The 57,671-nt window shown below is 39.1% G+C and carries 44 protein-coding genes and 2 tRNA genes; 6 read left to right on the forward strand and 40 right to left on the reverse strand.

Features of this window, described 5'->3' with window-relative positions:
* From KQP79_RS03520 to KQP79_RS03580, 13 genes are all read right to left on the reverse strand, one after another.
* Nucleotides 1–1,121 (reverse strand): ISAs1 family transposase (locus KQP79_RS03520; RefSeq protein ID WP_319639086.1); only part of this gene is annotated, 1,121 nt, incomplete at its 3' end.
* 334 nt (nucleotides 1,122–1,455) lie between these two features.
* Nucleotides 1,456–2,571 carry an AMP-binding protein gene (locus tag KQP79_RS03525; protein ID WP_004310003.1) on the reverse strand — a complete coding sequence of 372 codons (1,116 nt, stop codon included), beginning with the start codon at nucleotides 2,569–2,571 and terminating at the stop codon, nucleotides 1,456–1,458.
* A gap of 31 nt (nucleotides 2,572–2,602) precedes the next feature.
* A complete protein-coding gene (locus tag KQP79_RS03530) occupies nucleotides 2,603–3,628 on the reverse strand; it encodes an o-succinylbenzoate synthase (RefSeq protein WP_004310002.1) in 1,026 nt (341 codons plus the stop codon).
* 60 nt (nucleotides 3,629–3,688) lie between these two features.
* A complete protein-coding gene (gene menB / locus KQP79_RS03535) occupies nucleotides 3,689–4,513 on the reverse strand; it encodes a 1,4-dihydroxy-2-naphthoyl-CoA synthase (RefSeq protein WP_004310001.1) in 825 nt (274 codons plus the stop codon).
* A 3-nt stretch (nucleotides 4,514–4,516) separates the two neighbouring features.
* Nucleotides 4,517–6,184: a 2-succinyl-5-enolpyruvyl-6-hydroxy-3-cyclohexene-1-carboxylic-acid synthase gene (gene menD, locus KQP79_RS03540; RefSeq protein ID WP_008643120.1), complete on the reverse strand. Its 1,668-nt coding sequence runs from the start codon at nucleotides 6,182–6,184 to the stop codon at nucleotides 4,517–4,519.
* A gap of 19 nt (nucleotides 6,185–6,203) precedes the next feature.
* Nucleotides 6,204–7,319, reverse strand: a complete 1,116-nt coding sequence (locus tag KQP79_RS03545; protein WP_061447614.1) for an isochorismate synthase — start codon at nucleotides 7,317–7,319, stop codon at nucleotides 6,204–6,206.
* The gene (locus KQP79_RS03550) at nucleotides 7,316–8,548 is read right to left on the reverse strand and encodes a Cof-type HAD-IIB family hydrolase (protein WP_004315182.1); all 1,233 of its coding nucleotides are present in this window, start codon (nucleotides 8,546–8,548) and stop codon (nucleotides 7,316–7,318) included. The genes KQP79_RS03545 and KQP79_RS03550 overlap by 4 nt, the downstream gene beginning before the upstream one ends.
* An 84-nt stretch (nucleotides 8,549–8,632) precedes the next feature.
* Nucleotides 8,633–8,995: a DUF488 domain-containing protein gene (locus KQP79_RS03555; protein ID WP_009040766.1), complete on the reverse strand. Its 363-nt coding sequence runs from the start codon at nucleotides 8,993–8,995 to the stop codon at nucleotides 8,633–8,635.
* A 65-nt stretch (nucleotides 8,996–9,060) separates the two neighbouring features.
* Nucleotides 9,061–10,818 (reverse strand): helix-turn-helix domain-containing protein, encoded by a 1,758-nt coding sequence (locus tag KQP79_RS03560; RefSeq protein WP_009040765.1) that lies wholly within the window; start codon nucleotides 10,816–10,818, stop codon nucleotides 9,061–9,063.
* A gap of 154 nt (nucleotides 10,819–10,972) precedes the next feature.
* Nucleotides 10,973–11,740 (reverse strand): N-acetyltransferase, encoded by a 768-nt coding sequence (locus KQP79_RS03565; protein ID WP_008643116.1) that lies wholly within the window; start codon nucleotides 11,738–11,740, stop codon nucleotides 10,973–10,975.
* A gap of 49 nt (nucleotides 11,741–11,789) precedes the next feature.
* Nucleotides 11,790–12,725 (reverse strand): 23S rRNA (adenine(1618)-N(6))-methyltransferase RlmF, encoded by a 936-nt coding sequence (gene rlmF / locus KQP79_RS03570; RefSeq protein ID WP_009040764.1) that lies wholly within the window; start codon nucleotides 12,723–12,725, stop codon nucleotides 11,790–11,792.
* Between the two features lie 174 nt (nucleotides 12,726–12,899).
* Nucleotides 12,900–12,984: transfer RNA gene (locus tag KQP79_RS03575), tRNA-Ser, on the reverse strand.
* Nucleotide 12,985: 1 nt separating this feature from the next.
* A tRNA-Ser gene (locus KQP79_RS03580) sits at nucleotides 12,986–13,070 on the reverse strand.
* A 133-nt stretch (nucleotides 13,071–13,203) separates the two neighbouring features.
* Here KQP79_RS03580 and KQP79_RS03585 point away from each other — a divergent pair.
* From KQP79_RS03585 to KQP79_RS03595, 3 genes are all read left to right on the forward strand, one after another.
* Nucleotides 13,204–15,705: an endonuclease MutS2 gene (locus KQP79_RS03585; protein ID WP_009040763.1), complete on the forward strand. Its 2,502-nt coding sequence runs from the start codon at nucleotides 13,204–13,206 to the stop codon at nucleotides 15,703–15,705.
* An 86-nt stretch (nucleotides 15,706–15,791) separates the two neighbouring features.
* Nucleotides 15,792–16,844 carry a magnesium/cobalt transporter CorA gene (gene corA / locus KQP79_RS03590; RefSeq protein ID WP_004315191.1) on the forward strand — a complete coding sequence of 351 codons (1,053 nt, stop codon included), beginning with the start codon at nucleotides 15,792–15,794 and terminating at the stop codon, nucleotides 16,842–16,844.
* Nucleotides 16,845–16,863: 19 nt separating this feature from the next.
* Nucleotides 16,864–18,072 carry an L-serine ammonia-lyase gene (locus tag KQP79_RS03595; protein WP_009040762.1) on the forward strand — a complete coding sequence of 403 codons (1,209 nt, stop codon included), beginning with the start codon at nucleotides 16,864–16,866 and terminating at the stop codon, nucleotides 18,070–18,072.
* A gap of 64 nt (nucleotides 18,073–18,136) precedes the next feature.
* On the opposite strand, the gene KQP79_RS03600 is transcribed toward KQP79_RS03595, so the two are convergent.
* The 25 genes from KQP79_RS03600 to KQP79_RS03720 form a co-directional block, all read right to left on the reverse strand.
* The gene (locus tag KQP79_RS03600; RefSeq protein WP_004315193.1) at nucleotides 18,137–18,637 is read right to left on the reverse strand and encodes a PepSY-like domain-containing protein; all 501 of its coding nucleotides are present in this window, start codon (nucleotides 18,635–18,637) and stop codon (nucleotides 18,137–18,139) included.
* Between the two features lie 37 nt (nucleotides 18,638–18,674).
* The gene (locus KQP79_RS03605; protein ID WP_004315194.1) at nucleotides 18,675–19,121 is read right to left on the reverse strand and encodes a PepSY-like domain-containing protein; all 447 of its coding nucleotides are present in this window, start codon (nucleotides 19,119–19,121) and stop codon (nucleotides 18,675–18,677) included.
* A 346-nt stretch (nucleotides 19,122–19,467) separates the two neighbouring features.
* Nucleotides 19,468–19,824: a hypothetical protein gene (locus tag KQP79_RS03610; RefSeq protein ID WP_008021509.1), complete on the reverse strand. Its 357-nt coding sequence runs from the start codon at nucleotides 19,822–19,824 to the stop codon at nucleotides 19,468–19,470.
* 1,095 nt (nucleotides 19,825–20,919) lie between these two features.
* Entirely contained in the window at nucleotides 20,920–21,888 is a 969-nt protein-coding gene (locus tag KQP79_RS03615) for an NAD-dependent epimerase/dehydratase family protein (RefSeq protein ID WP_055235951.1), read from the reverse strand.
* Nucleotides 21,885–23,006 carry a glycosyltransferase family 4 protein gene (locus KQP79_RS03620; protein ID WP_015532613.1) on the reverse strand — a complete coding sequence of 374 codons (1,122 nt, stop codon included), beginning with the start codon at nucleotides 23,004–23,006 and terminating at the stop codon, nucleotides 21,885–21,887. Before KQP79_RS03620 ends, KQP79_RS03615 begins: the two co-directional genes overlap by 4 nt.
* Nucleotides 23,007–23,030: 24 nt before the next feature.
* The gene (locus tag KQP79_RS03625) at nucleotides 23,031–24,098 is read right to left on the reverse strand and encodes a glycosyltransferase family 4 protein (protein WP_008643085.1); all 1,068 of its coding nucleotides are present in this window, start codon (nucleotides 24,096–24,098) and stop codon (nucleotides 23,031–23,033) included.
* Nucleotides 24,098–25,363: an O-antigen ligase family protein gene (locus KQP79_RS03630; protein ID WP_008021503.1), complete on the reverse strand. Its 1,266-nt coding sequence runs from the start codon at nucleotides 25,361–25,363 to the stop codon at nucleotides 24,098–24,100. Before KQP79_RS03630 ends, KQP79_RS03625 begins: the two co-directional genes overlap by 1 nt.
* A complete protein-coding gene (locus tag KQP79_RS03635; RefSeq protein WP_008021500.1) occupies nucleotides 25,347–26,501 on the reverse strand; it encodes a glycosyltransferase family 4 protein in 1,155 nt (384 codons plus the stop codon). The genes KQP79_RS03630 and KQP79_RS03635 overlap by 17 nt, the downstream gene beginning before the upstream one ends.
* On the reverse strand, nucleotides 26,498–27,607 hold the full coding sequence (locus KQP79_RS03640) for a glycoside hydrolase family 99-like domain-containing protein (protein WP_008021498.1): 1,110 nt from the start codon (nucleotides 27,605–27,607) through the stop codon (nucleotides 26,498–26,500). Before KQP79_RS03640 ends, KQP79_RS03635 begins: the two co-directional genes overlap by 4 nt.
* A gap of 76 nt (nucleotides 27,608–27,683) precedes the next feature.
* Nucleotides 27,684–28,340, reverse strand: a complete 657-nt coding sequence (locus tag KQP79_RS03645; RefSeq protein WP_270828079.1) for an acyltransferase — start codon at nucleotides 28,338–28,340, stop codon at nucleotides 27,684–27,686.
* Nucleotides 28,341–28,426: 86 nt separating this feature from the next.
* A complete protein-coding gene (locus tag KQP79_RS03650; protein ID WP_008643083.1) occupies nucleotides 28,427–29,332 on the reverse strand; it encodes an alpha-1,2-fucosyltransferase in 906 nt (301 codons plus the stop codon).
* Between the two features lies 1 nt (nucleotide 29,333).
* Nucleotides 29,334–30,575, reverse strand: a complete 1,242-nt coding sequence (locus KQP79_RS03655) for a protoporphyrinogen/coproporphyrinogen oxidase (RefSeq protein ID WP_008021492.1) — start codon at nucleotides 30,573–30,575, stop codon at nucleotides 29,334–29,336.
* Nucleotides 30,576–30,929: 354 nt separating this feature from the next.
* Nucleotides 30,930–32,045: a WavE lipopolysaccharide synthesis family protein gene (locus tag KQP79_RS03660; RefSeq protein WP_015532609.1), complete on the reverse strand. Its 1,116-nt coding sequence runs from the start codon at nucleotides 32,043–32,045 to the stop codon at nucleotides 30,930–30,932.
* Nucleotides 32,030–33,481, reverse strand: a complete 1,452-nt coding sequence (locus tag KQP79_RS03665) for an oligosaccharide flippase family protein (RefSeq protein WP_008643076.1) — start codon at nucleotides 33,479–33,481, stop codon at nucleotides 32,030–32,032. The genes KQP79_RS03660 and KQP79_RS03665 overlap by 16 nt, the downstream gene beginning before the upstream one ends.
* A 310-nt stretch (nucleotides 33,482–33,791) precedes the next feature.
* A complete protein-coding gene (locus KQP79_RS03670) occupies nucleotides 33,792–34,505 on the reverse strand; it encodes a hypothetical protein (protein ID WP_008643074.1) in 714 nt (237 codons plus the stop codon).
* Nucleotides 34,502–35,359, reverse strand: a complete 858-nt coding sequence (locus tag KQP79_RS03675; protein WP_008021484.1) for a phosphotransferase — start codon at nucleotides 35,357–35,359, stop codon at nucleotides 34,502–34,504. The genes KQP79_RS03670 and KQP79_RS03675 overlap by 4 nt, the downstream gene beginning before the upstream one ends.
* Complete coding sequence (locus KQP79_RS03680; protein WP_008021481.1) at nucleotides 35,349–35,927, reverse strand: HAD family hydrolase; 579 nt, start codon at nucleotides 35,925–35,927, stop codon at nucleotides 35,349–35,351. The genes KQP79_RS03675 and KQP79_RS03680 overlap by 11 nt, the downstream gene beginning before the upstream one ends.
* Entirely contained in the window at nucleotides 35,927–36,658 is a 732-nt protein-coding gene (locus tag KQP79_RS03685) for a glycosyltransferase family 2 protein (protein WP_008021480.1), read from the reverse strand. The genes KQP79_RS03680 and KQP79_RS03685 overlap by 1 nt, the downstream gene beginning before the upstream one ends.
* 217 nt (nucleotides 36,659–36,875) lie before the next feature.
* On the reverse strand, nucleotides 36,876–38,288 hold the full coding sequence (locus tag KQP79_RS03690) for an undecaprenyl-phosphate glucose phosphotransferase (RefSeq protein ID WP_008021478.1): 1,413 nt from the start codon (nucleotides 38,286–38,288) through the stop codon (nucleotides 36,876–36,878).
* Between the two features lie 19 nt (nucleotides 38,289–38,307).
* Entirely contained in the window at nucleotides 38,308–39,444 is a 1,137-nt protein-coding gene (locus tag KQP79_RS03695) for a Wzz/FepE/Etk N-terminal domain-containing protein (protein ID WP_008021475.1), read from the reverse strand.
* Between the two features lie 15 nt (nucleotides 39,445–39,459).
* Nucleotides 39,460–41,874, reverse strand: coding sequence for an SLBB domain-containing protein (locus KQP79_RS03700; protein ID WP_008643070.1), 2,415 nt, complete (start codon nucleotides 41,872–41,874; stop codon nucleotides 39,460–39,462).
* Nucleotides 41,852–42,535, reverse strand: coding sequence for a UpxY family transcription antiterminator (locus KQP79_RS03705; protein ID WP_264386618.1), 684 nt, complete (start codon nucleotides 42,533–42,535; stop codon nucleotides 41,852–41,854). Before KQP79_RS03705 ends, KQP79_RS03700 begins: the two co-directional genes overlap by 23 nt.
* 335 nt (nucleotides 42,536–42,870) lie before the next feature.
* Nucleotides 42,871–43,842 carry a tyrosine-type DNA invertase cluster 3b gene (locus KQP79_RS03710; RefSeq protein WP_008019040.1) on the reverse strand — a complete coding sequence of 324 codons (972 nt, stop codon included), beginning with the start codon at nucleotides 43,840–43,842 and terminating at the stop codon, nucleotides 42,871–42,873.
* A gap of 180 nt (nucleotides 43,843–44,022) precedes the next feature.
* The gene (locus KQP79_RS03715; protein ID WP_008021459.1) at nucleotides 44,023–45,219 is read right to left on the reverse strand and encodes a heparin lyase I family protein; all 1,197 of its coding nucleotides are present in this window, start codon (nucleotides 45,217–45,219) and stop codon (nucleotides 44,023–44,025) included.
* A 123-nt stretch (nucleotides 45,220–45,342) separates the two neighbouring features.
* On the reverse strand, nucleotides 45,343–45,894 hold the full coding sequence (locus KQP79_RS03720; protein ID WP_004316589.1) for a DUF4738 domain-containing protein: 552 nt from the start codon (nucleotides 45,892–45,894) through the stop codon (nucleotides 45,343–45,345).
* A gap of 241 nt (nucleotides 45,895–46,135) precedes the next feature.
* Between KQP79_RS03720 and galB the strand changes: the two genes are divergently transcribed.
* Entirely contained in the window at nucleotides 46,136–48,583 is a 2,448-nt protein-coding gene (gene galB, locus KQP79_RS03725) for a beta-galactosidase GalB (protein WP_138343424.1), read from the forward strand.
* A 132-nt stretch (nucleotides 48,584–48,715) separates the two neighbouring features.
* Here the strand turns inward: galB and KQP79_RS03730 are convergent, their stop codons facing one another.
* Both KQP79_RS03730 and KQP79_RS03735 read right to left on the reverse strand, forming a co-directional pair.
* Nucleotides 48,716–49,402, reverse strand: a complete 687-nt coding sequence (locus KQP79_RS03730; protein WP_008021453.1) for a potassium channel family protein — start codon at nucleotides 49,400–49,402, stop codon at nucleotides 48,716–48,718.
* 4 nt (nucleotides 49,403–49,406) lie between these two features.
* Entirely contained in the window at nucleotides 49,407–51,236 is a 1,830-nt protein-coding gene (locus KQP79_RS03735) for a TrkH family potassium uptake protein (RefSeq protein WP_008021450.1), read from the reverse strand.
* 132 nt (nucleotides 51,237–51,368) lie between these two features.
* Here KQP79_RS03735 and KQP79_RS03740 point away from each other — a divergent pair, with 132 nt between their 5' ends.
* Together KQP79_RS03740 and KQP79_RS03745 are read left to right on the forward strand one after the other, a co-directional pair.
* Complete coding sequence (locus KQP79_RS03740) at nucleotides 51,369–52,739, forward strand: TrpB-like pyridoxal phosphate-dependent enzyme (RefSeq protein ID WP_004316593.1); 1,371 nt, start codon at nucleotides 51,369–51,371, stop codon at nucleotides 52,737–52,739.
* Nucleotides 52,740–52,950: 211 nt separating this feature from the next.
* On the forward strand, nucleotides 52,951–57,012 hold the full coding sequence (locus tag KQP79_RS03745) for a two-component regulator propeller domain-containing protein (RefSeq protein ID WP_004312470.1): 4,062 nt from the start codon (nucleotides 52,951–52,953) through the stop codon (nucleotides 57,010–57,012).
* Nucleotides 57,013–57,671 lie beyond the last annotated feature (659 nt).

Below are 57,671 nucleotides of genomic sequence, written 5' to 3' on the forward strand. Positions count from 1 at the left end.
TTTGTTGCCACCGAAAAGTTTCTGGCTGCATTTTTCACCTTTTTACTGTAGTCTTCTCGAAAGGTAACATCCAGTTGCCAATGAAGATTATTCTCAATAGACCAATGCTGCCTGATGGCAGATGCAATCTCCTCCGGTTTGGTATTATCAAGTGAAGTTACATAGTATCTGACCTCTTGAGTATATTCTCCTGTTGCTACTATTGTTCTCTCCGACTTTATCCCTACAATAGACTTCAACCCCACAAGTTTCTTCTTAAACATTTTCTCCATAATAGATCCATAACTGACTACAGTACATGTTCTTGTCTCAATCCTTCCATGTCCGGTGTTTTCCGACACATGCCTGGTGACTCTATTGGTTATTTCATCTCTATCCTGATAATCGTCAATGATTTGTTTAGCTAGTTGATAATTTTTTTTCTTATTCTCCTTTATAGCTATAATATAATTTGCATTATGCTCAATAATGGTCTGGGTTATATCTTTCTGGCATCCCATCGCGTCAATTGTAACAATACAACCACTTAGTTCCAAAGAGTTAATTAACAATGGAATAGCTGTAATCTCATTGCTTTTATCATCTACTTTTACCTGACCTAAAGAAATTCCATTAGCGGCAGACCANGAGTTAATTAACAATGGAATAGCTGTAATCTCATTGCTTTTATCATCTACTTTTACCTGACCTAAAGAAATTCCATTAGCGGCAGACCATGCAGAAACCATCCATAATTTGAATCCTTCTTTTCCCGTAGTATGTTCTCCGTCACATTGGCTTGGACCACGCATGAGCTTGCCATCTATAGCAACAACGCCTTTCACCTCCTGACAGACTTGTTTTACCCAATTACGGAAGATCAACTCAAAATACTCGGGCTTTATTATACTGAAGAATCTATTAAAAGTATCATGACTAGGGATGAACTCCAGACCAGGTATGCGACTTTTGAAAAAAGCAATTTTCGCATTGCCAAATTCCTCAATCTCATTCCAGGATTGAGCGCCACAGATTACAGCAGCAATGGATATATAGATAATAGTTTCCATTTTATGTACTTTTTTGCGGTTCATCCTAGGATCTTCTATTTGTTTACAAAGGTCAATTATGCCAATTTTCATGTTAGTTTANTAGCAAATGATAATATGTTAATAACCAACAATATAGTAAGGAAATTACAAACGAGAATATAGTAAAAAATATAATGCGTCTGCCCTGCTATCAGTTGTGAACAAATCCGTTTACGGTTGTAAACAGATTTGTTTACATGGGTGAGCCCTTGTAAAACATTAGAGCTTAACAAAAGAATACCTAAGTATCAATGTATGATATATAGGGAAATATAGTATAAATTAGCTGGGAACAAGACGAGCCAGGGTGAGGGTAAAAAGTTACCCTCACCCTGGCCTCACCTCTACCCTCACACTTGAAACACCGATGAATAAAGGGATTGAATCAAGGTGTGAGGGTGTGAGGGTAAAATGTCATCAACATTTGTTTGGCTAAGATGCGACACTCTGCCCGGTTTATTTTTCCGTTCTCTGTTTGCGGAATGGATTCTATTGTCAATATATGCTTGGGACGATAATAAGGTTCCAGTATTTCATGTAGTTTATTTCCGATTTCTTCTGTGTCGGGCTGATCTGCCAATAATAAAGTGACAGCCTGCCCTAAGCGCTGATCCGGAACTGAAGTAATGACAAAGGACACAGGAATAAACGGGCGGAGCAACTTCTCCATCTCCTCTGCTTGAATCTTAATTCCTCCACTGTTAATCACATTGTCTTTCCGGCCTAGAATCATAAAACTTCCATCGGGATAGATACGTGCAATGTCATTGGTTTGCAATGTTTCGTCACATACCAAAGGGGCATCAATGATTAATGTATTCTCTGCGGATAAAGACAATTTTACTGAAGGAAATGGATAATAATGTTCTGAAGCCGATGCTCCGTTCAGACGACGAAGGGCAATATGCGACAAAGTTTCAGTCATGCCATAAGTGGAGTAAACGGCAGTCGGAAGATGGTTTATCTCCGTTTCCAGAGCCTCATCAACGGCTCCGCCTCCTATAATCAGAATATCCGTTTGTTTTAATCGCTCTTTTTCTTCGGGAACCTGCATCGTGTTATAAACTTGCAATGGGACCATTGCCACAAATCTCAAAGATTCTTTTATATCCGCCAACGGATGACCGGAAGCAGGACGAACAATCAGGTTCAAGCCTGCAACCAATGAACGTACGACCACCATCATTGCACCGATATAACGAAGATTCATACATAATAATGCCGACTCACCTTTCTTCAAATTCAGAAATTCACAAGTCAGACGTGCACTTTGCATCATTTGATCCTTGCGTACCATCAGTTCTTTAGGTATACCCGTGGAGCCCGATGTATGAACTGTAATAACAGGAGAATCATTAAACCATTCGTTCAGGAAAAGATATAAATCCCAATAAGCAGAAGAATGAGCTTCTGCTCCTCCTGCTATCAGTTGGCTTATATCTTCAAAAGTGTATTCTTTTCCTTCCAGTAGCAAGCGCTGTTGTTGTCGATCAAATATCATCAGAATATCCTTTAAATACCACTAAATACTATCATTTACAAAACCACAGGCAATCTTTTCTGATTTCAAGAGGCACTTCTATATTGTCAGTAAAGAGCATACCCGTTCCCAATCCTTGTGGCAACGGATTATTGAATGTTGCACACCAATGGGCGATAGCGTTCAAACCAATGTTGGACTCCAAAGCGGAAGTGATCCACCAGCCGATATGTTGCTTTTCCGCTTCCATAATCCATTCATCCCCTCCGCATATTCCTCCGTGGAGAGATGGTTTAATGATGATATATTGCGGACGGATGGTTGCCAGCAGTTTCTTTTTTTCTTCCAGCATGTTGCATCCTATCAGCTCTTCATCCAATGCTATCGGCAACGGAGATTCAGAAGTGAGCCGGGCCATTTCCTCCCATTGTCCGGCACGGATCGGCTGTTCGATAGAATGTAAATCAAATTCCGACAGACGTTTCAGTTTTTCCATTGCATCACCCGGAGAGAAAGCACCGTTTGCATCTACACGCAACTCTATTTCTTTAGAAGAGAAATGGGTACGAATATGACGTAACAACGCCAATTCTTTTTCAAAATCGATAGCACCAATCTTTAGTTTGACACAACGGAATCCGGCTTCCATCTTTTTCTCGATTTGGGATAACATGTGATCAAAATCTCCCATCCAAATCAAACCATTAATTTGAATCCCTACCTCTCCACGAGAAAAAGCCGTATCGGACAAAGCCCAACTCCCTGCAAAGAAATGCCAGATAGCCGTTTCCAAGCCAAATAAGATGGAAGGATACTTGCATAGACCATCTTTATCCAATTTTCCCTGTTCTTCCTCTACTTGCCGGCAAGTTCTTATTAATATATCTTCGTAATCAGGGAGATCATCACAACTTAACGCAGGCAAAGGCGCACATTCTCCAATTCCCACTCTACCCGGAAAATCAGGAGAAGCAAAGTGAAGATACCAGACTTTTCGTGTAGTATATGTTCCCCGGGAAGTTCCCGCGGGTCGCTTGAAATGGAGCAACCGGGGAATAATATCTATCTTACAATCCATAATGAATATCTTTTCAATCTGCTAATTACTGCACAACCAGTCTTTCATTAGCCTATTATTTTAAGGAAATTTCGGATATTGTTTGAAGTTCGGTTTACGTTTCTCCAGAAACGCATTCTTTCCTTCCTGTGCTTCATCCGTCAGGTAATAAAGTAATGTTGCGTCACCTGCCAACTCCTGAATACCTGCCTGGCCGTCCAGTTCGGCATTCAATCCCGCTTTAATCATGCGCAAAGCCAACGGGCTAAGCAACATCATTTCTTCCGCCCATTGCACGTATTCATCTTCCAGCTGTTCCAAAGGTACTACCTTATTCACCAATCCCATATCCAATGCTTCTTGTGCATTATACTTGCGGCAAAGGAACCAAATTTCACGTGCTTTCTTCTGTCCTACCACACGCGCCAGATAAGATGCACCGAATCCGGCATCAAAGCTACCCACGCGAGGACCTGTCTGACCGAAAATGGCATTTTCCGAAGCAATGGATAAATCACATACTACATGGAGCACGTGTCCGCCACCAATGGCAAAACCGTTCACGGCAGCAATCACCGGTTTCGGGATGCTGCGAATCTGCTTTTGCACATCCAATACGCTTAGACGAGGCACACCGTCTTTTCCGATATATCCGCCACGTCCTTTCACATTCTGGTCGCCACCCGAACAAAACGCCTTATCACCGGCTCCGGTAATCACAATCACATCAATATCCGCTTCTTCACGGCAGATGCGCAATGCGTCACTCATTTCAGCAGTAGTTGTCGGAGTAAACGCATTCCGATAGCGCTCACGGTTGATCGTGATACGGGCAATTCCATTATAATAATCAAAAAGAATATCGTCGTATTCTCTAATGGTTGTCCACTCTCTTTGTGTTGACATAATCTATTTTTGTTTTAATTGATGATAATAATTCTTCAACATGCGCGCGTCCTTGTTTTTGTTGGTAAACACCTCCAAGAGCACAGGCTGCTCCATAGCTTCCGGTTGAGTGAAAGTTTTCATCGCTTCAGCCAGTTCTTCGTCATTTTGCGCTTGCAGATAGAGAAACCCACGCTCTTCTGCCCAACCTTTGGCCGATGTTTTATGAACTGCCGCAATAAATTTATGTGAGGTACCCGACATATCCAATCCCGGCAAGGTATGGAAAATCTCTCCTCCTCCATTATTTAACAGAAGAACACGCAGATTGGAGCGAACATTGACGTTCCACAACGCATTCATATCATAGAAGAAGCTCAAATCTCCGATAGCTATAAAGTTCAGTTTGTCGGAAGCTGCCGCATAACCGACAGCCGTAGACAGCGAGCCTTCAATGCCGTTTGTTCCCCGGTTGCAACAAACTTCAATCGTAGAAGGAATGGAGTATAATTGCGCATAGCGCACCACCGAACTGTTAGCCAGATGCAACGCACATGACTCCGGCAAGGCTTTCAACAACGTACCGACAGCAGACATTTCCGAATAAGCAAACTCCGGTTCAGGAATGATCTTGCAATAGTTTTCCCACACACGGGGATATTCAGGAGTCCGATTGTCCAGCAAACTGGCTATCTTCTCCAGAAACTCGAACGGGTCCATTTCGATCACCGTAGTTAATGAGCCATACAAATCGACCACCTCACCGTCCGGCGATACGTGCCAATGTTCTTTAGGCGGATGCTGACGGAGCAACTTCTTCAATCGTTTGGAAACGACATGTCCTCCATAAGTAATCAGCAGCTCCGGAACCATCTGATCTACCTTCTCTTCGGGCATGGCATAAAGCGCCGCATCGAAGTTCTTTACCGGAATACCGGGAACTGTCTGGTTGCCGATATGTTCCGTCAACCAGGCAAAATGTTTATATAATAACTTGATATATCTTTTTTCAAACAGATAGATAAGATTCATCTGACCGATGATAATCATACGCTTCTGGTATTTATTCATCCGGTCGACCAAATCGTTATAATCACGATCGTAGACGTTCAACCCCTGATAACGGGTTATGACACGCACTTCTGGAAGCGAATCGACCGTAAACTGGAACAATGGTTCAGAAATAGGGATATTGATATGTACCGGTCCTTTTCCATGATGGTTCGTCTCCAGCAATGCTTCATTCACCAGACGATTGCAATACCATTCATCTTCTTCCGTATGAATCTCCGGAAGGTTTACCGACTTCTTGACCAGCGTCTGAAATACGCCTGGTTGTGGTACAGTCTGTCCGTCCATTTGTCCGATCCAGGCAGCGGGACGGTCTGCAGAAATAATGACCAGAGGAACATTTTGATAAAATGCTTCTGCCACAGCCGGATGAAGGTTTAATAATGCAGTACCGGAAGTGCAGCAGACAGCAGCAGGCTTACCACCATTCAACGCAAGACCGATGGCAAAATAGCCGGCACTCCGTTCATCCGTCACCGGATAGCAGGTAAAATTCGGATGGTTAGACAAAGTATGCACTATGGGGGTGTTACGACTACCCGGACACAACACAACCTTAGTAATCCCATGCGCCTCAAGCAACGCAACCAACTGGAGTATGTTCTTCTTGTCTGTATACATGATGATAATTATTAGTAGTTTATGATTTTAAAGGAGGCACTGCAATCAGCCGTTTGATGGTTTGCAACTTTTTCTCCGTTTCCAGCCATTCGTCATTCAGTTCCGAAGAGGCCAATAATCCACCGCCGGCATAAAGAGTGAGTTGTTTATCTTCGATATGCATACAGCGCAGGTTTACATACAAGTCTGTTCGCCCTTCCGGATCGAGCCATCCGATAAAACCGGAGTAATAGCGGCGGTCGTAACCTTCGTTCTGCAAAATAAACTGATAGGCTTCTTCCTTCGGCAAGCCGCATACGGCAGGTGTCGGATGCAAAACTTTCAGAAGGTCTCCCAAACCTTTATTATCTTTCAAAGCGAACCGGAAATCGGTTTTTAAATGTGACAAAGCACCGGCATAAGCAGGATATGGCCCGTTTTCCGTAGCATGGATATCCAGTGAAAGAAGCTGACGACGGATATAAGAAGATACATAATCCTGTTCCTTCCGGTTCTTTTCATCCCATACTTGCGGCAGTCTGCCATCTTGCAAAGGCTGTGTTCCGGCCAGCGCAACCGTATGCCATTCGTCTTTCTCACCCGATAAAATGATTTCGGGAGTGCTTCCCAGCCAGATCCCTGTCTGCGGAGTATAACATAAGTATATATACGAATGAATATAACGTTTACAAGCCGCCCGAAAGATGGACGAAGGAGAGAAATCAGCTACTTTATCAACTGTAAGATGACGGGAAAGCACTAGTTTATCAAAAGTCCTGTCACGTAACGCATTTATAAAGGTATGAAAGCATGCCGTATATTCTTCCGTGGAAGAAGTCAGAAATGATTCTTGCCCTTGCAGGCGCAAGGCTATCTCCCGGTCTTCTTCCGTATCATCATCCATCGGTAAAGGCTGCCCCCACTGATCGGGTTGGATCAACACAACCGGACATGACTCACTCACCTGAAACGGAGCAATTACAAATCCTCTCTGTCCGTTCAGTTCTTTCAAATCGTATATCAAACGGACCGCTCCTTCCGCCTGCGTCAACAGACGGGGAACCTTCTCTCCGGGAACACGGTAAACAGCAAACGGCTGCTTCCGTTGAATAAATGCATCAATAGTTGTCAAGTTACTTATTTCTTCGTCGGTCATCTCTTTTTCATCACACTGTTGACTACCCGTATGGAAGACACCAGTTTGTTTGTTGAAGTAAACACGTCTACATTCCATACGTGGGAGGAACGTCCCTTATGTACAACTGTTCCTACTGCACGCACGGTATCTCCTTCATGTGCAGAAGATATATGGTTTCCGCTGACCTGCATTCCTACTACAATCTCGTCCGGCTGGCAGAGAATCATCGAACCGAGTCCGGCAACTGTTTCTGCCAGTGCAAGAGTAGCTCCCCCATGCAAAATGCCGAAAGGCTGACGGGTACGATGGTCTACCGGCATCGTTGCTTCCACACGGTCTTCGTCGGCGTATGTATATTGAATTCCCAAGTTTCCCATTAATGCGTGGCGTGCCTGCGCATTCAGTTGGTCAAGGGGAATTTCGGCTGCACGCACTTCGGCTATAATAGCCTTCTCCACTGCAACGGCCACTCCATCTTCCTCATTCGAAGCGGTCACATAGTCGGCACAGGCTTTCACCGAGTCTTGTGAATGTCCCATAGCTACGCCCAGCCCGGCCAATTGAATCATTGTTACGTCACACACACCGTCGCCCACAGCAATCACTTCCTCACGCTTCACATCCAGTACCTCCAGCAAAGCACCCAAAGAATTGGCTTTGTCGATGGCGCAGGGAACTACTTCCAGAAAATATGGCTCCGAACGGAATACGTCCAACGCTCCGTTCAGTCGTCTCTTCCAGTGATCTTCCAAACCAACCAGTGCTTCTTCGTCATCGCTCACCAGCATACACTTACAAGGAGCAAAATCAACGGCAGCAGAAAATTCTTCTTCTTTAATTATTTGCAGGTTATTCAACCGGGCTTCATTTTGGATATGTTCATTTTCAGGAGAATCCGTTATGATCGTATCATCATGATAAGTGAATAAGGCAAAACCGTTTTTACGGGCCTTCTTTTCCAGATACGGCAACATTTCGGGATTAATCCGACGTTCAAACAGAATTTCCCCGTTTTGTGCATTGATAATCTGACAGCCATTATAGGAAAGAATAAAACCTCCATAGTTTCCAAGTTCAAGCATCTTTGCCAGCGGCATCAGGCCATAAGTAGGTCTGCCGGATGCCAGCACAATACGTACTCCCATTTGCTGAACCTTCAACAGGGCAGCCAATGTACGCTTACTAATTTCTTTCGCATCATTGAGGAGTGTTCCGTCTACATCAAGAACCAATAATTTATACTTCATGATTACACGATTTTGATTTAGATTACAAAGGTAGGAAATTGAGTGAACGACAGAAAGCGTAAACAGATAAAAATTACTTTAATTTCAATCTTTCAAACGCATTTCCAGATAATCGCGGAGGATACGGGCATGATTATACACCGGTTCTTTGGAAGCGTAAAGCAATGTTATCACCGGATGCGGCTTGATAAGAGTCAGAAAATCAGCCATTGAGGAAGAAGCGTCAAGTTCTTTCTGATACTGTATGACAAAGTCTTCCCAGTGTCCGGGAATATCTTCGTGAAACCATCTACGCAATGTGGAAGACGGTGTGATGTCTTTTGCCCAATAATCGTACTTAAGCCATTCTTTCTTCATTCCACGTGGCCATAATTTATCTACCAGTACCCGGTAGCCATCTGTTTCTGAAAAATCTTCGTAAACCCGCTTTATCCTTACCTGTATCATCTCTATTAATAGTTAATTATAAATAGATAAACCGGAAAATGCGAAAATTGTTTAGCAGAATCCACTCAATTCTGTAACGAATCCTGTGCTTTTTTAAATTCGTAAGGAGTCATTCCCGTCTTTTTCTTAAAAAGATTGTATAAAATCGGGGTGCTATTAAATCCGGCCTCATCCGCAATGGCACGTATCGTATAATTAGGATGCTTTTTCATCAGTTCAATGGCATAATTAATGCGCAATTCATTGATATATCCATTAAAATTGGTTCCGGTACATTCTCTTATCATCCTCGCAAAACGTGCGTTATTCAGATGTACGATTTGTGCCAGATCTTCTCTCGACAATTCTGAAGAAAGATATAACTGTTTCTGAATAACGATATCATTCAGTTCCTGAAATATCTTTTTATTCTCTTCTTCTTCCCCACTTTCTTTATCTGTATCGTTAGCAAGTTCTTCCAGTTCTTCGGGTGAAATACGTTCCGGTTCAATCTCCGACACAACAGCCAGTTGTTCGTATACTTCCGATAGCTGGTTCCCATCTTTTCTATTAGCAAATTTCTCGTTTATAAGCCTGGCAAGCATCCTGTTCTTATATTCGACTATATGATTGAAATGCCACAAACGCCAAACGATAAACAGAGTCAACACAACAATACACGCAAGAAAACAGAGGGTAATATTTCTTATTTTTAATTGAAAAGCCTGTTCGGCAATATATTCTTCTTTTTCAGAAGCGCCGTACATTGCATTCAATTCCAATGCAGCATTGTTTCTATCCCGGGTATTGATACTATCTGTTATAGTTAAAATCGTTTCACGTATCTCGGCAGCTTCTTTGTATTTATGCATACCCAAATATGCCTTCACTTCCTGTCGAAGGACAGTCAGATACTGTTCATTCAAAGTATCCTGCTGGGTTCTCATCAATTCCTTGAACCCCCTGCAATTATCAATAACCTTTTCATATTGTCCGGAAAGCGCCAAATAAGGAACCGAGTACATTTTTCCGTCGGGAGTATGAGACTCTTTCTTTGATAAGTATTTCTGATAATATTGCTCCGCCTTCTCATATTTCTTCTCCATGCAATAGATGTAGGCTAATTTGGCATATAAATAACTATATTGGCCATCTACATAATCTTCAGAGATTTGAGGTACTTCCTTAAGCCGTTTAATCTGCTTTTCACGCTCAAAACCCACTTTCAATGCCTCATCAATTCGAGAATCATTCATTAAAAAGCTCATTTCTGCTCCATAGTAATAAGAGAGCAACATCATTTCCCGCATCTCCTTTGAGCCCCGCAAAAGCTCAATAGTCCGGTTAAAATAATCGTATGCTTTATCTTTAAAAGATAATCTCCAATTATTCTCCCCCATACAGAAAAATAACCTGGCTTTGGCTTCCCTGTTCCCTAATTCTTGCGCCTGCCTGATTCCATCTAATGCATAACGCATACTTTCATTATATTTACTCATCATTGCCGAAAACTCAGCCAAATGTACTGTCATTTTCAGCATGTGTTTCGGATCTTTTTGATATATGGAATCAAGCAAATAAGCTTTCCTTGCATACATAAATGCCAATTTATTCATATACATATTACTATATGATAAACTACGCAATTCATTTACAACCCGCAAAGGAATCGTTTTCCTGTCCTCCGCTTCGTCCAGTAATTGCAGAGCACGCCTAGGTTCGGGAATATAAATATCCCTGATATATTTCTCCGTATACAGAGAATCATCTGTTAAAGTTTTATCAGCCCTCGAAAATTGATTATGTACAAATAAAAGCACCAAAATACATACAAAAAAACGCATAAGTTCTTACCGTATTTTAATCATTCAACATCCAAAGATATGTATTTTCCATAAAAAGTGCAAGGTACATCTTAATTTTGCAAAATTAAAATAAGAAACATTAGCTATCTTCTTATCCCAATCCTAGTTTCTGATAAATCTTCATCTCACAGAATCACAAGCCTAAAGCCTTTCCCAACCGGGCTTCAATACACACGCTCAAATCGGTCGTAACAAACTTACCATTATAAAAAAGAGTAAAGATAGTGGCTGGAGTAGGCGCATTTTGTGCCTGTTCCATGGTTTCTAATTCTATTATTTTTAATGGGAGATCCTTACTCTTGGCTGCATTGACCAAAGAACCGCGAACATGGAATTCAGTAAACGGACAACGATGAGTATAATACACTACTATTCCATCCCGGTCAGGACACTCACCTGTCAAGACACTGTCGTTGAATGAAGGATCGGGAGCAGCCGGATTTATTTTCAAAGCCAACAAACTGAATCCGTAAGGAAGTTTTTCTATAGTTTGGAAACCTTGTCGCAGCAGCCATTTTGTATCACTCATAAAATGAAATTTAGAAGTGCCCACTACGGTAACTAAACCATCTTTTCCCTGCAATTTCGCATCATCAATAGCAGACTGCAGCAAAGCCTTACCATGCCCGCATCCTTTATATTTACCCGACACCCAGAAACAATTTATCATCAGATAATTAGGAGCACTGACAGGAACCCACGCCTTTTCAGCAGGACCATATTCGATGAACACTTTCGCCCGTTCGTCAATACGTCTGAAAACATAACCATTATCAAACTCTTTTTTCAGCCATGCTTTTTTTAACTCATAACTATCTTTGCATTTCTTATCCGAAAAGGCACAGCATATATGTTCGTCCGCAATATTCTCCTTCGTCAAAGTGATGTAATTTGTTTCCATAATATTATATTAATAGGTTTAAAAATAACAAATCGATAAGCACTCATTATTATGAGTTATTAGAAAATCGCCAGGCTAATATTCTGCTGCTTTTAGTTCCCTGCTGCATTCTGATAATCTTATATTCCGATACATTCACAGACTTCAATTTAGCACATAGCTTTTCGAGATTCTTTTCTTTTGAAACCAAGCTGGTAAACCATCCACAGTTCTTCTGATATTTCTGACTCTCGGAGATCATATTCAGTATAAAACGGATTTCTCCACCCTCACACCAAAGTTCATTCGCACTCCCGCCAAAATTTAATTGTACTTTTTTCACCTTCATCCCTTTCAGGCTACTCAATTTGCGCAAGGTTCCGTCTTCCGCTTCTTCCTTCGAGCTATGAAACGGAGGGTTACATATCGTAACATCAAAATACTCGCCAGGCATGATAATTCCATCAAAAATTTTCTGACTGTCTTTCTGAAGTCGCAAGTCAATCTTATGTGCCAATACCGGGTTGCAAGTCACTATCTTTCGTGCATTCTCAATCGAGACCGGATCAATATCACTGCCCACAAATGTCCATCCATATTCTGTGTGCCCTATAATCGGATAAATACAATTTGCACCTACCCCAACATCCAGACATCTGCATTTCGTTTTCTGTTCGTTCGCATCTTCCTCCTCTGTCTGCAAATCGTTCGCTACCCTATCCGGCTGAATAAGATCGGCAATATAATGAATATAATCCGCTCTTCCAGGAATGGGTGGACACAAGTATTGTTTCGGTATATCCCAGTACCGAATGCCATAATAACTGATTAATAATGCTTTATTTAAAGCTTTTACTGCTTGCGGATTAAAAAAGTTTATAGTTTGTACACCCAGAGGATTAAGTGATACGAATCTCTTAAGTGGAGGATATTTTTCTATCAACAACGGAAAATCGTATTGACCATTGTGCTTATTTCTTATATGTAACTCACCTTTTTGTGCCATGCCGGCAAAGATACAGAGAATTTTCCTGTCTGCAAATTTTCCCTGTTAATACACTAAATTGGAATCAAATCACCCCAAAATATCATAAAATAAAAAAGCATCCCATAAGGTCATTTTCTGAAACCTTAATTAGGATGCTTATTCTATAATGCATTGATATTCAATGCTTAAAAGCGGAGAGACAGGGATTCGAACCCCGGGTACCTCGCAGTACAACGGTTTTCAAGACCGCCGCAATCGACCACTCTGCCACCTCTCCAANGAGAGACAGGGATTCGAACCCCGGGTACCTCGCAGTACAACGGTTTTCAAGACCGCCGCAATCGACCACTCTGCCACCTCTCCAAAACTCCTTTATCAGAAGTGCTTTCCGTTGAAAGCGGTACAAAGGTACGAATCATTTTTAAATCTGCAAACATTCTGATATTTTTTTCGCGAATTAATCGTATTTTTGCAGTCCATTAGTAAGAACAAAGATATGATATACCCTCAAAATTTTGAGCAAAAGATAGGATTCGACCAGATCAGACAGTTACTAAAAGATAAGTGTCTTAGCACTTTAGGCGAAGAAAGAGTCACAGACATGACCTTTTCGGAGCAACATGAAGAAGTTGAGGAGAAATTAAACCAGGTAACAGAGTTTGTCCGCATCATCCAGGAAGAGGACGGATTTCCCGATCAATTTTTCTTTGATGTCCGCCCTTCGCTAAAGCGGGTGCGGATAGAAGGAATGTATCTGGACGAGCAAGAACTATTCGACCTGCGCCGTTCGTTAGAAACCATCCGCGACATTGTACGCTTTCTCCATCGAAATGAAGATGAAGAAGAGAACGACACCCCCTACCCCAGTCTGAAACGACTGGCAGGAGATATAGCCGTTTTCCCTCAACTGATAGGAAAAATAGACGGCATCCTTAACAAATATGGAAAAATCAAGGATAATGCTTCCACCGAATTAGCCCGTATACGTCGCGAGCTTGCCAGTACAATGGGAAATATTTCCCGCTCGTTAAACAGCATTCTGCGCAGCGCACAATCCGAAGGATACGTAGATAAAGACGTAGCTCCCACTATGCGTGACGGACGTTTGGTGATCCCCGTCGCACCCGGACTCAAACGAAAAATCAAAGGTATTGTACACGATGAATCCGCTAGCGGGAAAACAGTGTTTATAGAACCGGCGGAAGTCGTAGAAGCCAACAACCGTATTCGCGAACTCGAAGGCGACGAACGACGCGAAATTATTCGCATCCTTACCGAGTTTTCAAACGTGCTCCGTCCGTCTATCCCGGAAATCCTTCAATCATACGAATTTCTGGCAGAAATAGATTTTATCCGTGCGAAAAGCTATTTCGCCATACAGACCAATAGTCTGAAACCCGCCGTAGAGAATGAGCAACTACTGGACTGGACAATGGCTGTGCATCCTTTATTACAACTTTCACTTGCCAAACACGGAAAGAAAGTCGTACCACTGGATATAGAACTGAATCAAAAACAACGCATTCTTATTATATCCGGTCCGAATGCCGGAGGTAAGTCCGTCTGCCTCAAAACAGTCGGTTTACTGCAATATATGTTGCAATGCGGTATGCTCATTCCCTTGCACGAACGCAGTCACGCCGGTATATTCAGCAGCATCTTTATCGATATTGGTGATGAGCAATCTATTGAAGACGATTTGAGTACCTACTCTTCTCACCTGACCAATATGAAAATCATGATGAAGAGTTGCAACGAGCGGAGCCTCATCCTGATTGACGAGTTCGGTGGAGGTACGGAACCGCAAATTGGAGGTGCTATTGCCGAAGCCGTTCTGAAACGTTTCAACCAGAAAGGAACATTCGGAGTCATCACCACCCACTACCAGAATCTGAAACATTTTGCCGAAGATCATGAAGGAGTAGTGAACGGAGCCATGCTTTACGACCGCCATCTCATGCAAGCACTTTTCCAGCTACAAATCGGAAATCCCGGAAGTTCGTTTGCCGTAGAAATCGCACGAAAAATCGGATTGCCGGAAGATGTCATTGCAGATGCTTCGGAAATCGTAGGAAGTGAATATATCAATGCCGACAAATACCTTCAGGACATCGTGCGCGACAAGCGTTACTGGGAAGGAAAACGTCAAACTATCCGTCAACGGGAAAAGCACATGGAAGAAACCATTGCCCGCTACCAAACGGAAATGGAAGAGTTGCAGAAATCACGGAAAGAGATCATCCGGCAAGCAAAAGAAGAAGCGGAACGGATGCTTCAGGAATCCAATGCACGCATTGAAAACACAATACGCACAATCAAGGAAGCACAAGCTGAAAAGGAAAAGACACGCCAGGCACGTCAGGAACTGACAGACTTCCGTACTTCTTTAGATGCGCTGGCTTCTAAAGAGCATGAAGAGAAGATTGCACAGAAAATGAAGAAATTAAAGGAGAAACAAGAACGGAAGAAAAATAAGAAAAACGAACCGAAAGCCGCAGTCTCTTCCCCGTCAAGTGCTCCTAAAGTAGTGCCGATTGCAGTAGGTGAGAATGTAAAAATCAAAGGACAGACAAGTGTCGGCCAAGTGATGGAAATCAATGGTAAAAATGCAACCGTTGCTTTTGGGAGTATAAAAACGACCGTAAAAATAGACCGTCTGGAACGTACCAATAACGCCCCCAAGACGGAAGGAATCGCCAAAAGCACCTTTGTCAGTAGCCAGACGCATGATCAGATGTACGAAAAGAAGCTTAGCTTCAAACAAGACATTGACGTACGCGGAATGCGCGGAGACGAAGCTCTGCAAGCAGTCACCTATTTTATCGATGACGCCATATTAGTCGGCATGGACCGTGTACGCATCCTTCACGGCACGGGAACGGGAATACTTCGTACATTAATCCGCCAGTATCTGGCCACCGTACCGGGAGTGAGCCACTATGCCGACGAACATGTGCAGTTTGGCGGTGCCGGAATCACAGTAGTCGATTTTGACTAACCTGTAAACAAAACGTCCAAAGAACTTGTTCTCATTTAGAAAACCACTACCTTTGTTACAGTGGTTTTCTAAAACGAGAATAAAGCATGAAGAATAATCTGTTAAGCGAAAAGCTTATTTACACAGGAGACAGTCTTACTCCTACCCACTTACATCTTTGTACTTACAATGCTACCGAGATGCAGGAAAGCGCCAACGACACCTTTCAAGCCATCAAGGGAACACTGAACAGCGATCGGATCAATTGGCTACAAATACACGGAATGAAAGATACGGAGACTATCCGTGAAATTTGCAGTCATTTTGAAATAGACTTCCTAGTCCTGCAAGATATACTGAATGCGGATCATCCTACCAAGATAGAAGAGCATGACAAATACATCGTCCTGATCTTAAAAATATTCTACCCCAACGAACATAAAGAAGAAGACGAACTGGACGAGTTGCTCCAACAGCAAGTTTGTCTTATTCTAGGTAATAACTACGTACTTACTTTCCTCGAAAAAGAAACCGACTTCTTCGATGATGTCAGTTCCGCTCTGCGCAATGATGTCCTGAAGATACGCAGCCGCCAGACTGATTATCTACTTAGCGTGCTGCTCAACAGCATCATGGGAAACTATATTTCAACAATCTCTTCCATTGATGACGCACTCGAAGATTTGGAAGAAGAACTGCTCACCATCACCAGTGGTGATGACATCGGAATTCAGATTCAGGCATTACGACGCCAATATATGCTGATGAAAAAATCCATCCTTCCACTAAAAGAACAATATATCAAGTTACTACGGGCAGAAAACCTGCTCATTCACAAAGTGAACCGTGCCTTTTTCAATGATGTAAACGACCACTTGCAATTTGTATTACAGACCATTGAGATCTGCCGGGAAACTCTTTCCTCATTAGTCGATCTATACATCTCCAACAATGATTTACGTATGAACGACATCATGAAGAGGTTAACCATCGTATCCACCATCTTTATCCCTTTGACATTTCTGGTCGGAGTATGGGGAATGAATTACAAATGGATGCCCGAGCTCGAATGGCAATACGGGTATTTATTTGCCTGGATTGTAATGGCAATTATCGGTATTATTGTATATTTGTACTTCAGAAAAAAGAAATGGTATTAACAAAAACACATCATCAATCATGAAATCGATAAAAGAGCTATATAGAATAGGCACAGGACCTTCCAGTAGCCACACTATGGGACCGCGCAAAGCTGCCGAAATGTTTCTGGAACGTCATCCGAATGCTGCATCTTTTAAAGTAACCCTTTACGGCAGTTTAGCTGCTACAGGCAAAGGACACATGACGGATGTAGCCATTATAGACACTTTGCAACCCACTGCCCCGGTAGAAATTGTGTGGCAGCCCAAAGTCTTTCTACCGTTCCATCCGAACGGAATGACATTTGCAGCTCTGGATAGCAACGATAAAGTGCAGGAGAATTGGACTGTTTATAGCATCGGTGGTGGTGCACTAGCAGAAAATAATGACAATCCAACCATCGAAAGCCCCGATGTATATGGTATGGAAAACATGACTGAAATACTCCAATGGTGTGAAGATACCGGAAAAAGTTATTGGGAATACGTAAAGGAATGTGAGGAAGAAGATATATGGGACTACCTGGCTGAAGTATGGGCTACCATGAAAGATGCCATTCACCGTGGACTCGAAGCAGAGGGCGTACTACCCGGACCACTAAATCTCCGGCGGAAAGCCTCCACTTATTACATACGTGCTACCGGATACAAACAATCCCTGCAATCCAGAGGGCTCGTCTTCTCTTATGCTTTGGCAGTAAGTGAAGAAAATGCTTCCGGCGGTAAAATAGTAACCGCTCCGACTTGTGGTTCTTGTGGAGTTATGCCTGCCGTACTTTATCATCTTCAAAAAAGCCGTGACTTTAGCGATATGCGCATTTTACGTGCGTTAGCCACTGCCGGTTTGTTTGGCAACATCGTCAAATTCAACGCATCCATTTCCGGAGCAGAAGTAGGTTGTCAGGGAGAAGTCGGTGTTGCCTGCGCAATGGCTTCGGCTGCCGCCAATCAATTGTTCGGGGGCAGCCCTGCACAAATTGAGTATGCAGCAGAAATGGGCTTGGAACACCATTTGGGAATGACTTGCGACCCGGTATGCGGATTGGTACAAATTCCCTGCATCGAACGAAATGCATACGCCGCCGCACGTGCGCTGGATGCTAATCTTTATTCAGCTTTCACCGATGGCATGCACCGTGTCTCTTTCGACAAAGTAGTGCAAGTGATGAAACAGACCGGACATGACCTACCGTCACTCTATAAAGAAACAAGTGAAGGAGGATTGGCCAAGGATTACAAACAAATGTAATTATAAAAAGCAACGGACCATTCCTTTTATAGAAATGGTCCGTTGTCATTTTTATGATTAAAAGTTATTCAGTTGGCGGCCAATTCGTATCGTCTCCGTTACTGATATCTTTTTCATGTATCAATCCACCATCCTGCGTGAAATAAAGCGAGTAGCGCTGGCTACCTTGTTTCACCTGAATCACAGATTCCATCGGATTCTGTGGAAATGTCAACACATATACATCTGTCACTACCCACGCGTTATATTTAGAATCTATAAAAGCCGTATAAACAGCCGGCACCAACTGATCAATACTGTTCAGTTCATTTTCTGTCATCACCCAGTTGGCATTAGCATCAAACCAGACTTCCAATTCATCATTGCTCACCCAACAGTCAGCTACATAATAAGCACCTTTCATCTCCCATTCTATATTCTGGGCAGCCGGATATACCTGTTTCAAGGCCTCCGTAATATTACTGGGCGGAACAAAAGTATCATCATCGTCATTATCACATGCGCCGAAAGAAAGGGCAGTCATAAGCAACACTACTGCCCATGCGCTAAACTTAAATCTCCACATAGTTATCTTCTTGTTTAGGTCTATTTACTGCAACTTGTTAATCATCAGCCTTGATAAATTTTCCTTTCTTATCAAATTTGAAAGAAAGCCCGGTAGACAATTCAATCTCATACCCTTTGCGGTCACGTTCCACTTTCGTCACTCCTTCATTCACAAAATTATGTGCTTTCAGGTAGTTGACAGCGAATCCCGGAACAATACTAACAGGAACAGTCTGCCCTTTCTTAGCACTTACCTCTTCCCAGTTTCCCTTACTGTCAAAATCAATTTCCGTACCATCCATCAATAACACTTCATACTTGGTAGACTCCATCATATCCTTATCAATTTTGATATGGGCAACCTGTGGTTTTGTAAAATTACTATTGATAAAATTACGTGCCGGAAGCGGCAACTGATTCATGTCTTTAGTTATCACATCTTTTGCGAATGAAAACTGCACGGCTACCAGAGCCAGTACAAGTAGAGATAGAAATTTCTTCATAATCGTTATTCTTTTAGCGTTAATACTATACTTTATTCTATGCTACAAATAACGATACAGATTCCGGAAAGATTTAGGAATATTATGAGTTTGCTCTTTTTTTGTATTCTTTAACCATCTATTCTATTTTCCACTCCCCTATGGTACAACGTTCCCTTAAAACGCAATATACCAACGATCCTCACAGACAGTTGGTATATTTCACATATAGATACATATCAGTTTTTACACCGATACGAGGGTCAAGTTAAAAATATACCGCTGTACGATTTCTAACCTGCAAAATGTAGGGATTTCATGAGTTTATCATGAATCTAGGGACCTACATATTTCTTCATTTCAACATTTATCTTATACCATCCCAATGCATTACTACCACCCACTCTTTCGGTTGGTAAGTTCCGTGAAAACGGTGCGGAATCGTAGCAACCACCAAATCACAATTGGAAGCTAATACGGTTCTTAATTCCTTTAGCAACATATCCATTCGAACAATTAAATGAAGATACTTCATCATACACCGTATCACCCGTACATACTGATAAATGCACATATCCTCTCCCCGTCTTATCTCACTCAGTGTATTGGGAGAAATAGCAAATTCGCTGGAAAAGAAACTGTTACTGAAAATACGATCCGTTCCCATTAAAGCCAATACCAAATTGCTTAAAAACTCGTATGGTTTCTGTTTTTCTTTTGCCATGTCATTCTATGATTAATAATTTATAATATTTCAGTTTTTATTACTTTATCAAATATTGTCCACATAGGGAAACAATTAGCGATCCACTGCTAAAATCAACTGTCACTGACACTATTCACAAAAAAGCATATTACGTGAGCTTCCTGCATTTTTTCGAGCACACAAATTTTCGTCCCTAAAAAAGCAACGAGAGTTTATCTACTGGATACAAGCAAGTTATAAATCTCACACACCTCTTCTTTCCCCCACCAACGTGCCCTCCTTTCAAAAGGACAAAAGGACATAAGGACAAAAATCCCCTATGGTACTATAAAAATTCCAATGCCAACGACGAAGCCTATTAGTTGGGAGAGGAATTCCAGAAAGGAGCTCCTTTATTTTCCCCGAATTTGTACAATAATATCACCATATTGTCGAATGATTGTATCATTGAAGGCGGAAGCAAACGCGAACAAGATATCGCTCTTCTTTCCAAGCACGGCCCTTTCACTAAATAATCCTGACAATATAGGTAATTTTGTTCAAGAGTTGCCCAATCATTTCATGACAAACAAAACGATTCAGGTTGGCGCAAAACACGATTTCAATATTCGTAAGGTTACACGTCTATAAAAGCACTTAATATAATAAAGATCAGCAATATACCTCATAGTTCTTATAGTAAGATGAATAAAAACAATCATATATATCCTTTTTGTCCTTTTGTCCTTTTGGAGAGTCGGAAAAACATCGGAAGATTTGAAAAAAACATCTCAATGATTGAAATCAAACATTGGGATATTTCGATACAAATCTCCCAATGTTTTTTCTTTATATTTGTGTGTCTAAATACATCACTATACGTAAAATTAGGAAATATCAACGATCTTCACAGACAGTTGATATAGTGGGAAATTCACATCGGCTTTAACCTCCGATGTCAGGGCGTAGATTAGAAATGCGCCGTCGCGCTATTTCTAATCCACAATGTAGGAGAATCATGCTGTAAACAGCATGAAGCTAGGGACCTACATTTTTTTCATCTCACATACGAAACACTCACGTGTTTATTACATCTCAACATTTATTTTATATACCCAAATTGTTTCAGAAAAATCATCTCAAATACTTATTATCGTTATCTCTATACCAATCCTTAATAGCTTCTTCAAATGTATAATGAAACTTATACCCCGAATCAGCCAATTTCTTTCCGCATATATTAGTAGAAATCATTAACTTCTTCACACGAGCAGGACAAATACCTAAAGCTTTTCCCCCTAACGAACCGACAATCCTTGCAACTGTCATTAGAAGACTTCCCGGCACCTCGACAACAGTACGTTGTACTCCCGTAGCCTTTTTCATCGTTTCTACTATTTGCTCGATAGTAAAAGCTGGTTCATATGTACAGTTATATAACTCTACTCCTTCATTATGATTCTCTAAACGATAAAGCATAAAGCGAACCAATTCTTTCACATAAATGCAAGCTTTAATCGTATCTTTACGGCCCGGATAGAAGAACTTACCGCCACGGATACCCCAATACAAACGAGTAAAGTTACCATTTTCCCCTTTACCGAATACCACACCCGGACGAACAATAGTAAGTTGTCGTTCGTTCGACTTTTTTGCCTGCCAAATCGTATGTATTTTTTCAGCCACTAACTTAGAAATTCCATAAGGCGTGTTCGGTGTGGGAAGCGTCTCTTCTGTTTTCAAATCTTCAGCTGCACCATAAGGAGCTATGGAACTGGTAAAAACGATTTTCTTTATCCCGAACTTCTCGGCAAAAGCACATACGTTCTCTGCACCACGAATATTCGTCTCAAAATAAGCCTGATCCGGATGTCCCGGGGTACGATGAACGGCTGCAAAGTTAAAAATGACGTCTTCGGAAGTAACGGAAATATCAATGTTTATTTCAGAACGAACATCACAATTGATATATGTAGATTTACCTTCATGGTTATTCTTTACAATATCCAGATTGTATATTTTTGTACCCGGATATATATTATCAATTAGAGTAATAAGGTGTGTACCGATAAAACCGGAACCGCCAAATATAAAATAACTCATTTCACTAGATGATTAAATTCATTATATTTTAACTCTACAAACTCCTTTATTTCCTTCTTAAAACGTTCTTCCGAAAAAGTCTCCGCATGGTTACGTATTATTTTAGGATCAAACGGTGTTTCTAGTTTTTCAAATCTTTCTACTGCATCAATAACCGATTCTACAGTTTGTTCATAAAAGAAAAGACCTGTTACTCCTTCTTTTACTGTTTCCAAAGAACCTCCCCTGCCATAAGCAATAACAGGAGTCCCACATGATTGCGCTTCGATCGGAATCATACCAAAATCCTCATCTGCTGCAAAAACAAAGGCTTTAGCTTTCTGCATCTTTTCTTTTAGTACCGCAAATGACTGATATCCCATGACAGTTACATTATGCCCAGCAATCTTGCGTATCTTTTCCAAATTAGGACCTCCACCAATCACAACCAGCTTTTTATTAGGCATACGACTGAAAGCTTCGACAATAAGATCTATTTTCTTATATCCCACCAAACGACTACTAGTTAAATAGAAATTTTCTTTCTCTACGCACAAATCAAAGTTAGAAATATCAATATTAGGGTGAATTGTTACAGCATCCCGCCTATAAGTCTCCTGAATTCGACGTCCCACATAATCGGAATTACTTATAAAATAGTCAACCCGGAAGCTGGATATCAAATCCCATTTACGAATACGGTGAAGCATATATTTAGCTAGATATCCTTTCAAGCCTTTTGTCAACCCCGATTCTTCCAAGTATTCATGATACATATCCCATACATAGCGAATAGGAGAATGACAATAACAAATATGCAATTGATCCGCTTTGGTTAGAACTCCTTTGGCTACAGCATGAGAAGATGATATAATCACATCATATCCCCGTAAATCAAACTGTTCTATTGCAAACGGAAATATAGGCAAATACATCCTATGCTTCTTTACCCCTAAAGGTAACTTCTGAATGAATGATGTATGGACTTTATTCCAGTCAATCCCTAATTCGTCACAAACTTGTTTTTTAGCAACTAAGGTGTAAATATCTGCGTCTGGAAATACATCCGCAATAGCTTTGACTACTTTATCTGAACCGCCAACGGTTACTAACCATTCTTGAATGATGGCAATCTTCATCTTATTTCAATTTTAAACAATAACTTACTGATTTAAAACCTGTACATACGTATCTACAATAGAAGATATCATCTTTTCCATCGTAAAAGTTTTAAGATAAAGTTCACGAGAATTTATCGAATATCGATTCAACAAATCAGCATTTATCGATAATTTTTTTATTGCATCTACAGCTTCTTGTTCTGTTTTAAACACAAGCCCATTATAATCGTGAAGTACAACTTCATTATTACCAACCACATCTGTAGCGACTATTGGAAGCCCTACTGATGCAGCTTCAATTAGGGCATATGGTAAACCTTCAAAACGAGAAGTGGATAGATACAAATCAGCGTTCTTAAGATAAGACATGGGGTATTCTGTGAATCCAATAAAATTTATATTAACATGCTCTTCTACACTTTTTTGTTTTAATCGCACAAAGTCTTCTCCATCTCCCACCCACACAAATTCTATTTCATGATTATTTCTTAATGCTTTTGCTATTCTATATGCCATATCCATATTTTTTGCAAAATCAAAGCGAGATAATGAAATTATTACAAGTTTATTATCATATCTATTAAATTTAAGTCCCTCATCAGCAATAGCATTATATATTATAACTGATTTATCTGTAAACAAAAAACGCATCGATTTCCCAAGTTTAAACTCGCCATTTGACACTAAAATAAATTTATTTGTAAGATATCTTAAACTACGTCCTATTATTTTATGTATACAGGATATAAAATATGAAGAATAATTATTCGTAATCCCATGAAAAGTATGAACAACTTTAATCTGCGGCACAATTATTTTCAAAATTCGGGAATATAAACCTGCACCATTTCCATGAGAATGAAGTATACTAATATTGTTTTCAATAATAAAGCGTCTTAATAAGAATAAGTATTTAATACTGAACTTCCTATATGGAATATTTATACATTTCTTTATTTTAGGATGCTCCTGCCACAAATTGCCATATGGCTTACCCTGAGGGAAAGCTACATAAATATTGAAATCAGAAGGTAACTCTTCAATCAATTGATGAACATGACGCGGACCTCCTCCAAAATCTGCTCTAACTGTTATCAATAATATATTCATTACTCTAAATTCATTTGATTGTTTTTATTATTCTGTTTTTCACTAGCCATAATTCCCAAAACAATTAATACTTGACAATACAATAAATCCGAAGTTATTGCAGACCCAGAAATTAAACTACCTATCAAAAGTCCTAAAAAGTAAGTTGTAGAAATTAAACTCCATGGTCTAAAAACATTTGTACAAAGTTTAAATATCTCTTTCCAAAAAAGAATTGAATAAATGCTAGCAAACACTCCTCCATACCATAAAAATTGTACAAAATAATTCTCTGGCAATAATATAAAAGGATATTTTACTTTTAATGCTATCGACCGTACAATATCTTCATAAAAAGAATAATTGTATCCATATCCAGTCAAAATAAAGAAAGGATTATCTATCAAAGAAGAAAAAAATAATTTCCAAGCGCCAATTCTAAGTTCAATATTTCCTTCATTTCCTGTTGTACTTATAGCCTCTTGAGTATATAATATTTTATTTACTAAAGGAATATATTCACCATAAATACTCACCACACTAATTAAAATAATTAGAATTACAATATACCCTACAAAATATTTCTTTTTTCTTATTGTCTTAATTACTAGACCACATATTACACACATGAAACAAACTAAAGCTTCTCTACTAACAGAAGACATCAAATTTATAACAGTAAACATCAGTGTAGTAAGAAGCATTGATAATTTAATTTTTTTGGAGAAGAACAATACTAAAGCAAATGTAAATATAAGACATGAATAATCTCCAAAGACACCGTGGGCTGATAAACCTGACGAAACAAGAGACATTGATTTCAAATCAAAACATTTATTACTCAAACCTGAATTGAAACCATTGCCACTCCAAATAGAAACCGATTCTGACAGCTGAAACAAAAATAAACATAGACTTAAAAAAGAGCATAAAAAATATGAGTAAAGAATCTTACACAAAATTCTAGGGTTACATTTATATTCAACATAAGCCAAATATCCAAGAGGAATATAAATTATTCCTTTAATAACTTTCAGTAATGACGATATTTCAATAACATAAATAAAAGAATAAATAGTTGAGACTAACACTATTCCCCACATAGCCAAAACTATTCTCTGAAATTTAAGTCTAATAAAAGGAAACAATAAAGGAAAAAATACCAATAAAAATATTTCAACTAAATATAAATTAATTTCCCCCAGTTTTAACTTAGGCATGAAAGGAGTAAATATGGCCAAATAAAGAATTAATTTGCCTATGTCCAAATTAAAGTTGTTCTTCATACTGCTTTTCTATTGCAGAAGCAATAATTGCACTTCCATGTTCCCAACCTTTTTCCGTTTCCGCATAATCTTCCCGCAAATATCTCTCCATTTGTTTTATTATATACGGTTTTTTATACAGAAGCAAAATTGAATCAACAAGCTGTTTTACGCTTCGCGGCTCTATTAGAATTCCAGAATACTCATCAACAACTTCAGAAAGTCCTCCTACATTAGTCGCAATTACAGGTTTGCAATATGCAAAAGCAGTCATAATCACTCCACTTTGTGTAGCATCGACATACGGACAAACGACTATATCTGTATTAAATACATAATCAGCAATTTCCTCATTAGTAAGAAATTTGTGTATAAACTTAAAATTGCTATACTTAAGATAAGGATCTATATCGAAATATAACTCGCCTGATCCAGCTATCGTTAACTCTATATCTTGATAGCCTTGTTTTACTATTTCTTCAAATGCGGAACAAAGATATTCTATACCTTTATATTGAGAAATTATCCCCCAAAATAAAATCTTGAACTTTCCATCTTTTTTCTTATTACACGGTCTATAAACTTTCATAAATTCAAATGTACTCAAATTGGAACAAAATACATCTTGAGGAGATAGTTTATAATTTCTAATAAAAGCTTCATATTGCTTCGTATTAAAAATAACTTTATTACGAATCAGTTTAAAAGCAAGATAACGAAACAATATAAGCCACTTTTTTTTATATCCAGAATGAGGAAAAGGATCATGAACTAATAATACTATTTTATGATAGTAAAACAAAAACAACAATACAGTATAGGGAGCCGTTGTATCAGTTAATATAACACTAGGTGATATTTTTCTCACAACTCTTACCACATCATAAGCTTTCTTTATTGCGTTAAAAAAATTTTTATTAGTCAAAGAATAAATCAAGTAGGTTTTTTGAAGATTAAAAAATGAAGAGAACTTTGTCATTTCTTCATAATCTATAGCCCTATTGATTCCTCGTCTAATATTCTTTATACCAAATTTATTAGGAATATCCTGTCGACAATCAGTGACATAATACAAATCATAAGTTGTATTTAAACGCTTCACAATACTTAGATTTGGTTCCAATAATGCCATTTCAGAAACAAAAGCCACTTTTTTCATTTCCCTAATGTACTATTCAATGCCTCATGTAAGGCGTTAATATATCCCTTCCCAAATGTAAGATCAGGTTCCATATAATTACCTTCTCCCCATTCATTCCAGGATTTCAAAAAGATTAATTTATTTCTTTTATATTGAACTGTCTTAAGGGCATCTTCAACATGCAATCTAAAAAATTCAGGGGATTCATTTAAAAACATACTGCCTTTCATTCCACTTCGTGGAGTATGATCCCAATTAGGTACAATGCATGGAATCACATCTTCACTCCCATCTATATTTTTATTTATCAAATACGGAATGCACTTTTTATAATCAACAGCAAATTGAGGATAATGATAAAACAAAGATCTTATTTTCTGACGTATATAATATAATATTTTTCCTCTTTTATTTTGAGCATCAAATATGACACTAGCTAAACGCTGAAAAGTCACAGCATTATATCCTTTTTCAATAAACATCTCTTTTTTATTAATGCCACCTACTATATTAGCTACTATATAAATGCCATCCAACCACCCAGCCTCACGAGCCAATTGTTGAAACATATCAATATACTTCAGTGGTAAAGACACTGGATCATAAACAACTAAAAGAGGCATTCCATCTATCTTTATATATCTTTTATCCCTAAAAGCACGATTTAAATAAGAAAAATGCATTTCAATATCCTCCTCTCCCGGATATGTTTGTTCCATTAATAATTTATCTCCTGTGGAATCTTTATCAAATGTTTTAGAATACCAAGAATGATTAGCCCATGCTAAACAAAAAGGAAAATCAGGTTTACCAGATTCAAGAACTTCATCAAATACATCTTGCATAAGTCTCTTTCCATTTCCAAACCAATAATGCCAATAACAAAACCCAAATATTCCAGCTTCTTTTGCAAGTTTTACCTGCTGTTCTCGTACAACTGATAATCTCAAATCATAATAGCCCAAATCAGCAGGAACTCGCGGTTGCCGATGTCCTTTAAATAAAGGCTTAGCTTTACCAACATTTGTCCATTCTGTAAAACCATTTCCCCACCATTCGTCATTTTCTGAAAATGGATGAAATTGAGGTAAATAAAATGCAATAACTTGCGCTTTTCTATTCATATATTAATTTTATCATCATTTTTTCAACTTCGCTGTTGACAGTTAGCAATATTTTTACCTATATTGCAAATTCTTTTCAATCTAGCAATGTCATCATTTTAATGACTTTAGCTGGTACTCCCCCTACTACTGCTCCACTTGGAACATCATGAGTTACCACAGCATTAGCTCCGATTATTGCCCCATCTCCAATAGTCACCCCTGAAAGTATACGTGCACTCTCACCAATCCAAACATTATTACCGATCACAACAGGACCTTTTGCATAAAGTGGTCGCAACGATGGAGGAGTATTTAATTCTGACTCTATATTTTTACCATGAGAATTATCAGAAATATAGACATATCTACCTGTTAACACATTATTACCTATTGTAATACTATGACAAGCAGTAATATGACAATACTCCCCAATTCTACAATGACTGCCAATCTGAATAGAAGGAGTGTAATCGTATCCAGCATATTTATCCCATGCCGTAAGCACTATTCCACGAGAAAGAATTGTACCATAATCTATTTTAACATATTGCAGCCCTTTAAGCTGTCGCGCGTGATATATACGACCTTTAATGTCCTTGAAATGCCAATGGATAGCATAATTAAATAATCTACCACATACTTTGCCTGGCAATAAAAAAAAATATTGAAAAATATTACATAATGAAAATACGATCTTCGACAACATACTCATATTTCTTATTTTTCCAATGATTTCCTTAACAGTTTTCACTTAAAATATTTTTACATAAAAAACGATAAAATAACAGAAAGTTCAAACCATGGCATCAAATTTATTTAATACATTCTAGCACTTATTTACAATGAAATCCAATCTTCACACATTATATCACAAGTTGAAAAAAACGAATTGATTGGATTGAAAAATCTTTTGGGCCCAACAACAATCTTATCCTGATTTGCATTAAGCCATGCTGCCCACCAACTATAAGTACTATTTCCTATAATATTATGCTTAGCACATGACATCAACTGCATATCTCGAAAATTACGTTTCCCTGATACCTCATTCCAATCTACTAACATGTATTCAAATTCAGGAAGATTATCTTTTACCCAGCAAGGATTATCCGTGAATACATAAAAATGAGGGTTATTTATATGCTTTCTCATATAATCAATTGCTTTCATATAATAATCGACTGTACATAATCCTTTTCCCATCAATTCTGATTGCATATAATCATCACCTTTACGTAAGTGAATAGCTACAGAATTTTCCTGCGACATTTTTGCTGCAACCTCAATATTTTTTAATTCATCAAAAGGCAAAAAAGTAAACTGTTTACGTATATCATCCTCACAATGTCTAAAATACTTTTCGCTTTGCCAAAAACCCTTATAAATACAATTTCTAGTAGCACATTTCTCCATGTCAGGTACATATCCATACATAGGTTCGTCAATGTATACTTCATCACCGATAAAATTATGCCATTTCTTCATAAACTCTTGAAATCTTCGCTCCAAGCCATTTCGCGGTAAAGAAGGAAATACCCACTTAAAATGCCCCTCCGGCATTACTTTTATATCTATCGAGGGAAAAGCATCTTGAAGTCTAACCAATTCAAATGCCCATTGAGAACGTGGTTTAAAGTTACTTTGATCAAAACAGACATCTAACCCCTTAGCCATCAGCCCCCGACCAAAAGCATAATGAAACATTTGATTTGCCAATCCAGCATTTACATTTACGGCTATCATACTACTTCAATTTATTATTACACAAATCTAGAGCTGCCCCCATTGCTACATCCATATTATAATACTCCCATTCAGCAAAACGTCCAAGAAGAAATAGACCTTCTGGCTCAGTAACACATTTCACACTATTGACAAATTCACGTGTATCTTTTGCTTGGATTGGATATGTATAAGGAGCATAGTTATGTGCTATATATTTGGGATGATATGGTATACGAGAGAGATTATCAATAATATCATTCTTACTAATCTCATCTGTAAACTCAATGGTAGCCGACATTACTCCATTCGCACGATTTGACTCTGCAAAATTACCTGTACAAATGATACGGTGTGCCTCATGAATATGACTTGGCATATAAATCCAGCTATATGGATTATCTTCAATCTCACAAAGTACAGTTGTGGTACCATGGGCTTCAAGAGCTTCAATACCTTCAATATAAGCCGATAAGTCAACTCCTTTAACTATTAAAGGTATTGACTTCATATTGCCAGTAAAAATAACTCTATCACAAATCTCTCCGTTCACAGACCATCCTTTTTCTATTTTTTCAATAGATTTTACATCTACATTATAATGTATTTCAAGTCCTTCTGAAAGGCGGTTAGCGACAAACTGCGAACCCTCTTTTTTCGGATAAAAAAACGAACTATGTACAAAAGACCTTTCCTCAATATGCTTAAAATTATTATAAATAATATCTTCAAGTGTAGGCATTGGTAATTTACCAACCAACCACGACAGTGGAACGTTTGTCAGTGGACGACGCCAGATCTTTTCATTGTATGGTCGAAAATATTCACGATAAAGTGTCTCACCAAAACGAGCTCGCAAAAATTCTTCAAAATTAGTAGGTTCTACAGGCTTATTAGTAGCCATTAACACAATATCATTAATAAAATTTTTCATCATCTCATCTGAAAGTTGATAAGCATGATTCTCTATTGGATAAGCAATTATGGTATTATCAGCCATTGAAACAACTGAATTTCGATCTGCCATAGTAAACTCGTCTTTTTTGTCAAAATGACTCCAAAACCAATCCAATACATCCTGACGTTTTGTGTTAAAGACATGTCCTCCAGTGCGATGAAACAAATGTCCATGCACTCTATCACATTTTACCATCCCTCCTGGACGCGAATCTGCCTCAAATAGTTGCACATCATGTCCATACTCCTTAAGAACCTGCCCAATACTCAAACCTGATATACCAGCTCCGACAATAATATATTTCATATTCATATTATTTATTATTAATTTCAAAACTCTTCTTGTACACAAAAATTAAAGGAATTACAGTCCCTACAGCTACATATAACGGACACCACCATCCTGTGAATTCACTACATCCTAAATGCCATAAATGACCTTTTACTGAAGGATATTTTGCTAATATATTATAACCCAATTACATACAGCAAAGCAACTAAATTAAAGGCCAACATATACCCAATAAGAATCTGTAGCGATTGGTCTTCACAGCATAAAAAACTTAACACTATAAATCGGTCACTTATTACTAAGTAAAGTGAAAGGTCCATCGTCGTATAATGGCTAGAACACGAACTACAGAAACTATTAAATTTTTCATTATTCTATAGTGTAATTAGCCTTCTCGTTTTCCATCCACTCTTCATATATATACTTATGGTTCATGATATTAATAAAATCAGATGAACTTATATGCCGAAATGGATCTCTATAATTGTGCTTACCATCGTATTCACAGTAAAACTGTCCCAGGTCATTGAGTCCATACTTATTCCACAATGTCAATAAGTCCTCCGAATCTACAATATAGCAATACTCACCTAGAAAATTCCACCAATCTTTGAGACTTAAATCAGAATTATGATATTTCTGAATAAAGCGTTTGGTTATATTTATTTCAGACGCTGGCCACTTAGCAAGAGTTTCACCCGTCAGTACTCGCTTTGTATCGAAATTATCTTTTCTATAACAATGAATATTCCTATCATCATATGGAATATCAAATAAGTTTATAAGATCATCAGTATATCCAAAATAGAGAAAATCTTGCAGCCACATAGGATTAAACATTTGCCCCCAATTACCAGCTTGTGTTATTATACGTCCTTTCAATCCATAAACATTACTAGAAGAAATCGTATTTAATTCAACAAGGCTCTTAAGATATTCAAAAGCAAATTCACGATAGACACGTAAATCTGATCTATTCTTTAATGCAAACTCTGCTCCCAATTCTTTAGCTCTTTTCAATCCAGCCAAGCTTGTGCAAATTTGATAGTTTACATTCCCCAAGCCACACACAGGTATATCTTTATTCAAAACAACTTCGCACCCTAATAATTCCAAAGTCCGTACTATAGATGGGTCTGTATAATCCCAAGTACTAACTATGATAATTGCTCCCGGAAACAATCTTCTATATAATTTAATAGTCTCAAAAGTAAATTCATCACGCATCTCTATCAACCCTTGAAGAACAATAGCAAATTCACCAGAAGTAGTTGTAGTCTTTATATTACTAGGAATAAAATAATCTGCTTTTTTGGGGCGAAGTTTATAACAAAAATAGTTATCTGAATATTTTTCAAAACTACGAGAAAAAATATCTAGCATAACCTTTTCATTTCTACATAAACGAATCATCAATGAAATAGTACATGAAAAAAACTTTCGCAATATACTCTTAATCAACTGCATTTTTATTTCTTTAAACATTTATTTTGAACAATCGCAAGGCCTTCTAATATCAGCGAATCCTTTAGCAATAAAAGTGAAAGTACATATATAAAAGCTCCTACGCACATCATTATAATGCACATCAATAAATTATTCCAATTTAATGACTGAAGCACAAACAAGCCTCCCCCCATTAAAATAACAGCGAATAAATAATGTATTATTGATTTATCGAATAACCTAATAGAAATATACTTTCTTCCCATGATGTACAACCCTGTAGTTGCAACTAGTTCTGCAGCTAAATACCCCATAGCAGCACCATAATGCTTGAATGTAGGAATAGTCAAAAAACACACTAAGAGGTCTGTAATACATGCCATTAAAGTTACTTTCACCATAATATACACTTTCCCTTTAGGATAAAGAGTCTGCATCCCAAATACATTTGAAAGTCCCACTAAAACCAGCAAAACAGATAAAATCTGAGAAACACCTATAGATGGTATAAAACTATTACCACCCAAAATAGGTATAGCATATTGACTAACAAAGAACAGTCCAACAGATATTGGTAAAGAAACTCCAACAGTAAACGAATATACTTTTTGAGAGATTGTAGCAAATTCTTCATCTCTTCCTTCAGCCATCAAATTCGAAAACCGAGGTAGCAAAATTGCAGTTAACGAATCTACTATTCCAAACACTAGTGAAAACAATTTTATACCACCATAATAATAACCAACATATACATCATCAGTCATAAATCCTAAAATTACTGGATTAAGAGTAAGATATATAGTAGATAATAAAACTAATAAAAATGTTATACCTACAGACTTTAAATGCTTGTAAGGATTAATACTACGTCGATCAATATTACATATACACAAATATTTACGTAATCTAATAAAATTGAATACACTATTTCCTACCGATGTAAGAGTAATTGTAATACCATACCATAGAATATCATTTTTTGTCTTTACTAAAGTAAACAATAATATAATCCCAATCATACGGACAATCAAACCACGAACCGTAATATATTTAAAATCTTCAATGCCTTTATAAAACCATTCACATCCAATGGTAGTAAGAAAAATAGAAGAACTTAACAACAAGAAAAGAGGTAAATCTGTTTGTATCTTGGGAACTGTAAAACATAAAATAGCAACGACCAAATAACCAATCAAGGTAGTAATTCCATGTAGAGATAATATCTCAATCGTGGTAACATTAAGTTGCTTTCTATCGTTTCTCACTCTAGCAATTTCTCTTACTGCATATAATGGTATACCTAATCCTACAACTAAACTGATATATGATATTATTGATTGATAAAAGTTCACTTCTCCTATTCCTTCTGCTAACAAAATCCTAGATGAATATGGAAACGTTATTAAAGGAAATAGAATTCCAGAAATAGTATTCAATAGATTGAAAATATAATTAGCTGTTATTGATCTTGACATAAATATTAAAATATTTGCTTTATAAACAAGTTACATAGACCACTATTTCCTTAACCCTTCTTATACATTAATCATAGAAAGCCATACTAACCTTCTTTATCATATAAGTTATCGCCCAAAAAACATTTATTGGCTTTGTGTGTTAAAAATCACTTTTATCAAATATACTTCACAATAGAATACTAAAAACGGATTGTATTCATATATTCGATCTTGAAATCATTTTCTATTATTATATCAATAAAAGAAATTATCAATACAAATTGATTGTATATTTTATAAACGATACATCGACCAGCTATAAAACCATTTAATACTTCCATAATCTATCCAGTAAATAATAATTATAATCTCTTTCACTTCCCCAATCTTGGAAGTCTTTCACCTCAAAAGGCCTAAAAGGAATATTATCCAATAGCATAGCATAGACTATATGCGACATAAAAAGTTGTTCATACAAATATAATCTCTCATAATATTTGCAGAACACAGCAGCATCATCAAAAATATAACCTCCTGCATTAAAGAAACGGCTGATGATTTTTTTTTCTATTATATTTGTTATATAGAACTGATCATCAAGTTCCACATAACTCTTATTTCTTGGATTCACCATTTCCAACTTATCAAGTGGATAAATAGCTATACTATTTGCAATGGTAAAATCTCCACAAAAATAGCCATCAGGATCTTTCACAAAAATTGCTCCTTCTATGTTCTCGCAATTCACAGTCCGATAGACAGTCTCAGCCTGGCTAGTGGTTGGCTCATCAAGAACTACGACCTTAGCATTACTCAGTCCCAACTTTTTAAATTGCAATTTCAGCAATAATGACAAATAGTATTTTTTATCATATTTTTCAAGAATTGTAAAATAGATATTATCAAAACGATTTAAATCTAACCCTTGAATAGATTTTATGCAAAGCGAGATTCCATCAGGAGCAAAGTTAAATATATAAGGCATATAGTTCTCATACTCAATATTGTCAGCTCCTATAGGAATAATCAAACTAATACTCATAAAATTGAATTGAGGACATTTTTTAAGAATGCTACAGTTCTCTCCTCCTTAGCATATTGTATAACACGTAGGAAATTCATCAACTGAAAAGTACTATAATACTTATTATACCAATCATAATTACTATAATATATATCTATCTCTTTATCTATCTTGTCTGAAATTATTCTCATCCGCACAGAATCAAAATCATGCCCATACATAAGCTGCGACCAACCATAATTTGAATCTTGCCTAATCTTTACTAAATCAAGTAATGGAGATTCCAAAAATGAGTCCAGAAAGTCTATCAAATAGTAATTATTTCCATTAAATAGTATATTTGAAAAAGTCAAGTCTCCATGACACTGTCCAACTGGTATGTTTATCTCTTCATCTAGTTCATTGAATACAATTGAAGACTTCTCTAGAATTATCTTAATATCTGTATCCTTACTAATAAAATCATTTTTAGCAACTTTATCACAAACATCATTATATTTATTTATTACAACATTTTTATTAATCGGAGTCATTTTTGAATTTTCAATTTCAGAATCAATAAAAATTTTCAATGCCTTGATAAAATAACTAATCTGGTCAAATCCTGCATCTTCAAAATAATCTACATAATTCTTACTATATATATACTCCATCTTAATATTTAGATATTCATCCATACGTTCAATACCATATATTTTCGGTACACGAATATGCTGATAAGCTATCTTTGAAGCATTACACTGTTTCAAAGCTTGCTTATACAATCGTGGAATATAATTCTTATCACGAGTACTCTTGTTAATAAACAAGCTATCCCCGCCATTAACAATGTCTATCTGACAACCAGAATGCCCTCTTATTTCAATCTCCATAATAGTTTGAATTAACAACTATATAGTTTATACCTGCTGACTGGGCTGCCTGTACACCCACTTCCGAATCTTCAAAAACAAGTGCCTCATTAGGTTGCATAGAAAAATGCCTTAATACTGTCCTATATATCTCAGGGGAGGGTTTTCCTTGTCTCACCTCCTCACCCGCCAAAATAAGATCAAATATATCAGTTACCTCAATGTATTGCAATGCTTTTTCTAAATTTTTACGACATGCAGTAGAAGCTATCGCTGTTTTACCTCCAGCATTGTGAAAAGTTTTCAGTATAGCTAATAAAGAATTATTCACTTTAAAATATCTAAAAAAATCGGGGTAACAATTACCTTTAAACTCACTTATTTTTTGAGTTACAACCGGATCTGTTATGCCAACAGTTGCCATAAACTTTTCAAACCTAAAACCAAAACAATGACGATAGTCTACCTCTTTAAGAGCTAATCCCACCTGATTAAAAGCCTCTTGATAAGCCATAAAATTAGCTCGAAAAGTATCAACTAATGTACCGTCAAAATCTACAATTAACAGTTTTATTTCACTTCCGAGCATTACATATATCGTTTAAGTTCTTCAGGTGTCCCATAAGAATAATAATTTTCCATTAAGCAAAGTTTGACAGTTTCTCCATTCTTCAACAAATAATTATAAAGTAATGACACATAAAATTCCGATTTATTAGGTATTGAATTATCTAATAATTGATGCGCAACTTTTAAAAAACCTTTTCCTGAAGAAAAGAAATACGCTCCACAAAGAGCATGATTAGATATTACCTCTTTCTCTGCTGTACGCCTTACTATATTATTAGCATCAATCTCAGCATAACTATACTTTGGAAGGTCTGATTCAAATGATACCAACAAGCCGCCATTGACCTCATCTACAGGTTTTGCTAATATTTGACGAATATTTTCAAGAAAAGCCTTACTAGAGAATTCCAAATCACAGTCCATAACTATAACAGAATCATTAGGGTCTATTGCAGACTCAGCCATCAAACAAGTTTCAACTGCACCACGAGTGGTATTAAGTACAGAAAAAACTTTAGCATTTGGCAACTTGTTTTTTATATATTCGTTTATATGATATCTATCAATATGTTCCTGACGAACAATAAATGAATACTTCAAATTTATATCGTCCATAATTACGCTCCTAATAGCTCTAACGAACAAAGGTATCCCCTTCAATTCAATCAATGGCTTTGGTGTAGTCCAACCTTCTTTAAGAAAACGTGTTCCCTCACCTGCCATTGGCATGATAATATGTAAACTTCGCATAGTCCTCTATAATATTAAGTGCACATTATTTAACTATCCAACCTTTTCAGCTTAAGATAACTAAAAGTGTACTGATTGATTAGTCATTCCCTAATAATTAATTACAATATTTCCTTCGTTAATACACTTTCTTAAAGCTAAAGATTTCATTAGCTATATTATATCAACATTGAGAAATTGATATCTGTATCTGCTCAATTTTAATCCATTCCTTATCTTAATATGCATTCTTTTCTCCAACAACTACATTTGCTATAGTCTTATAAATGATATATATATCAAGTAGCATTGTCCAATGCTCCATATACCAAATATCAGCTTTAACACGTTCCTCCATCTGTGAGAGTTCTCTCGTTTCACCACGAAAACCATGTGTTTGAGCCCAGCCGGTTACTCCAGGTTTTATAAAGTGCCGCACCATATACTTATCAATCAAACGGGCATAAGTCTCCGTATGAGCCAACATGTGTGGACGTGGTCCCACTATTGACATATCACCCCTAAAAACATTGATAAACTGGGGAAGTTCGTCAATATTAGAACGACGAAGGAAGTTCCCAAACCGAGTTTTACGAGGATCATCAGCCGTAGCCTGTTTACTGTCAGCTTCATCATTCACTTTCATAGAACGGAATTTATAACACACAAAATCCACACCATTCAACCCCGTACGCATTTGCTTAAAGAATACAGGACCGGGAGAAGTCAACTTTATAATACTTCCCACTATGAGATAAACAAAGGGAAAAACTGTAACCAGAAAAAAACCGGAGAAAACAACATCAAACATCCGTTTCAACATACGGTTCTCCATCTTACCCAAAGGTTCATAACGCAGATTCAAGATAGGCATATTGCCAACCATACTGTGCCAGATACGACGCGGAAAACCTTTACATACATTAGGAACACCGTGAAAATAAAGCAAATGGTTTTCACAATAATTCATGATAGAAAAATTGTAACGTCCCTCCTCCATCGATAGAGAACAAAAAACATGCTTGATGCTTGGATGTGCAGACATAAAATCTGAAAAACCGTCAGGATTACCCAAATAGGAACATTGAGAAGAAAGAGCATCATTCGGTTTTATATCAAAATAACCCACGACTTCATATAGGGAAGACGCCAGAGAACTTTCCATCTCCTCATACAACACCTGCATATTATTGCCTCCACCTATAAAAACAGCATAACGTCTATGCTTGCCCTTAGCACAATAAACTATCAGAAAATGACGGATGATAATGCGATAAATACTTAAGATAACAAAGAGAAAAGAGAAATATGCAACAAAGAAAAAAGGAGAATAGATAGAGATTCCACTAAAAGTCATGATACATGCCCAAAAGATGGAAAAAGCTATAGTATTCTTCAACACGCGCAACACAAGTTGGTCAGGGCGAATTCCCCGACTATCCCAAACCCTCCCACGAGAACCGGAACAGGCCAGATAACAGAGACTTAACGAAGTCATCATCCAGGAAACCCTACAAGAAAAAGGTAAAGAGACAAATACTTCTTCCCAAAAGAAAAGGAGAAAGAACAATACCAAATTCAGAATGATCAGATCTCCCAGAACTGCTATAAATTCTATAAATTTATTGATTTGACTGGTGGTTGATACCATATCACATTAAAAATTGATTTTAGGCACATACTTCTTTGAACTTGCTCAGAAGGTCTTTCCCGAACAAATTCCAAGAGATTACAATACAAACTGATAGGAAAACAAAAACTAAAACATATACTTTCCTACTGGTTCCCGAAGGATATAATGGTACAACTGCAGGCTCTACAACAGCAAAAACAGGCTTCTCCTCCTGAACTTTAGCTCTGGCAACCTGAAGCTGACCGGCAACCTGACTATATACCTGGTAAGCCAAACTCATGTCATTCTGCAAACGTTCCTGCTCGGTACGAACACTCTGCAAAATGATATTGTCATGAGAGTCCATATAATCGGCATATTTTCTCTGCGCTTCGTAATATTCCTGCTGACGTTCTTTAAACAATTTCTCCAAATAGAGACAATCCTCTTTAGATTTGGAGGTACGATAGTCTATGATATATTCCTGCAACTTCTTAACTACAGAGTCAGCAACAACTGCAGCAACTTTAGAATCCTGAAAAGTTGCAGTAACGGAAGTCATTGAAGTTTTCTTATCCACAGAAGCGACAATCTTTTTCTTTAGTGATTCAATCTTCTGAGATTCCTTTTTGGATAATTCAATGGTACCTTGACTCGCTTTATCCGAAAAAATAGATTCATCCTCATCTTCGATAAACAAAGACTTTACTCCGCCAATTACCATACCAGGAAACCCGATTACATAACTCCACCAGGGAGAAGATTCTTCATCTAAATAAGAACTTAAAGAGATTTCCTCACTCCCTGATACAGGGACTTTCATATTAGAAAGTTCCAACAAAAAGGGAGTAGAAGAGACGATATCTGCAGATAAGGAAGCATTCAAGGCATCGGTTCCATCTCCCATAGAAACTCCACTTCCTAAAAAGGAAGCAGCCAAACCGGATAAACCACCACCTTTGTTATTACCCATTTCCGGAGAAAGAGTAACTTCAACCGTATACTGCTTAGGGATACTTATCGCAACAATAACACCAATTATCAGTCCGATACCGGCCGCTTTATAGATCTTCTTACGAATACCTATAACCTTACGAAGAAGATCCATCAAATCGATTTCAAGCTCCTCGTCATTGTGATTATTATACACCTGTTTTGTTTCCTTTTCAGATGTTTGTTCCATCAAAGTAGACATAAATAAAGGTATTCGTTATTTCTTGATTAAATTAGCGATAGAAGCAACCATCATTCCCAAAGTACTGAATGTAGTAGCATAACCTAAAATGTTGCCAATATTAGTCCTTTTCTTTGCCTTACTAGGTACAATTATCTCGCAACCCGGTTCAATCTGTTTCTTACCGCTACCTTTTACCTTAGTTACCTGACCATTCATATAAACAATGAACTTCTTGCTCTTCTTCGCATTTTCAGAATAGCCACCAGCTTGATCCAGATAATAATCAACTTTCTGTCCTTCTATATAAGAAACCGTATTAGGAACCATCACAGCACCATTGATCGTAACTGTATTATTGTTCTTCGGAATAGAAATCACATCACCCTCACGCAAGACAATATCCGCTGTACTGCCAGGATTAGCTAATGCTTTCTCCAAGTCAATGCCAACACTAAAAGTATCTTCCACACGAACACCCAAAGAGTCCATCATAGCCTCACCCAACTGTCGGCTCATCAAACGGATCACATCTCCCATACGTTTCTTCTCACCTTCAGTAGCGACACGAGTCAACTTGGCACCGCGTAAGTAAGCATAATTCGTAGCACCTCCAGCTTTATTGATCAAATCTGAAAGGCGTTCTTCACGATTGGTCATGGCGTATGAGCCTCCGAACAGGATTTCACCTTCAACAACCACATTCTGTTGAGCCTGATAACCCGGACTACGACGTACATAGACCTCATCATAAGGTTGAAGTACGAAACCCGGTGTGCCGTCGACGACAAAGCCTTCTTTCAGGGAGAATGTATATATCTGACCAATAGTATCGTTATCTACTGTACTACGGGGATTCTTAATTCTACGGGATACATCCACACGAACAACAGAAGCGGCTTCACGCAAGCCTCCGGCCTGAATGATCAAGTCTTCAAGAGTCATATTATCCGCATAAGGATAGGAATCTGGTTTGGCTACTTCGCCGTGGATTACAACATCTCCCCTATCTTCCAAATCATGGATACTAGGAATATAAAGAATGTCGTTTTTCGCCAGGATGATATTTTGGGAAGTACCATCCATGATGGCTTTAATGTCAACAGGGATAACTTCAGTAGTAAGGTCCTCACGTTGACGATAAAGGACAGCACGGTTCAAGAAAGCATCACCCGTCAAGCCTTGGGCTTCGTTCACCAGTTCGCGGACGGTATTCAGTTTACCGTTTAGCTGGTAGATACCGGGACGGTAAACAGCACCACGGATTTCAAGCTTATTAGTGAAACGGTTAAGGATAGCCTCGGCAGTCACAACATCACCATTCCGCATTTTATAGACACTATAATCAAGGTCTTTGACTGTGTTTACTTCATACTCCTGTCCGTTTTGGCGTACGACACGCAAAGAACGGGTGTAGGCGTCAGCGTCAAATCCACCGGCATAACTGATAAGTGTAGATAAGTTTTCGTCCTTCTTCATTTCGAAACGCATGGGGCGTTTCACTTTTCCGTCGATCTTAACCAATACGTCATAGGCGGGAACAATCACAACATCACCTTCCTGCAGACGAATGTCATCCTGAATGTTGCCTTTCATGATAAATTGGTAGACGTCGATTGTGGCGATGTTCTTACCGTTACGTACCAGCTGGACATTACGAAGGCTACCTATGTCACTCACACCTCCTGCACGATAAAGTGCATGGAATACAGTAGAAAAGGAAGAAAGAGAGTAAGTGCCCGGCTGGACAACTTCACCCATTACATTGATTTGAATAGTACGGATGCTGCCCAGAGTCAGACGGATGTCAGAAGTGGGGTCATTCGTATTATTAAGACCATTATATATCTTGTTTAATGTTTTTTTGAGATAGTCATTGGCTTCAGAAATGGTTAGTCCGTTCAGGTTGACAGGACCTATTTTCTGAATATTGATAGTGCCATCAGGAGAAATCTGTTGGCGGATAGTGTTCTGACTGGCTCCCCAGATGTCGATAATCACTTCGTCACCGGGACCGAGACGGTAATTTAAAGGGGTGGCGATGTTGACACTGGGTTCAAAAGTCAGGTTACGAGTATTGAAGATGTTTCTTCCGAAAACCTGATTACCACGTGCAAGGTCTTGAGTGCTCGGATGGTCTTCCAACATATCGGAAGTATTCTCCTTCATTTCTTCACGAAGACGGGATTCATTGACATCCGTACCGGTAGCGTTGGAAGCATTGACATTATTCTGCTGCTCATAAAGCTGCTTCACACGCATAGCCTGTTCTTTGGTCACGCCCTTACGGGCAAGTTCGGAGGCTAATTGTTTTTGTTCTTTCCCTTGTCTAATCCCCTCTTTGACATACTCCAACACTTGAGAATCGCTCATATTTTGAGCCATCAAAGGAGAAAAAACTCCTAACAGTAGAATGAATAGAAATACGTTAAAGTTTTTTTGTGTCGTCATTACTAATCTTTGTGGGTTCTACATAACCGATTGGCATATCTACACAAGCACAGCCAAGCATATTTAAACGAACGGCAATCTTACTCTTACCCCCGACAGTCACGAGTTCGCCAACAAGACCACTCAAAGGACCTTTTATGACACGAACTTTCTCACCACGCGCCAGTGGAGTATCATTCATACAGACTGCTTCTTCGGAATAATCGAGCATGAAACGGAAACGGGCCATCTGCTCGTCAGGAATAACGGCAGGNGGAGTATCATTCATACAGACTGCTTCTTCGGAATAATCGAGCATGAAACGGAAACGGGCCATCTGCTCGTCAGGAATAACGGCAGGAGTGCTTTCACCACGCATCACCATATAACGGCTAACCGTGGAGAAGCTTAGGACTTCCATACGCTCTTTTGGATTGACATGAACAAAAACCATCATGGGAAGCAAGACTGTATCAACCATCTTTCGACGGTCGCTCCATTGATGGATCTGTTGCTGAACGGGAACAAAAGAATCAATTCCCATCTTAGACAAACGCTCGGCAACTTTCTTCTCATGATGCATTCGAACGAGTGCTACATACCAGCGTTTTGAGTGTGCTACGCCTTCCCCTGTCCCACTAATAGGCCCGGCATTTACTGATTTTGGTTTCGTTAAAATCATATTTTTTTACCCCATGTGATTCCGTTACTTCTTAGGTAACGGATAACACATACACGAAACGTACATTATGATGAAAATAGAAATCACGCACATGACAAAGGCGTAGAATGTGGAAAGGCCTAATACTCAACGGGAAAAATCTAGAGATTAGGCAATAAAAAGTATAGAGCATGGAAATAAGGTTATTTCATGTTCGGATAGTTTTTTGCTCTATGTTTCAGATAAAACGAAAAAAAGTGGAGGAATATTTGCTTTCTATTCGTGTTTTTGTCTATCTTTGCGTCAAATTTAATTCCGTTACCTAAGAAGTAACACACATAGTTTAATTCTAATTATCAACACTTTACTATTCTATCACCACTTACACAGCAATTTCTAACGTAAGATAAATTCCCTTTATTTACTTCCGTACGTTCTTTTAGTCCAAAGCCTTTCAAGTAGATTTGTGTCGTTTTTATAGATTTGTGCCCCAATGATTCACTAATCATTTCAATGGAGACTCCCCGATACTTCGCAGTCGTTGCCCAAGAATGACGAAGCGTATAGGAAGTGACGGGAGATTGCAAATGCAAGGTTCTTGCCAGGTCCTTCAGAGAATTATTAAATCGACGGAGAGCGGACTGATATTCCCGGTAACCTCTTTCATCCGTCCGTTTTTTATCCCCACGAAGAATATCAAACAGATAATCCGGACAGTCAGGATGAGAATCTTCTTTGCTACGGAGCTGGTTAATCATTTCCTTTGCCGTATTCAGCACTTCCACGCTCATTGGAGTTTTAGTTTTGATACGATTGTATCGCAACACATTCTGATCGAGTGCCGATTTCTCCAGATGGGCTAAATCAGCGAATGACATTCCGCAAAACTGGAACATCAGGGCGGCAATAGCTTGCGTACGACGTAAACGTTCCGATTTGGGATCCTCATACAGAAGCTTATACAATTCCGTAGCAGGCAAAGCCTTTTTCTGGCGGACATCCACACCTGTATAGACATCATGAAACAGTCGCGGAACGTATGGCGCACTGCCCGCTTCCACTCCACGGTTATAAATACTACGAAGCATACGCATGTACGTAGAAATCGTATTGGGCTTCAAGCCACACTCATAAAGATACTGGCCGTAACGTCGTAAACGTTCACGGGTGATCTGTCTGAACGACACATTAGACGTGCCGCAAAATTTGCTGAAAGAAAAGAGGGCATTCTTGTAGACATGCGCCGTAGAATACCGTCCCTCCTTCCGCAAACGACCGATGTAGAATTCCGCACACCGGTTAAATCCATTTTTGTTCATCATTTGCATCACTAATAATTTTATATATTATACCATTTGGCAAGCAACAAAAAAACAAATCTTTTTGCAGAATTGAAGCACACTTGACAAATGCGATATTATTTTTTCAGATTATTAACCTATAAAAAAATATCCGGATGCCCACTAAACGGACATCCGGATATCACTCTCTTTCTACCTTCTGACTAATTACCTCTCTGAATAGTTTGCCAGATTGTAACATACCGGCTTCGTGCTATTACCTACGCGGTAGATACCGAACTTAAAGTAATAACCATCATCGTCGTTACGTCCAATCATGATTTTCTCATTGTCTACAATGTGTTTATTAACCTTTTTCCCTTTTTCCTGATAGTCCATCTGTACATCGAGCATACCCGGCTTTACAATTGTTTCCGCCTCTTTGCCATAGACTGTCCAATCGATATGAATACGGAATGTAATCCAACAATCTTTCGGAAAATCGGCGAAAGGCATTTTGTAAGCAATGGTCGATGCTTTATATGTAGATGTCACAGGTTTCATAACCGGTGTCTTTTCCGGATTTGCGTTGCAACGGTCGTCTTTATCAGTCAGCCATTTACGGTCGGAATTTGCTTTGATGTAAAACCATCCGCCTGAAAATCCGAATGCCAATGGAGGATAGCCACCTTGTTCCACCAGCCATCCGTTGGCCTTTCCGGCTTGATAAACGGGATTGCCTTGTTTGTCTTTCACCGGATTACCTTGCTTGTCCAGCTTGGGTTTCTTTTCGTATCCCATGTTTTTCTTAAAAATAGTAGTCTTGTCCAGTTCCATGAACTCATCAGCTGTCAGTTTCTTCACTTCACCCTGTGGAGTCTGTACCAAAGTACGATCCGGCATTCCATGCCATTGAGCAAAAATGGTGGAAACATCACTGCCTAATGTAGAAGGGATATATACCGAAAACTCATAATCGCGGGAAGCACCTTGCGGACAAATACCTTTTCCATGATGATATACAGTTTTCATTATTTGTGCTTTCTTATATGTATCGGCTGGTTTGCCTTTGAAATCATCGGAAGTTGCATAACAATAAGAAAATTCCGCACGCCCTTTTGTTTCCCCCGCTGCATATCCGGATAATGTGTTATCATCTTCTTTCAGTTCAAAACGATAAGAAGGTTTTCCGTTGAACATAAGGTTGAAATCACGTTGAATGGCATGCGCTTTTTTAGCTCCGACTGCTACCCAGCAACCATCTATAATCTGATTGACACATGCCGAATCTGCCTGTACATTTACACGCTCGGTCAGTGGCACCAAAGTCTGTGTTTCTATAGCCGGACCGGGTTTCTCGACTTGTTCAGCCATCGCCGTGCATCCTGATGCCAGCACGCAAATAATAAAAATGCTTTTCTTCATTCTATTCGATATTAAGTTTGTTGACGGTGCAAAAATACGAAAGGCAACCTCATCGGTTGCCTTTCGTTTGTCTCAAATGTTTTCACATTTGTGTAATTTTGCTGTCAACACCTGCCTGGAGGCTTAATTGGGTGCTTCATCGTTCAAATCTTCTTCAAGCATATCGACTTTCTGTATGCTCATTTTTCCATCAGCAGTGATCGTTATAGAAAGCGGCATATACAAATCTGTCTGCGGATAACAAACACTTGCGGCATATACAATGCCCTGCGGAGTGGTCTTGTCGTATACAATTCCTTCCAATATAGATTTCGAGAGAAATTTTGCATCGACTACGGATGAAAAATCATTCTTGGTAAATGTCTTGTTCAATACCGTTTCGTTACCGCGTGTCAGGTGCAGCACTATTTTATTATCGACATAAGTATCTCCCATCTCATTTGTTACATGAGGCAGACTTTCGTCCGGAGTACGTGAAACAAAGGAATGATAATCTTTTCCTTTGAATTTAAAGTTAGTTTCGCTCTTAGACGTCTGCATACGCTGCAATCCGTGAGCATCTATACTGTCTATTCTTGCCAGCAGCGACTGATTATCTGAAGATCCTTTTTTACCGCCACATGCAGTCACAGCCACCGCCAACGGCAACAAAAGCAAATAAATTAGTTTTCTCATACGTAAGTTTTCTGTTTATAAATAGATGGCAAAGGAACAAAAAGAGCGGGATATTTACAAGTGTAACCGACATTTTTCCTACATTTGAAGGAAAGAAGGAATGGAAAGGCTATCACAAAGGGGGGCTTGACAACAGTGGCAAACCGGCCAGTGCATTTAATGCTTTCAAGAGATAAGATTATTGAATCCTTTTTTATAACTTTACGCCGAATCCAAAATATTTTATACCTGAAAAGTAAAAATGAACATGAAACACCCCAAACAGTTATTAGCTGTACTTTTGATGGCCGCCGCCTGCACTATGCAAGCGCAACGCAGTGAGGCACTGCTGGAGAAGAACTGGAAATTCAGTAAAGGAGATTTTAAAGAGGCCAGTCAGCCGGAGTTCAATGACACTAAATGGGAATCGGTTGTTATTCCACACGACTGGGCGATTTTTGGTCCATTCGACATGAACAATGATCTTCAGAATGTGGCAGTGACACAGAACTTTGAGAAAAAAGCTTCCTTGAAGACAGGACGTACCGGCGGTCTTCCTTATGTAGGTACCGGATGGTATCGTACCAGTTTTGACGCCCCTGCCGACAAAGAAGTGACACTGCTCTTTGACGGTGCCATGAGTGAAGCGCGTGTCTACATCAACGGAAAAGAAGCTTGTTTCTGGCCTTTCGGCTACAATTCTTTTCACTGTAATGTGACTTCCTTATTGAATAAAAACGGTAAAAACAATACGCTTGCCGTGCGTTTGGAAAACCGTCCGCAATCTTCGCGCTGGTATCCGGGAGCAGGTCTATATCGCAATGTACACCTGATTGTGACTGACAAAATCCATGTGCCTGTATGGGGAACGCAAATCACGACTCCTCACGTCAACAAGGATTTTGCAGCCGTACGTCTCCAAACGAAGATAGACAATGCCGGTGAGAAAACAGCCATCCGTGTAGAGACGGAAATTCTTTCTCCGGAAGGTAAAGTTGTTACCCGGAAAGAGAATACAAGCCGCATCAATCACGGACAACCTTTTGAACAAAATTTTATTGTAAACGCGCCCGAACTCTGGTCGCCGGAAAGTCCGTCGCTTTACAAGGCTGTCTCTAAAATTTATGCGGATGATAAACTGGTAGATACTTACACCACACGTTTCGGTATCCGCAGCATTGAATACATTGCCGACAAAGGATTCTACCTGAACGGGGAGCACCGCAAATTTCAGGGTGTATGCAATCACCACGATTTAGGTCCGTTGGGCGCCGCTATCAATGTAGCAGCACTGCGTCATCAGCTTACGCTATTGAAAGATATGGGATGCGACGCGATCCGTACTTCTCATAATATGCCGACTCCCGAACTCGTTGCGTTGTGTGACGAAATGGGATTTATGATGATGATCGAACCGTTCGATGAATGGGATATCGCCAAATGTGAAAATGGTTATCACCGCTACTTCGATGAATGGGCGGAACGTGATATGATAAATATGCTTCATAATTACCGGAACAACCCTTGCGTCGTTATGTGGAGTATCGGCAACGAAGTACCGACTCAATGCAGTCCTGTCGGTTATAAAGTGGCCAAATTCCTGCAGGATATCTGCCATCGTGAAGATCCTACCCGTCCTGTCACTTGCGGAATGGACCAGGTGACTTGTGTACTTGCCAACGGATTTGCAGCAATGATTGACATTCCGGGACTTAATTACCGTACGCAACGCTATCAGGAGTCATACGACCAACTCCCGCAGAATCTGATTCTGGGAAGCGAAACGGCTTCTACTGTCAGTTCACGTGGCGTATACAAGTTCCCGGTGGAAGATAAGAAAGGGGCAAAATATGAAGATCATCAATGCTCTTCATACGATGTGGAGGTTTGTCCCTGGTCGAATATTCCGGACGAGGACTTTGCATTAGCTGACGATCATCATTGGACCATCGGACAGTTCGTATGGACCGGATTTGATTATCTGGGTGAGCCGTCACCATACGATACGGATTCATGGCCTAACCACAGTTCAATGTTTGGTATCATCGACCTTGCCAGTTTACCTAAAGACCGCTATTATCTTTACCGTAGCGTGTGGAACAAGGAAGCGGAAACTTTGCATATCCTGCCTCACTGGACCTGGCCGGGACGTGAAGGTGAAGTGACTCCCGTTTTTGTGTACACTAATTATCCTACTGCCGAATTGTTTATCAATGGCAAAAGTTATGGAAAACAAAGCAAGAATAATAGTTCGCTAAAGAACCGCTATCGTCTGATGTGGATGGATACAAAGTACGAACCGGGTGAAGTGAAAGTAGTAGCCTACGACAAAAACGGAAAAGCGGTAGCTGAAAAAGTAGTCCGTACTGCCGGAAAGCCTCATCACATCGAACTGGTAAGCAACCGTAACGAACTGACTGCAGATGGAAAAGACTTGGCTTATGTGACTGTTAAAGTAGTAGACAAAGACGGTAACCTCTGCCCTGCCGATAATCGTCAGATAAATTTCTCGGTAAAGGGAACGGGTAAATATCGTGCTGCCGCCAATGGTGATCCGACGAACCTTGAACAATTCCATCTTCCGAAAATGCATGCTTTCAACGGTATGTTGACAGCTATTCTGCAAGCCGGTGAAACTGTCGGAGAGATTGTGTTTACAGCAAAAGCAAACGGAGTGAAAGCCGGAAATATTCGTATTCAGACGAAATAAGGCATACGCTTCAGCATATAACAAACCCACCGGATTTCTTCACTGAAAAGAAGTCCGATGGGTTTCTTCATACAACTATCTCTGAAACTTGCTCACTTGTGCTCAATAAAAGCGACGTTATAAGTACTCTAGCTAAATAGCTTTCCAGAAGGCCTGAAAATCACGATACCTGCCGTAGCAGACCAATTCGTCTCCTTCTTCCACTTTCTCATTTTCCGGTAATTCATTCTTCACATGAAGCTCGGTCAGAGAGATACCCAGGCAGTTGGTGACCTTATTCGCCCGTTTCAAGCCTATCATTTTTAAATGAAACTCTTCATCCAGGTTTAACTCATTCACAAAATATCCTACAAATTTCTCCGGAACCGTGAACTTCACCACATAATAATCCTGATCGATGCGGAATCCTTCCATGTTAGTACCGAAGTCGAGCAGTTGTACCAGGCTGCGGGCAGCATCTTCTTCCGGAGTCAGGATTCGTTCCAGATCAAAAGCTTCAAGCACTGCTTTATGTACAGCATCAATAGCACGGGCAAAAATACGGGGAACCTTTTTCTGCTTCAACAGGGCAACGACTCGTATCGACGCACCAAAATTCTCTCCAATCGCTACAATAACTATATCCACACTATTCAATGGCAACACTGATAATGATTGTTCGTCAGTGGCATCAATGACAAAAGCTGTAGCAACCTTATCTTTGATGGAGTCTACACGACTTTCGCTTATATCCGCACCTATAATTTCGTGTCCCAAGGCGGACAGTTCTTCCGCCAACACATGGCCGTAATTTCCTAAACCAATAATAATATACTTCATAGCTTTAGTTTATTATGATGTTATCACTTGGATAACGGTATTTTGTATTCTTTTTCTGTTTGACGATTCCCAACATCAATGTTATTAACCCCACACGACCAATAAACATCAACAAAGACACCAATAGTTTGCTTGCGTCGCACAAATGAGGGGTCAGATTCAGACTGGAACCTACGGTACTAAGCGCAGAGACACATTCGAAAGTCAATGCCATAATGGAAACACCCGGTTCGAGTATGCTCAATGTAAAAATAAAAATGAATAAGACTCCCAATGACATGACTACTGTTGCATTGGAACGCCGAATTGAATCGTAAGACAATTCCCTGCCGAACACTTCCACTCGTTCAGTGCCACGCAATACGGCTACAAGATTCAGAACTACGACCGCAAAAGCATTTACTTTCACACCACCTGCCGTGGACTGTGATCCACCGCCCACCCACATCAGGAATAGATAAACCAACAATGTCTGCACGCTCAATGATGCCAGGTCGACACTGCTGAAACCGGCTGTTCGCGGACAAGTGGCATTAAAGAAAGCTTGTGTCCACTTATCTGCCACAGGCATACCGGCAAAAGAACCATTCCACTCAAAAGCAGCAATAGCCAATGTGCCGATTAATAAAAGCAGAAAAGTCATGATTAACACGATTTTCGTATTCAGGTTATAGAGGTGCTGCATTTTATGCCGGTCCAGTTTGCGGGTACGAATCAATTTCCAGAAACGACGGAGGTGATACAATACAATATCCTTGAAATTGACAAGGATGGGGAAACCGATACCACCAAATATAATCAATAGAGAAACGGTAATAAACAGCCAATTGTGGTTAGTCATCACCATCGGATTTCCTAAATTGCCGGAAAGCGTAGAAAAGCCCGCATTGCAAAAAGCCGAAATAGAATGGAAAGCAGCAAAACCCAACTCTCCTTCCAGAGTCATTCCCAACGTTCCGTGAATACTAAACCAAATCGAAACCATGCCGATCCCTTCAATCACTAAGGTGAAGCCTAATATATATAATAAAGTAGACAGCAAAGAACCTAATGAATTGGAACTAACCATATCACGCACAACAAGCTGATTGTAGATGGAAGTATTCCCCATGAAGAACATGGCGAAGAAACTGGTTAATGTCATCACTCCCAATCCGCCAATCTGAATCAGCAGGATAATGACAACTAATCCCGAAGTGGTGAATGTAGTAGACACGTCTACCGGTACCAAGCCCGTAACGCATACGGCACTGGTAGCCGTAAATAAAGAGTCTACCCAGGTGATACCATTTACCGTGCAGCGCGGAAGCATCAACAAGCCTGCTCCAATCAGAATAATAGCCATAAAACTAACTGCCAATATCAAAGACGGATTGGTACGCCGTCCCAACAGACGCACCAGCCCATTGGACAGATTGAGGAAAGAAAGAACTAACAATAACAGAAGATGATAAAACTTCCCATGTAAGAATTCCCAAATATGCAAAATAGCTCCTTCTTCTTCCGGACGATGGAATATAACAGGTACCAACGTGAGATATAACAATCCACTCAATATCCAGGCTAATCGCCGGTATTGCTTTTTAGTATTCCGGTATTCCAGCGAGATATGTAAAGTTACATCAATCAGAAAAATGATCCAGACAGTTTTATACAATGTCTGCAAATTCGCCACTTCATCAATAGACAAGGGAAAGCCATGTTCATATACTACTCCGACAATCAATGATAAAGACGCCAGATAAGTGAGTGCTTCTATCAGCCCTAACAAAATACGTACATAGGGTTTTAGGAGTTTATTCTGATACAATAAAAACTTATGATAAATCTTCATATCATCTTTTTTAACGGGGTCGTGCAAACTTAACTAAAATAACAATCAAACACGATTCTTTGTTGACAAAATTTTCTGAATATTAAAAATTTGACTACTTTTGGCAACAGAAAACTAAAAAACTACAATATTATGAGTGAAAAAAGAAAACGGTATATTCTACCGGAAGAAGAAATTCCACATTACTGGTACAACATTCAGGCCGATATGGTGAACAAGCCTATGCCTCCGTTGCACCCGGGAACCAAACAACCGCTGAAAGCAGAAGATTTATATCCGATTTTCGCAAAAGAGCTGTGTCATCAGGAGCTAAATCAGACGGATGCATGGATCGAAATACCGGAAGAAGTGCGTGAAATGTACAAGTACTACCGCAGCACTCCGCTGGTTCGTGCTTATGGTTTGGAAAAAGCACTCGGCACTCCGGCTCATATCTATTTTAAGAACGAAAGCGTAAGCCCTATCGGTTCGCATAAGTTGAACTCTGCATTGGCACAAGCTTATTATTGTAAAGAAGAAGGAGTTACCAACATTACCACTGAAACTGGTGCCGGACAATGGGGAGCCGCTCTTTCTTACGCAGCCAAGGTTTTCGGCCTGGAAGCTGCCGTTTATCAGGTAAAAATCAGTTATGAACAAAAACCATACCGCCGCAGCATCATGCAAACTTTCGGAGCACAGGTCACTCCTTCTCCATCTATGTCTACCCGCGCCGGTAAAGATATTCTGACTAAACACCCCACTTATCAAGGTTCATTGGGAACTGCTATTTCGGAAGCTATCGAACTGGCACAAATGACTCCCAACTGTAAATATACGCTCGGTTCCGTACTTAGCCACGTGACTCTCCACCAGACTATTATCGGACTGGAAGCTGAAAAACAAATGGAAATGGCAGGCGAATATCCGGATATCGTGATCGGTTGTTTCGGAGGTGGTTCCAACTTCGGAGGTATCTCTTTCCCGTTCATGCGCCACACCATACAGGAAGGGAAAAAGACTCGTTTCGTTGCTGCCGAACCTGCTTCTTGTCCGAAACTGACACGTGGTAAGTTCCAATATGACTTCGGTGATGAAGCCGGATATACTCCATTGCTGCCGATGTTCACTTTGGGACATAATTTTGCTCCTGCTCATATCCATGCTGGTGGGCTTCGTTATCACGGCGCAGGTGTAATCGTTTCACAGTTGCTCAAAGATAATCTGATGGAAGCGGTAGATATACAGCAACTGGAGTCTTTCGAAGCCGGTTGTCTGTTTGCGCAGTCTGAAGGTATTATTCCGGCTCCCGAATCCAGCCACGCTATTGCAGCGGCTATCCGCGAAGCTAACAAATGCAAGGAAACCGGAGAAGAAAAAGTGATTCTGTTCAATCTTTCGGGACATGGTCTGATCGATATGGCTTCTTATGACAAGTATTTGGCAGGTGATCTGGTGAATTATACATTGAATGACGAAGATATTCAGAAGAATTTAGACGAGATAGGAGATTTAGCTAAATAATAAATTACCTACCAGTTTCAAGTTTCACCACCGATTACACAGATTAACACAGATTTAATTGTAATTCGAAGATTGTCGATATAAAAATCCGTGCTAATCTGTATAATCGGTGGTATTTTTTCATTCCCTATATTTACTTTCTCTCTATTGAATACCTCCATATAAAAGATTTTGCTATCTTTGATGCCATTATTAATCTTATGAACTAATAATGAACAGCCTTAAAAAAACAACAATCTGTCTACTCTTTCTATGTATAGGGGTTAATTGCGTTTTTTCTGAAGTTCCGGAGCAAATTAACTTCTCTTATATTTCTATTAACGAAGGATTGTCACAAAGCACCGTATTTTCTATCGATCAGGACCAAAGAGGTAATATGTGGTTCGCGACCTATGATGGAGTAAACAAGTATGACGGGTATTCATTTACAGTTTATCAACATAATGAAGAGGATCCGAACAGTATTGCTAATGACATTTCACGAATCGTAAAAACTGACAGTCAGGGACGTGTCTGGATCGGTACGCGGGATGGTTTGTCATATTATGACGAAGAAAAAGACAAATTCAGAAATTTCTTCTACGAGAAAAAAGGCAAACGGCAACAAATCAATGGTATTGCAGAAATCTCACCGGAACAGTTGCTTATAAGCACACAAGAAGGTCTGACTATGTTCGATATTAAAGAATCACGATTCGTTGATGATTCTTTTAGTACCGCTATGCACAAGCTTATAGCTTCAGCTCTTTACAGACAGGGGGATATTATCTATATCGGTACCCCGGTTGACGGGCTTTACAGCTATTCCATTCCTCAAAAGAAACTGGAAAAAATTACTCCGATAACGGAAACGAAACAGATTCAGGCCATTTTGCAGCAATCTCCTACCCGTATATGGGTAGCTACCGAAGGAGCCGGTCTGCTTCTGCTCAATCCGAAAACGAAAGAGGTCAAGGCTTATCATCATTCTTCTTCCAATCCTAAAAGTATCAGTTCCAATTATATCCGCTCCCTGGCACTGGATTCGCAAAATCGCTTATGGATAGGAACGTTCAATGATCTAAACATTTATCATGAAGGAAGCGATTCTTTCGTTTCCTACAGTAGCAGTCCGGTAGAAAACGGCAGTTTGTCACAACGTTCGGTTCGCAGTATCTTTATGGATTCGCAAGGAGGTATGTGGCTTGGAACCTACTTCGGGGGATTGAACTATTACCATCCTATCCGCAACAGATTCAAGAATATCCAGCGTATTCCCTATAAGAATTCTCTAAGCGATAACGTAGTCAGCTGCATTACGGAAGATAAGGATAAGAACTTATGGATAGGAACGAATGATGGTGGTTTGAATCTGTATAATACAAAGACACAACAGTTTACGCACTATATCTTACAGGAAGACGAACGGGAAATCGGTATTGGTTCCAACAATATCAAAGCCGTATATGTAGATGAACAAAAATCACTTGTATATATAGGGACACATGCCGGCGGACTGACTGTCCTCCATCGAAACAGTGGAAAAATGGAAAGTTTCAATCAGCTGAACAGCCAGTTGGTGAATGAGAATGTATATGCTATTCTTCCTGACAAAGGAGGGAATCTCTTATTGGGGACATTAAGTGCTCTGGTTAGTTTTAACCCGGAAAAAAAGAGTTTTACCACCATTGATAAGGAAAAGGACGGTACTCCATTTACTTCACAACGAATCACAATCCTGTTCAGAGATTCCCATAAACGGCTTTGGGTCGGGGGTGAGGAAGGTATATCTGTCTTTCAGCAGGAAGGAATCGAGATAGAAAAGGTGCCTATTCTGCCGGAATCATCTGTAACAAAGACGTTTACCAATTGCATTTACGAGGCTGCCAACGGTATCATTTGGGTAGGTACGCGTGAAGGCTTCTACTGTTTTAATGAGAAAGAAAAGAAAATCAAACGATATACTACGGCTAACGGTTTGCCTAATAATGTGGTATATGGTATTCTGGAAGATACTTTCGGACGTCTTTGGGTAAGTACCAATCGTGGTATTTCCTGTTTCAATCCGGAAACAGAGAGGTTCCGTAATTTTACGGAATCCGACGGATTACAGAGTAATCAGTTTAATACTTCTTCGTTCTGTCGCACTTCGAGCGGTCAGATGTATTTCGGAGGTATCAACGGGATCACTACTTTCCGCCCGGAACTGTTGCTGGATAACCCTTATACGCCTCCGGTAGTTATCACTAAACTTCAACTGTTTAACAAGACAGTTCGCCCGGATGATGAAACCGGTATCCTGACTAAGAATATCAATGAGACAGAAAGTATCACCCTGAAATCATGGCAAACTGCTTTCACGATTGAATTTGTAGTATCCAATTATATTTCCGGACAACATAACACTTTCGCTTATAAACTGGAAGGATATGACAAAGAGTGGTATTATCTGACAGATAAACGTACTGTCTCCTACTCCAACCTACCACAAGGCACTTATCACTTTTTGGTAAAAGCTGCCAATAGTGACGGAAAATGGAATACTGTACCTACAATGTTGGAAATCATAGTTCTCCCTATCTGGTACAAGACCTGGTGGGCAATCATGATTTTCCTCGCCACTTTTATCGGGTTTATCACTTTCGTCTTCCGCTTCTTCTGGATGCGTAAGAGTATGGAAGCGGAACTGGAACTTGAACGCAGGGACAAGGAGCATCAAGAAGAAATCAACCAGATGAAGATGCGTTTCTTCATCAATATTTCGCACGAGCTTCGCACGCCATTAACTCTCATCTTAGCTCCTTTACAAGAAATAATCAATAAGATTAGTGATCGCTGGACTCGTAACCAACTGGAATATATCCAACGCAACGCCAATCGTCTGTTGCATCTTGTCAACCAGTTGATGGATTATCGCCGTGCCGAATTGGGAGTTTTCGAGCTGAAAGTAAAGAAAGAGAATGCGCATCAACTGATACAGGATAATTTCTTGTTCTACGATAAACTGGCACGCCACAAGAAGATTACTTATACTCTCCACTCCGAACTGGAAGAAAAAGAGGAACTTTTCGATCCGAATTATCTGGAACTGATCGTTAATAACCTGCTTTCAAATGCTTTCAAATATACAGAAAGCGGGCAAAGCATTACTGTTACGTTGAAAGAGGAAAACAATTGGCTGGTACTGCAAGTTAGTGATACCGGTATTGGTATTCCTATCAACAAGCAGGGGAAAATATTCGAACGTTTCTATCAGATAGAGAGTGAGCACGTAGGAAGTGGTATCGGGCTGTCACTGGTACAACGTTTGGTGGAACTGCATCACGGACGTATTGAGTTAGACAGTGAAGAAGGCAAAGGCAGTACTTTCTCTGTTTATCTGCCACAGGATATAAATATCTATAAATCTTCCGAATTAGCTTCTAATGACGCTAAAAATGAGGAGGACCAAGTTTATTCTACCAACTCGAAAGAGATGTATTTCATTGATACGGAAAAAGTAGAAAACGAAACGATCGAAACTGGTGACAAGAAACGTGGTACGATTCTTATCGTAGAAGACAATAATGAAATCCGCCATTATCTAAGTAGCGGACTTGCCGAACTTTTCAATACACTGGAAGCCGGAAATGGTGAAGAAGCCCTGGAAAAGCTGAAAGAGAATGAAGTGGACATTATTGTGACTGATGTCATGATGCCTGTGATGGATGGTATCAAGCTATGCAAGAATGTGAAGCAGAATATCCGTACCTGTCACATTCCTGTGATTATCCTGTCTGCCAAAAGCGAAACCAAAGATCAGATGGAAGGTCTGCAAATGGGCGCGGATGATTATATCCCGAAACCGTTCTCGCTAGCTATCCTGACTACGAAAATACAGAATATGATGCGTACCCGCAGGCGTATGCTTGAACGGTATTCTAAATCTCTGGAAGTGGAACCGGAAAAGATTACGTTCAACGCCATGGATGAAGCTTTATTGAAACGTGCCGTAGCCATCGTAGAAAAGAATATGGATAATATTGAATTCTCTACCGACGAGTTCGCCAGAGAAATGAATATGAGCCGTTCTAATCTGCACCTCAAATTGAAAGCCATCACAGGTGAATCGACTATCGACTTTATACGCAAGATTCGTTTCAATGAAGCGGCAAAACTACTGAAGGATGGCCGTTATACAATAGCAGAAGTCAGCACAATGGTAGGATTTAATACGCCGTCTTACTTTGCTACGAGTTTCAAAAAGTATTTCGGATGTTTGCCTACAGAGTATATTAAGAAGGCAAAGGGATAATTGATAGTCCTGATTAAAACAATATAACTGTTAGGAGAAGATGTATTGGGAATACTATTTCACCATAGAAAACGTCCTTGTAACTTGCCACATTTTTGTATCTATTTTAAGTATTATAAGGGAGAGATACAAAAATGTGGCAGAGCTTATAATCAACATATTATCTTTCTCCAAAGGCGGTATTTTAGATAAGTTTACAAAAAATAATAGAACGCTATTGGCTTTTTCTGAATGAAAAGTGCATTATTCTTATAGTACCCTATTTATCAATCCAATTAAAGAGTTTTATTACTAAGATCCAATTGATAGATTACAGTTATGCAACCGATAAGTTACACTTATCCTTCTTGATAGTTGTACAAGTGCAACTCACTAGTTGCTCAACTGCATTCCACTAATTACATTAGAAGAAGTAACCAAAAGTATATGATGAGTTACTTAAATGATCTGATAGAGTTCCATAATACTTCCGCATTATTAAGGAAAAAGATATGGTCTTTCTATATACATTTAGCGAATTCATTATACAAAATGAAAGACCTGGACTTTGTTATTTCTCCGATCCAGCATGATTCCCAAAATCATTATGGACTAAAATTCATCCAATAGAATGCCTAAAAATGTACAAAACCAACCCTACAAATACAATTGGATTAGAT

The sequence above is a fragment of the Bacteroides sp. DH3716P genome, from assembly GCF_025914115.1.
In the GTDB taxonomy this organism is placed as follows: domain Bacteria; phylum Bacteroidota; class Bacteroidia; order Bacteroidales; family Bacteroidaceae; genus Bacteroides; species Bacteroides ovatus.

What these genes read in the sequence shown, in the direction of transcription:
- menB (WP_004310001.1), bottom strand. Translation starts at nt 4,513, where the DNA reads ATGTCAACACAAAGAGAGTGGACAACCATTAGAGAATACGACGATATT.
- KQP79_RS03630 (WP_008021503.1), bottom strand. Translation starts at nt 25,363, where the DNA reads ATGAAGAACAACTTTAATTTGGACATAGGCAAATTAATTCTTTATTTG.
- KQP79_RS03625 (WP_008643085.1), bottom strand. Translation starts at nt 24,098, where the DNA reads ATGAATATATTATTGATAACAGTTAGAGCAGATTTTGGAGGAGGTCCG.
- KQP79_RS03640 (WP_008021498.1), bottom strand. Translation starts at nt 27,607, where the DNA reads ATGAATAGAAAAGCGCAAGTTATTGCATTTTATTTACCTCAATTTCAT.
- KQP79_RS03560 (WP_009040765.1), bottom strand. Translation starts at nt 10,818, where the DNA reads ATGCGTTTTTTTGTATGTATTTTGGTGCTTTTATTTGTACATAATCAA.
- galB (WP_138343424.1), top strand. Translation starts at nt 46,136, where the DNA reads ATGAACATGAAACACCCCAAACAGTTATTAGCTGTACTTTTGATGGCC.
- KQP79_RS03550 (WP_004315182.1), bottom strand. Translation starts at nt 8,548, where the DNA reads ATGAAGTATAAATTATTGGTTCTTGATGTAGACGGAACACTCCTCAAT.
- KQP79_RS03620 (WP_015532613.1), bottom strand. Translation starts at nt 23,006, where the DNA reads ATGAAGATTGCCATCATTCAAGAATGGTTAGTAACCGTTGGCGGTTCA.
- KQP79_RS03730 (WP_008021453.1), bottom strand. Translation starts at nt 49,402, where the DNA reads ATGAAGTATATTATTATTGGTTTAGGAAATTACGGCCATGTGTTGGCG.
- KQP79_RS03525 (WP_004310003.1), bottom strand. Translation starts at nt 2,571, where the DNA reads ATGATATTTGATCGACAACAACAGCGCTTGCTACTGGAAGGAAAAGAA.
- KQP79_RS03545 (WP_061447614.1), bottom strand. Translation starts at nt 7,319, where the DNA reads ATGACCGACGAAGAAATAAGTAACTTGACAACTATTGATGCATTTATT.
- KQP79_RS03595 (WP_009040762.1), top strand. Translation starts at nt 16,864, where the DNA reads ATGAAATCGATAAAAGAGCTATATAGAATAGGCACAGGACCTTCCAGT.
- KQP79_RS03680 (WP_008021481.1), bottom strand. Translation starts at nt 35,927, where the DNA reads ATGCTCGGAAGTGAAATAAAACTGTTAATTGTAGATTTTGACGGTACA.
- KQP79_RS03565 (WP_008643116.1), bottom strand. Translation starts at nt 11,740, where the DNA reads ATGGAAACAAATTACATCACTTTGACGAAGGAGAATATTGCGGACGAA.
- KQP79_RS03695 (WP_008021475.1), bottom strand. Translation starts at nt 39,444, where the DNA reads ATGTCTACTTTGATGGAACAAACATCTGAAAAGGAAACAAAACAGGTG.
- KQP79_RS03660 (WP_015532609.1), bottom strand. Translation starts at nt 32,045, where the DNA reads ATGTTTAAAGAAATAAAAATGCAGTTGATTAAGAGTATATTGCGAAAG.
- KQP79_RS03710 (WP_008019040.1), bottom strand. Translation starts at nt 43,842, where the DNA reads ATGCAAATGATGAACAAAAATGGATTTAACCGGTGTGCGGAATTCTAC.
- KQP79_RS03555 (WP_009040766.1), bottom strand. Translation starts at nt 8,995, where the DNA reads ATGATACAGGTAAGGATAAAGCGGGTTTACGAAGATTTTTCAGAAACA.
- KQP79_RS03600 (WP_004315193.1), bottom strand. Translation starts at nt 18,637, where the DNA reads ATGTGGAGATTTAAGTTTAGCGCATGGGCAGTAGTGTTGCTTATGACT.
- KQP79_RS03700 (WP_008643070.1), bottom strand. Translation starts at nt 41,874, where the DNA reads ATGACGACACAAAAAAACTTTAACGTATTTCTATTCATTCTACTGTTA.
- KQP79_RS03690 (WP_008021478.1), bottom strand. Translation starts at nt 38,288, where the DNA reads ATGGTATCAACCACCAGTCAAATCAATAAATTTATAGAATTTATAGCA.
- KQP79_RS03605 (WP_004315194.1), bottom strand. Translation starts at nt 19,121, where the DNA reads ATGAAGAAATTTCTATCTCTACTTGTACTGGCTCTGGTAGCCGTGCAG.
- KQP79_RS03615 (WP_055235951.1), bottom strand. Translation starts at nt 21,888, where the DNA reads ATGAGTTATTTTATATTTGGCGGTTCCGGTTTTATCGGTACACACCTT.
- KQP79_RS03685 (WP_008021480.1), bottom strand. Translation starts at nt 36,658, where the DNA reads ATGCGAAGTTTACATATTATCATGCCAATGGCAGGTGAGGGAACACGT.
- KQP79_RS03650 (WP_008643083.1), bottom strand. Translation starts at nt 29,332, where the DNA reads ATGATAGCCGTAAATGTAAATGCTGGATTGGCAAATCAAATGTTTCAT.
- rlmF (WP_009040764.1), bottom strand. Translation starts at nt 12,725, where the DNA reads ATGGCACAAAAAGGTGAGTTACATATAAGAAATAAGCACAATGGTCAA.
- KQP79_RS03670 (WP_008643074.1), bottom strand. Translation starts at nt 34,505, where the DNA reads ATGAGTATTAGTTTGATTATTCCTATAGGAGCTGACAATATTGAGTAT.
- KQP79_RS03585 (WP_009040763.1), top strand. Translation starts at nt 13,204, where the DNA reads ATGATATACCCTCAAAATTTTGAGCAAAAGATAGGATTCGACCAGATC.
- KQP79_RS03740 (WP_004316593.1), top strand. Translation starts at nt 51,369, where the DNA reads ATGAGTGAAAAAAGAAAACGGTATATTCTACCGGAAGAAGAAATTCCA.
- KQP79_RS03635 (WP_008021500.1), bottom strand. Translation starts at nt 26,501, where the DNA reads ATGAAAAAAGTGGCTTTTGTTTCTGAAATGGCATTATTGGAACCAAAT.
- KQP79_RS03530 (WP_004310002.1), bottom strand. Translation starts at nt 3,628, where the DNA reads ATGGATTGTAAGATAGATATTATTCCCCGGTTGCTCCATTTCAAGCGA.
- corA (WP_004315191.1), top strand. Translation starts at nt 15,792, where the DNA reads ATGAAGAATAATCTGTTAAGCGAAAAGCTTATTTACACAGGAGACAGT.
- KQP79_RS03720 (WP_004316589.1), bottom strand. Translation starts at nt 45,894, where the DNA reads ATGAGAAAACTAATTTATTTGCTTTTGTTGCCGTTGGCGGTGGCTGTG.
- KQP79_RS03745 (WP_004312470.1), top strand. Translation starts at nt 52,951, where the DNA reads ATGAACAGCCTTAAAAAAACAACAATCTGTCTACTCTTTCTATGTATA.
- KQP79_RS03655 (WP_008021492.1), bottom strand. Translation starts at nt 30,575, where the DNA reads ATGAAATATATTATTGTCGGAGCTGGTATATCAGGTTTGAGTATTGGG.
- KQP79_RS03675 (WP_008021484.1), bottom strand. Translation starts at nt 35,359, where the DNA reads ATGGAGATTGAAATAAGAGGGCATTCTGGTTGTCAGATAGACATTGTT.
- KQP79_RS03735 (WP_008021450.1), bottom strand. Translation starts at nt 51,236, where the DNA reads ATGAAGATTTATCATAAGTTTTTATTGTATCAGAATAAACTCCTAAAA.
- KQP79_RS03610 (WP_008021509.1), bottom strand. Translation starts at nt 19,824, where the DNA reads ATGGCAAAAGAAAAACAGAAACCATACGAGTTTTTAAGCAATTTGGTA.
- KQP79_RS03665 (WP_008643076.1), bottom strand. Translation starts at nt 33,481, where the DNA reads ATGTCAAGATCAATAACAGCTAATTATATTTTCAATCTATTGAATACT.
- menD (WP_008643120.1), bottom strand. Translation starts at nt 6,184, where the DNA reads ATGTATACAGACAAGAAGAACATACTCCAGTTGGTTGCGTTGCTTGAG.
- KQP79_RS03715 (WP_008021459.1), bottom strand. Translation starts at nt 45,219, where the DNA reads ATGAAGAAAAGCATTTTTATTATTTGCGTGCTGGCATCAGGATGCACG.